The 57,671-nt window shown below is 71.7% G+C and carries 47 protein-coding genes, 1 tRNA gene and 1 pseudogene (1 of these 49 only partly in view); 32 read left to right on the plus strand and 17 right to left on the minus strand.

The window, feature by feature from the left end; all coding sequences use genetic code 11:
* Positions 1-101 precede the first annotated feature (101 nt).
* Both ACZ470_RS15040 and ACZ470_RS15045 read right to left on the minus strand, forming a co-directional pair.
* Complete coding sequence (locus ACZ470_RS15040) at positions 102-1,265, minus strand: Gfo/Idh/MocA family protein (RefSeq protein WP_468427326.1); 1,164 nt, start codon at positions 1,263-1,265, stop codon at positions 102-104.
* A gap of 90 nt (positions 1,266-1,355) precedes the next feature.
* On the minus strand, positions 1,356-1,934 hold the full coding sequence (locus tag ACZ470_RS15045) for a TetR/AcrR family transcriptional regulator (RefSeq protein ID WP_468427327.1): 579 nt from the start codon (positions 1,932-1,934) through the stop codon (positions 1,356-1,358).
* 355 nt (positions 1,935-2,289) lie between these two features.
* Here ACZ470_RS15045 and ACZ470_RS15050 point away from each other — a divergent pair, with 355 nt between their 5' ends.
* Positions 2,290-3,732 carry an MFS transporter gene (locus ACZ470_RS15050; protein ID WP_468427328.1) on the plus strand — a complete coding sequence of 481 codons (1,443 nt, stop codon included), beginning with the start codon at positions 2,290-2,292 and terminating at the stop codon, positions 3,730-3,732.
* Positions 3,733-3,794: 62 nt separating this feature from the next.
* Positions 3,795-3,868, plus strand: a tRNA-Pro gene (locus ACZ470_RS15055).
* Between the two features lie 144 nt (positions 3,869-4,012).
* Here ACZ470_RS15055 and absR1 read toward each other — a convergent pair.
* Positions 4,013-5,098, minus strand: coding sequence for a beta-glucuronidase AbsR1 (absR1, locus tag ACZ470_RS15060; protein WP_468427329.1), 1,086 nt, complete (start codon positions 5,096-5,098; stop codon positions 4,013-4,015).
* A 95-nt stretch (positions 5,099-5,193) separates the two neighbouring features.
* Between absR1 and ACZ470_RS15065 the strand changes: the two genes are divergently transcribed.
* Positions 5,194-6,894 carry a LuxR family transcriptional regulator AbsR2 gene (locus ACZ470_RS15065; protein ID WP_468427330.1) on the plus strand — a complete coding sequence of 567 codons (1,701 nt, stop codon included), beginning with the start codon at positions 5,194-5,196 and terminating at the stop codon, positions 6,892-6,894.
* A gap of 135 nt (positions 6,895-7,029) precedes the next feature.
* On the opposite strand, the gene ACZ470_RS15070 is transcribed toward ACZ470_RS15065, so the two are convergent.
* Positions 7,030-9,603 (minus strand): CHAT domain-containing protein, encoded by a 2,574-nt coding sequence (locus ACZ470_RS15070; RefSeq protein WP_468427607.1) that lies wholly within the window; start codon positions 9,601-9,603, stop codon positions 7,030-7,032.
* Positions 9,604-9,769: 166 nt separating this feature from the next.
* On the opposite strand from ACZ470_RS15070, the gene ACZ470_RS15075 reads away from it, so the two are divergent.
* Genes ACZ470_RS15075 through ACZ470_RS15085 form a run of 3 tightly spaced genes read left to right on the plus strand, consistent with a single transcriptional unit; the run spans position 9,770 to position 12,311 of the window.
* Positions 9,770-11,200 carry a S8/S53 family peptidase gene (locus ACZ470_RS15075; protein WP_468427331.1) on the plus strand — a complete coding sequence of 477 codons (1,431 nt, stop codon included), beginning with the start codon at positions 9,770-9,772 and terminating at the stop codon, positions 11,198-11,200.
* 59 nt (positions 11,201-11,259) lie between these two features.
* Positions 11,260-11,835: an RNA polymerase sigma factor gene (locus tag ACZ470_RS15080; protein ID WP_468427332.1), complete on the plus strand. Its 576-nt coding sequence runs from the start codon at positions 11,260-11,262 to the stop codon at positions 11,833-11,835.
* Positions 11,836-11,840: 5 nt separating this feature from the next.
* Positions 11,841-12,311: a hypothetical protein gene (locus ACZ470_RS15085; RefSeq protein WP_468427609.1), complete on the plus strand. Its 471-nt coding sequence runs from the start codon at positions 11,841-11,843 to the stop codon at positions 12,309-12,311.
* Between the two features lie 27 nt (positions 12,312-12,338).
* Here the strand turns inward: ACZ470_RS15085 and ACZ470_RS15090 are convergent, their stop codons facing one another.
* From ACZ470_RS15090 to ACZ470_RS15105, 4 genes are all read right to left on the minus strand, one after another.
* Positions 12,339-13,139 (minus strand): N-formylglutamate amidohydrolase, encoded by an 801-nt coding sequence (locus tag ACZ470_RS15090; protein ID WP_468427333.1) that lies wholly within the window; start codon positions 13,137-13,139, stop codon positions 12,339-12,341.
* A 125-nt stretch (positions 13,140-13,264) separates the two neighbouring features.
* Complete coding sequence (locus tag ACZ470_RS15095) at positions 13,265-15,484, minus strand: NADP-dependent isocitrate dehydrogenase (protein WP_468427334.1); 2,220 nt, start codon at positions 15,482-15,484, stop codon at positions 13,265-13,267.
* A gap of 147 nt (positions 15,485-15,631) precedes the next feature.
* Positions 15,632-16,729 (minus strand): mechanosensitive ion channel family protein, encoded by a 1,098-nt coding sequence (locus ACZ470_RS15100; protein WP_468427335.1) that lies wholly within the window; start codon positions 16,727-16,729, stop codon positions 15,632-15,634.
* A gap of 197 nt (positions 16,730-16,926) precedes the next feature.
* The gene (locus ACZ470_RS15105; RefSeq protein WP_468427611.1) at positions 16,927-17,826 is read right to left on the minus strand and encodes a lysylphosphatidylglycerol synthase transmembrane domain-containing protein; all 900 of its coding nucleotides are present in this window, start codon (positions 17,824-17,826) and stop codon (positions 16,927-16,929) included.
* A 168-nt stretch (positions 17,827-17,994) separates the two neighbouring features.
* Here ACZ470_RS15105 and ACZ470_RS15110 point away from each other — a divergent pair, with 168 nt between their 5' ends.
* Entirely contained in the window at positions 17,995-19,878 is a 1,884-nt protein-coding gene (locus tag ACZ470_RS15110; RefSeq protein WP_468427336.1) for an ABC transporter ATP-binding protein, read from the plus strand.
* A 356-nt stretch (positions 19,879-20,234) separates the two neighbouring features.
* Here ACZ470_RS15110 and secD read toward each other — a convergent pair whose 3' ends face one another.
* From secD to ACZ470_RS15130, 4 genes are read right to left on the minus strand one after another with little or no spacing between them, the layout of a single operon-like run.
* Positions 20,235-22,553 carry a protein translocase subunit SecD gene (gene secD / locus ACZ470_RS15115; protein WP_468427337.1) on the minus strand — a complete coding sequence of 773 codons (2,319 nt, stop codon included), beginning with the start codon at positions 22,551-22,553 and terminating at the stop codon, positions 20,235-20,237.
* Positions 22,554-22,595: 42 nt separating this feature from the next.
* Entirely contained in the window at positions 22,596-23,006 is a 411-nt protein-coding gene (locus ACZ470_RS15120; RefSeq protein ID WP_468427338.1) for a hypothetical protein, read from the minus strand.
* A complete protein-coding gene (locus ACZ470_RS15125; RefSeq protein ID WP_468427339.1) occupies positions 23,003-23,689 on the minus strand; it encodes a response regulator in 687 nt (228 codons plus the stop codon). The genes ACZ470_RS15120 and ACZ470_RS15125 overlap by 4 nt, the downstream gene beginning before the upstream one ends.
* The gene (locus ACZ470_RS15130) at positions 23,686-24,654 is read right to left on the minus strand and encodes a HAMP domain-containing sensor histidine kinase (protein ID WP_468427612.1); all 969 of its coding nucleotides are present in this window, start codon (positions 24,652-24,654) and stop codon (positions 23,686-23,688) included. The genes ACZ470_RS15125 and ACZ470_RS15130 overlap by 4 nt, the downstream gene beginning before the upstream one ends.
* A gap of 280 nt (positions 24,655-24,934) precedes the next feature.
* Between ACZ470_RS15130 and ACZ470_RS15135 the strand changes: the two genes are divergently transcribed.
* The 6 genes from ACZ470_RS15135 (at position 24,935) to ACZ470_RS15160 (ending at position 29,414) form a co-directional block, all read left to right on the plus strand.
* Positions 24,935-25,261: a TraR/DksA family transcriptional regulator gene (locus ACZ470_RS15135; protein WP_468427340.1), complete on the plus strand. Its 327-nt coding sequence runs from the start codon at positions 24,935-24,937 to the stop codon at positions 25,259-25,261.
* A gap of 47 nt (positions 25,262-25,308) precedes the next feature.
* Positions 25,309-25,680, plus strand: a complete 372-nt coding sequence (locus ACZ470_RS15140; protein WP_468427341.1) for a TraR/DksA family transcriptional regulator — start codon at positions 25,309-25,311, stop codon at positions 25,678-25,680.
* Positions 25,677-26,480, plus strand: coding sequence for a hypothetical protein (locus ACZ470_RS15145; RefSeq protein WP_468427342.1), 804 nt, complete (start codon positions 25,677-25,679; stop codon positions 26,478-26,480). The genes ACZ470_RS15140 and ACZ470_RS15145 overlap by 4 nt, the downstream gene beginning before the upstream one ends.
* 42 nt (positions 26,481-26,522) lie before the next feature.
* The gene (locus tag ACZ470_RS15150) at positions 26,523-27,146 is read left to right on the plus strand and encodes an Rv1733c family protein (RefSeq protein ID WP_468427343.1); all 624 of its coding nucleotides are present in this window, start codon (positions 26,523-26,525) and stop codon (positions 27,144-27,146) included.
* A gap of 245 nt (positions 27,147-27,391) precedes the next feature.
* Positions 27,392-28,387, plus strand: coding sequence for a glycoside hydrolase family 11 protein (locus tag ACZ470_RS15155; RefSeq protein ID WP_468427344.1), 996 nt, complete (start codon positions 27,392-27,394; stop codon positions 28,385-28,387).
* A gap of 25 nt (positions 28,388-28,412) precedes the next feature.
* Positions 28,413-29,414 (plus strand): polysaccharide deacetylase family protein, encoded by a 1,002-nt coding sequence (locus ACZ470_RS15160; RefSeq protein WP_468427345.1) that lies wholly within the window; start codon positions 28,413-28,415, stop codon positions 29,412-29,414.
* Between the two features lie 44 nt (positions 29,415-29,458).
* On the opposite strand, the gene ACZ470_RS15165 is transcribed toward ACZ470_RS15160, so the two are convergent.
* Together ACZ470_RS15165 and ACZ470_RS15170 are read right to left on the minus strand one after the other, a co-directional pair.
* Positions 29,459-30,121 carry a dienelactone hydrolase family protein gene (locus tag ACZ470_RS15165; RefSeq protein WP_468427346.1) on the minus strand — a complete coding sequence of 221 codons (663 nt, stop codon included), beginning with the start codon at positions 30,119-30,121 and terminating at the stop codon, positions 29,459-29,461.
* Positions 30,122-30,153: 32 nt separating this feature from the next.
* On the minus strand, positions 30,154-30,549 hold the full coding sequence (locus ACZ470_RS15170; RefSeq protein WP_468427347.1) for a DUF2267 domain-containing protein: 396 nt from the start codon (positions 30,547-30,549) through the stop codon (positions 30,154-30,156).
* 135 nt (positions 30,550-30,684) lie between these two features.
* Between ACZ470_RS15170 and ACZ470_RS15175 the strand changes: the two genes are divergently transcribed.
* Positions 30,685-31,020: a DUF6343 family protein gene (locus ACZ470_RS15175; protein ID WP_468427348.1), complete on the plus strand. Its 336-nt coding sequence runs from the start codon at positions 30,685-30,687 to the stop codon at positions 31,018-31,020.
* A 407-nt stretch (positions 31,021-31,427) separates the two neighbouring features.
* On the opposite strand, the gene ACZ470_RS15180 is transcribed toward ACZ470_RS15175, so the two are convergent.
* Positions 31,428-32,441, minus strand: coding sequence for a LacI family DNA-binding transcriptional regulator (locus tag ACZ470_RS15180; protein ID WP_468427349.1), 1,014 nt, complete (start codon positions 32,439-32,441; stop codon positions 31,428-31,430).
* Positions 32,442-32,743: 302 nt separating this feature from the next.
* Here ACZ470_RS15180 and ACZ470_RS15185 point away from each other — a divergent pair, with 302 nt between their 5' ends.
* The 5 genes from ACZ470_RS15185 to ACZ470_RS15205 all read left to right on the plus strand — a co-directional run bounded on the left by ACZ470_RS15185 (position 32,744) and on the right by ACZ470_RS15205 (position 38,939).
* Positions 32,744-34,051, plus strand: a complete 1,308-nt coding sequence (locus ACZ470_RS15185; protein ID WP_468427350.1) for an ABC transporter substrate-binding protein — start codon at positions 32,744-32,746, stop codon at positions 34,049-34,051.
* 93 nt (positions 34,052-34,144) lie between these two features.
* Entirely contained in the window at positions 34,145-35,140 is a 996-nt protein-coding gene (locus ACZ470_RS15190) for a carbohydrate ABC transporter permease (protein ID WP_468427351.1), read from the plus strand.
* 12 nt (positions 35,141-35,152) lie between these two features.
* On the plus strand, positions 35,153-36,076 hold the full coding sequence (locus tag ACZ470_RS15195; RefSeq protein WP_468427352.1) for a carbohydrate ABC transporter permease: 924 nt from the start codon (positions 35,153-35,155) through the stop codon (positions 36,074-36,076).
* A gap of 65 nt (positions 36,077-36,141) precedes the next feature.
* The gene (locus ACZ470_RS15200; protein WP_468427353.1) at positions 36,142-37,581 is read left to right on the plus strand and encodes a GH1 family beta-glucosidase; all 1,440 of its coding nucleotides are present in this window, start codon (positions 36,142-36,144) and stop codon (positions 37,579-37,581) included.
* A 314-nt stretch (positions 37,582-37,895) separates the two neighbouring features.
* On the plus strand, positions 37,896-38,939 hold the full coding sequence (locus tag ACZ470_RS15205; RefSeq protein ID WP_468427614.1) for an endo-1,4-beta-xylanase: 1,044 nt from the start codon (positions 37,896-37,898) through the stop codon (positions 38,937-38,939).
* Positions 38,940-39,060: 121 nt separating this feature from the next.
* On the opposite strand, the gene ACZ470_RS15210 is transcribed toward ACZ470_RS15205, so the two are convergent.
* Positions 39,061-40,083, minus strand: a complete 1,023-nt coding sequence (locus ACZ470_RS15210) for a LacI family DNA-binding transcriptional regulator (protein WP_468427354.1) — start codon at positions 40,081-40,083, stop codon at positions 39,061-39,063.
* Between the two features lie 138 nt (positions 40,084-40,221).
* On the opposite strand from ACZ470_RS15210, the gene ACZ470_RS15215 reads away from it, so the two are divergent.
* The 8 genes from ACZ470_RS15215 to ACZ470_RS15250 all read left to right on the plus strand — a co-directional run bounded on the left by ACZ470_RS15215 (position 40,222) and on the right by ACZ470_RS15250 (position 49,985).
* Complete coding sequence (locus tag ACZ470_RS15215) at positions 40,222-41,526, plus strand: ABC transporter substrate-binding protein (protein WP_468427355.1); 1,305 nt, start codon at positions 40,222-40,224, stop codon at positions 41,524-41,526.
* A 10-nt stretch (positions 41,527-41,536) separates the two neighbouring features.
* A complete protein-coding gene (locus tag ACZ470_RS15220) occupies positions 41,537-42,493 on the plus strand; it encodes a carbohydrate ABC transporter permease (protein WP_468427356.1) in 957 nt (318 codons plus the stop codon).
* On the plus strand, positions 42,490-43,308 hold the full coding sequence (locus ACZ470_RS15225) for a carbohydrate ABC transporter permease (protein WP_468427357.1): 819 nt from the start codon (positions 42,490-42,492) through the stop codon (positions 43,306-43,308). The genes ACZ470_RS15220 and ACZ470_RS15225 overlap by 4 nt, the downstream gene beginning before the upstream one ends.
* Positions 43,305-45,686, plus strand: coding sequence for a beta-xylosidase/alpha-l-arabinosidase (locus ACZ470_RS15230; RefSeq protein WP_468427358.1), 2,382 nt, complete (start codon positions 43,305-43,307; stop codon positions 45,684-45,686). The genes ACZ470_RS15225 and ACZ470_RS15230 overlap by 4 nt, the downstream gene beginning before the upstream one ends.
* Before the next feature lie 214 nt (positions 45,687-45,900).
* Positions 45,901-46,905 carry a FecCD family ABC transporter permease gene (locus tag ACZ470_RS15235; RefSeq protein WP_468427359.1) on the plus strand — a complete coding sequence of 335 codons (1,005 nt, stop codon included), beginning with the start codon at positions 45,901-45,903 and terminating at the stop codon, positions 46,903-46,905.
* Between the two features lie 32 nt (positions 46,906-46,937).
* Positions 46,938-48,035 carry a FecCD family ABC transporter permease gene (locus ACZ470_RS15240; RefSeq protein ID WP_468427360.1) on the plus strand — a complete coding sequence of 366 codons (1,098 nt, stop codon included), beginning with the start codon at positions 46,938-46,940 and terminating at the stop codon, positions 48,033-48,035.
* The gene (locus ACZ470_RS15245) at positions 48,032-48,904 is read left to right on the plus strand and encodes an ABC transporter ATP-binding protein (RefSeq protein ID WP_468427361.1); all 873 of its coding nucleotides are present in this window, start codon (positions 48,032-48,034) and stop codon (positions 48,902-48,904) included. Before ACZ470_RS15240 ends, ACZ470_RS15245 begins: the two co-directional genes overlap by 4 nt.
* A 40-nt stretch (positions 48,905-48,944) precedes the next feature.
* Entirely contained in the window at positions 48,945-49,985 is a 1,041-nt protein-coding gene (locus ACZ470_RS15250; protein ID WP_468427362.1) for an ABC transporter substrate-binding protein, read from the plus strand.
* A gap of 70 nt (positions 49,986-50,055) precedes the next feature.
* Here ACZ470_RS15250 and ACZ470_RS15255 read toward each other — a convergent pair.
* Positions 50,056-53,045, minus strand: a pseudogene (locus tag ACZ470_RS15255) (carbohydrate binding domain-containing protein).
* A 298-nt stretch (positions 53,046-53,343) separates the two neighbouring features.
* On the opposite strand from ACZ470_RS15255, the gene ACZ470_RS15260 reads away from it, so the two are divergent.
* The 5 genes from ACZ470_RS15260 to ACZ470_RS15280 form a co-directional block, all read left to right on the plus strand.
* A complete protein-coding gene (locus ACZ470_RS15260; protein WP_468427363.1) occupies positions 53,344-55,059 on the plus strand; it encodes a carbohydrate-binding module family 20 domain-containing protein in 1,716 nt (571 codons plus the stop codon).
* Positions 55,060-55,285: 226 nt separating this feature from the next.
* The gene (locus tag ACZ470_RS15265) at positions 55,286-55,528 is read left to right on the plus strand and encodes a DUF2397 family protein (protein WP_468427364.1); all 243 of its coding nucleotides are present in this window, start codon (positions 55,286-55,288) and stop codon (positions 55,526-55,528) included.
* A 29-nt stretch (positions 55,529-55,557) separates the two neighbouring features.
* Complete coding sequence (locus ACZ470_RS15270; RefSeq protein ID WP_468427365.1) at positions 55,558-55,962, plus strand: hypothetical protein; 405 nt, start codon at positions 55,558-55,560, stop codon at positions 55,960-55,962.
* A 42-nt stretch (positions 55,963-56,004) separates the two neighbouring features.
* Positions 56,005-56,856, plus strand: coding sequence for a hypothetical protein (locus ACZ470_RS15275; protein WP_468427366.1), 852 nt, complete (start codon positions 56,005-56,007; stop codon positions 56,854-56,856).
* Positions 56,857-57,055: 199 nt separating this feature from the next.
* Positions 57,056-57,671, plus strand: partial view of an SbcC/MukB-like Walker B domain-containing protein gene (locus ACZ470_RS15280; RefSeq protein ID WP_468427616.1) — the 5' portion only. The gene runs 239 nt beyond the window's last position; the window shows 616 of its 855 coding nt (coding positions 1-616); the start codon lies at positions 57,056-57,058; its stop codon lies beyond the right edge, outside the window.

Here is a 57,671-nt window from a genome sequence, read left to right on the forward strand (position 1 = left end):
CTCCTCCCCTTTCTTGGGGGGGGGGGATAAATCGGGGGGTGTGTTTTTGTATTCCCCCCCCCCAGGGACGGGACGGGAAGGGGCGGCGGGGGCGTGAAAACTCAGTCCTGGGTGTCCACCGTCACCCAGGCACCGCTTCGAGCGGAGCGTGACATCGCGTCAAGCACCGTGGCGCTGTGCACGGCATCGGCGAGTCCCGCACCGTACGGAACCCCCTCCGCGACGGACCGCAGGAAGCGGTACGCCTCGATCACCTTCAGGTCGTCGTAACCCATCGCGTTCGCCGCCCCCGGCTGGAACGCCCCGAACTCACCGGCCCCCGGGCCGACGTACACCGTGCTCACCGGCTGGTCCTGATACGCGGTGCCCCGGCTGACGCCGAGCTCGTTCATCCGGCGGAAGTCCCAGAACACCGCCCCCTCGGTGCCGTGCACCTCGAAGCCGTAGTTGTTCTGCTCGCCGACCGACACCCGGCAGGCCTCCAGCACTCCGCGCGCACCGGACGCGAACCGCAGCAGACAGCTGACGTAGTCCTCGTTCTCCACCGGCCCGAGTTCGCCGCCGGCCGCCCGGGAGTGACCCGCCGTCGCGCCCGCCGGACGGGCCCGCTCGGGCAGGAAGACCGCCGTGTCGGCGGTCAGCGAGGCGATGTCGCCGAGCAGGAAGCGGGCCAGGTCGGCGCCGTGCGAGGCCAGGTCGCCGAGCACCCCGCTGCCGCCGCGCTCCCGCTCGTACCGCCAGGTCAACGCGCCCTCGGGGTGGGCCGCGTAGTCGCTGAAGAGACGGATGCGGACATGGGTGACGGTACCGATCCCACCGGAGGCGATCAGCTCGCGGGCCGCCTCCACGGCGGGCGCGTTGCGGTAGTTGAAGCCGACGGCGCCCTGGACGCCGGCCTTGGCGACCGCGTCCGCCACCGCCCGGGCGTCCTCGGCCGTGAGACCGACCGGCTTCTCGATCCAGATGTGCTTGCCGGCCTCGGCCATCGCGACGCCGATCTCGCGGTGCAGGAAGTTCGGGGCGGTGATGCTGACGGCCCGCACCCGGGGATCCGCGGCCACCTCGCGCCAGTCGCGGGTGGTCGAGGCGAACCCGAACTGCGCGGCGGCCTCCTCGGCCCGGCCCGGGACGTCCTCGGCGACCGTGATCAGCTCCGGACGGAGGGCCAGCTGCGGGTAGTGGTGCCGCACGCGCGCGTACGCCTGGGTGTGCACCCGGCCCATCCAGCCGAATCCGACGACGGCGACACCCAGTGCATCCACCATGAAAGCCTCTCTGGCCCGGTCCATGTGCTGTCCCGCCCACCCTGAGCCGCACGGGGGATCATGTCAACCTTTTGACAGGACAAAGAGTGCTCAGCGCTCGGTGCGCACCCCGTCCAGGGCGACGGCCAGCACCCGGTCGCGCTGGGTGTCGTCGGTGAAGTTCGTCGCGGTGATCCCGGCCACCATCCGCAGCAGGTCGTCGAAGGCGATGTCGTCCCGCGCCCGTCCGGCCTTCTGCGCCCGCTCGAACAGCGGGCCGCCCGCCGAGTACATCGACTCCCGGCAGGCCTGGAAGATCTCCGACTCGCCGTCCAGTGCCTCGCGGATGGCGCGCTTGGTGACCGTGTAGTCCACGAACCGGTGCAGCCACGCGGTCAGTGCCTCCCACGGCTCCCGGCCGGCCACCTCCTCGGCGTACCGGCAGAGGTCGTTCACCTCGCCCGCGTACACGCTCTCGAACAGGTCCCGGCGGGTCGGGAAGTTCCGGTAAAGGGTGCCGATGCCGACGCCCGCGCGGCGTGCCACGTCCTCCAGGGAGGCCTCCGAGCCGTGCTCGGCGAACGCCTCGCGGGCCGCGGCCAGCAGCGCGTCGTAGTTGCGGGCGGCGTCCTTCCGGTGCGGTCGCCGGGACGCCACGATCTCGCTGACGGGGAACGACTGGGCGGTCACGGCTGCCTCCCGGACGGGCTGGGAATTGAAACGGAGGGGGACCTCCGCTACAGTGGAGGGGTACCTCCACTTTAGCAGTGCGGGGTGCGATCGCCGTGGACGCGTGCGGCCGCACGCGCCCCGACGCGCCGACACTCCGTACCCACCCTGCGTACCACCGCGTACGACACCCCGTACCGGGCCCTGCGCCACGCGCACCGCCCACCCTCCCGCCAGTCGTTCCGCGACCGCTTCCCACGGCCGCCGGAGTGCCCGATGCCGCCGCCCGCGCGCGCCACCGGCCCGCACCCGGCCGCTGCGGCACACCGGCCGCGGAGCGACGGCCGCACCCTGTTCGGATTCGGAGAGGCCCTCCATGCCCCGCACGTCCAGCCGCCTCACCTTCGCGGTCCTCGCGACCGGTGTCGGCGTGTTCTCCATGCTCCAGTCGCTGATCGCGCCGGCCCTGCCGACCGTCCAGCACGCGCTGCACACCTCGCAGTCCACCGCGACCTGGGTGATGACCGCGTATCTGCTGTCCGCCTCGGTGTTCACCCCGATCCTCGGCCGCGTGGGCGACCTGATCGGCCGCAAACGGACCCTCGTCGGCGTTCTGGTCGCCGTGACGATCGGCTGTCTGGTCGCCGCCCTCGCGCCGAACATAGGCGTCCTCATCGTCGCCCGGGTCGTCCAGGGCGTCGGCGGCGCCCTGTTCCCGCTCTCCTTCGGCATCGTCCGCGACGAGTTCGCGGCCTCCCGGGTGAGCGGCAGCATCAGCAATCTGTCCGCCGTGATCGCCGCCGGCGGTGGCGTCGGCATGGTGGCGGCCGGCCCGATCGTCACCGCGCTCGACTACCGCTGGCTGTTCTGGATCCCCGTGGCGGTCGTCGCGGTGACCACGCTGATCGCCCTGCGCTACGTACCCGAGTCCCCCAACCGCTCCGAGGGCAGCGTCAGTTGGACGGGCGCCGGGCTCCTCTCGGCCTGGCTGGTGGCCCTGCTGCTGCCGCTCAGTCAGGCGGGCAGCTGGGGCTGGGGCTCCGCCCGCGTCCTCGGCCTCCTCGGCGCCGCCGTCGTCCTGTTCGTGCTGTGGCTGTACGCCGAGTCCCGCTCCCGCAGCCCGCTGATCGACCTGCGCGTCATGCGACTTCCCTCGGTGTGGACCACCAACACGGCCGCGCTGCTCTTCGGCGCCGGCATGTACGCCATCTGGTCCTTCCTCCCCGGCTTCGTCCAGACCCCGGACTCGGCCGGCTACGGCTTCGGCGCGAGCGTCACCACCGCAGGGCTGCTGATGCTGCCCATGCTGATTGCGATGTTCCTCTCCGGTGTGCTCAGCGGCCGGCTGGAGCCCGTGGTGGGCGCCAAGGCGCTCCTGACGGCCGGTGCCGCGCTCGGCTCGCTCGCCTGCGCCGTCCTCGCCCTCTGGCACGACCGGCAGTGGCAGATCGCCCTGGCCGCGGGCGTGTTCGGTCTCGGCATCGGACTGGCCTTCGCCGCCATGGCCAACCTCATCGTCGGCAGCGTCCCCGTCGACCAGACCGGCGCCGCGACCGGCATGAACGCCAACATCCGCACCATCGGCGGCTCCATCGGCGCCGCGGTCACCAGCGTGCTGGTCACCGGCAGTCTCCAGCCCTCGGGACTGCCGTACGAGTCCGGCTACACCCAGGGCTTCGCCCTGCTCGCCGTCCTCTGCCTGGCAGCGGCGGGCGCGGCCCTGCTGGTCCCGGCCCGGCGCGCCGGACGCCCGGCCTCCGCCGCCACGGCGCCGGCCACCCCGGCCCCGGAGCCCTCCGCCCCCGCCGCACGGAGCTGACCCGCCTCCCGATGCGGTACTGTTGACCTGCGTGATCACGCGGTCCACCGCGCGAACCGCATCGGGACGTGGCGCAGCTTGGTAGCGCACTTGACTGGGGGTCAAGGGGTCGCAGGTTCAAATCCTGTCGTCCCGACAGAACGACTCGGGAGCCGTACCGGAGACATCCGGTACGGCTCCCGGCGTTGCGCATGGGCCGGGGACGTCACCCTCCCCCGAAGGTGACGTCCCCGGCCGCTCCCCCGGCGCCGGACTGTGGCTCGGTGTCCGTGGCGGTCGGTCACCAGTACATGACCGCCGTTTCGCCCGGACCCCACGCGGAGTACAGGCGGACCCGGACGTAATAGCGGCGGCCCTTGACCAGGCGGGCCGCGACGGTGGCGTTGTGCGGGGTACCGCCGTCGTCGTGGGCGGCGAGGAAACGGGGTTCACCGTCCCGTTCCTCGAAGAGCACGACGACCCGGTCCGCGTCGCCGAAGGTGCCCACCGTGTAGTCGCGGGTCTCCAGCGGATCGATACGGAAGTCCGCCTGCTCACCGGGGCCCAGACCCAGCGGCACCGAGCGGAACGGCATCAGCGCGGGCGGCCGCGGCGGATCGGGCGGCGGGTAGCGGCGGAGCACGAACTCCTTGTCGGCGGGGGAGAGGGTGCCCGGCGGGTGCACACCGCCGCGGTACTGCTCCGGCTCCAGTATCAGCCCCGGCGGGAACGCGTCCTGCATGATCGACTGCGGGTCCCAGACGGAACCGTTGACCTCCTCCGGGCCCAGCTTGCGCAGGATGTTGTGGTACGTCCGGTCCCGGCTCCAGTGGTTCGGCGGACCCGCCAGCTCGGTGTACACGCTCTCGTCGTCCCAGTGCAGGCCGGCGTACGGGCTCTGGTGCTCGTGCAGCATCCCGAGCGCGTGCCCGATCTGGTGCAGGGCGGTCGCGCGCTCCCCGGGCGCGGTCAGGTCCCAGCCGAAGTTCATCGTGCGCTCGTGCGCCCCGATCCGGAGCGCGTCCCTGCCCACGGCCGACCAGGAGCCGTCACCGAGCTGGAAGCCGATGCGCAGCTCCGCCTCGGTGCGGTCGCGAACCTCGGTGAACGTCAGGCCCAGCCCGAGCCCCCGCCACTCCTCGAAGCACTCGCGCACCACGTCCTGCTGTTCCTTGGCACCGCCCCAGGGAACCCACCGGGTCCGCCCGGTACCGGGCACGGTGATCTCCGAACCCGCCGTGTCCCCGCCGAAGAAGCAGTAGTGCAGCACGGTGCCGTTGACCCACAGCCGCCGCCCGCCGACCAGCGCGCCGAGCCGCTCGGCGGCCAGGCCCGGCGCGAACGCGGGGGCCGGCTGCGGCGGCAGCGAGCAGTGACGAGCGGTCATGAACCCCAGGCTGCCGTGCCGACGCTCCGGGCGCCTGAGTCGGGGTCTGCTCAAGTGCCCCTGTATCAGGCGTGAGTACCCGTGCTCCTGTTCTCGTGAAGACCTTGCGACGCGATGCCACCGGGCCGTACGAGAAGGACGCGACGACACTGCGGACACCCTGGCCGTTCACCGGCCGGGAGGACGAACTCGACCTGATACGCCGCTCGCTGACCGGCCCCCGCCGCGGCCTCGTGGTGTGCGGACCGGCGGGCCGCGGCAAGACCCGGCTCGTCACCGAGGCCGTACGGGGCACGGACTGCGCCCGGGTCACCGGAACACCGCAGGCCCGCCATCTCCCCTTCGCCGCCTTCGCCCCACTGCTGCCCGACACCGTCACCCTGCACCGCGCGCTGCACCACCTCTCCGGAGTGCGGACGCTCCTAGTCGACGACGCCCATCTGCTCGACGACGCCTCCGCCGCGCTGCTCCACCAGCTCGCCGTGCAGGGGCGCACCCGGCTGCTGGTCGTCGTCACCGACGGCGAGCCGGTGCCCGCCGCCGTGTCCCGGCTGTGGACCGGGGAACTGCTGCCCCGCCTGCCCCTGCGCCCGCTGCCGCGGGAGGACATCGCGCGGCTGCTCTCCACCGGCGGGGACCACACCCCCGAGCCGCTCACCGCGAACCGGCTGCACCGGCTGTGCGACGGGGACCTGCGGCTGCTGCGGGAACTCCTGGACGCGATAAGGGAACACGGGCGGGACGCGCCTGTGCCGGGCACCGGCACCTGGGCCTGGCGGGGGCCGCTGCCGCTGACCCCCGCCGTGCGCGAACGCACCGTCCACCTCCTGGACCGCGCCCACGCCGGGGAGCGCGAGACGCTCGACCGCCTAGCCTTCGCCGAACCCCGGCCGCTCGACCCGGACGACCTCGACCTCACCGCCCTGGAACGGCTGGAGACGGAGGGCCTGGTGCACGTCGACGACCACGGTGGCGTCCGTCTCGCCCACCCCCTGCACGGCACGGTCCTGCGATCCGCCGCCGGCCGGCTCCGGACCCGCCGACTCGCCCACCCGCCCGAGGACCGCGCCCTCGACCTGGACGCCGAGGCGGCGGAGCTGACCCGGCGGATCGAACGGGCCGACGTCTCGACGGACCGGGCGCCCGTGGGGGACTGGCTCGTGGGGGAGGGGGCACCCGTCCCGGCGGGTTACGCGGCGCTGCGGGCCCGGTACGCGCGGCTGCGCGGCGCCTTGCGCGAAGCGGCCGCGTGGGCGCGCGAGGGCCTGCGCACCGACCCGGCCGACCCGTCCTGCCGCGCGGAACTCACCCGCGCGGAAGCGGTCCCCGACGCGGACGGCGACCCGTACGACGCCGTACGCCTCGGCAGCCCGGAGGCCGCCGCCGGCCGGCTCGCCGGTGTGTTCGCCGACCACGCGGACGCCCTCGCGCGGGGCGACGGACCCGCACTGGACCGGGTGGGCGAGGAACTCCAGCGGCGCGGCTTCCTGCTGTTCGCCGCCGAGGCGTACGCGCAGGCCGTGTCGGCCCACCGGGAACCGCACGCCGCCCGCACCGCGCGCACGCGTGCGGTCGCTCTCGCCCGCCGCTGCGAGGACGCGCGTACGCCGGCCCTCGCGGGCCTGGTCCTCGGCGAACTCACCGCGCGTCAGCGGCAGATCGTCACGCTGGCGGCGGAGGGTCTGAGCAACCGCCAGATCGCGGAACGCCTCACCCTTTCCGTCCGCACGGTGGGCAACCACCTGTACGGGGCGTACACCAGGCTGGGCGCGCCCCTGCCCCGCCAAGTCGCCTGACAGCGGTTGCGGGTGGTTCGTGGTCGCTCGCGCAGTTCCCCGCGCCCCTTCAGGTGGGTCAGCTGGACCAACCTCAAAGGGGCGCGGGGAACTGCGCGACCAGCCACCGACGACCCGCAGCCGCCGACGGCGGGATCACGCAGCCCCGAAGGCGCTGAAGGCCCACCCCGTGGCCCGATGCACCGCGTCCCCCGGCAGCGCGGCACGCGCATCCCGCAAAGCCTCCGCCAAGGACAACCCGGCCCCCAGGCCCATATGGAGGGCCACCATGAGGGGGACAACCGCCGCATCGTTGACGGGGGCGCTGCACGCCACCACCCCCGCCGTGCCCAGCGGCAGCAACGCCGTCACCAGGCCCAGGAGTTCGTCCGCGCCCACCGTCGCGAACCGGGCGGTGTCGCAGCACGACAGGATGATCCGGTACGGGCTGCGGTCGAGCCGTTCGAAGTCGTGCACGATCAGCGGCCCGTCCGCCATCCGCAGCGACGAGAACAGGGGCCCGTCCGCGCGGAACGCGCCGTGCGCGGCGATGTGCGCCAGGGCCGCCCCGTCCAGCTCCCCCAGCACGCGCGGCACCGTCGCGTCGTCGTACTCCAGGACGGTCGCACCGCCGTAGCGGTCGGCCAGTTCGGACACCTCCGCACCGCCCGTCGCGAGGCCCGGACCGCGCACCAGCACCTGACGGCCCCCGCGCGGCGGCGCCGTCTCCTTCGCGCGCAGCCAGCTGCTCGCCGACGGCGACACGCTCAGCACCCGCTCCCGCAGCGACGGCAGCAGCGCCCACGGCACCCGGTGCAGCCGCCCCGGCGGCACGATCACCACCGGGCCGTCACCGAGATGCGCCGCGGCCGGTCCCAGCAGCAGTTCCTCCAGCCGGCGGCCCGCCGCCTCCACCACCGGCAGCCGCGACTCCGCCCCCGGATGGGCCAGCCGCCGCAGCCCCGCCTGTACGTGCTCGGCCTCGGTCTCCGCCGCCGCCAGCAGCCCCGCCTCGAACCGCCGCACCCGCCCCTGCCCGCAGAGCAGCACCTGCACGCGCCCGTCGAGCACGGCGAGCTCCACCAGCTGTCCGTCGCCACTGTCGGCCAGCCGCGCGAGCAGCCGCCCCACGTCGAAACGGTCGCCGCCGTCGGGGGCCTCGCCGCGCATGTGCAGCGTCCGGGAGCGGATCTCCCGTTCCAGGCGCCGCTGTTCGCGCTCCAGCGCCGGCACGGGCTTGCCCTCCATGCGGGCCTCCTCCGCGCGGGCGGCGATCTCCCGGTAGGCGGTCATGCCGCTGAGCAGCGCGGGGTCGGCGGGCGGCCGGGTGGGCGGCGCGGACAGGGCGGTCGCCCGCCAGCGTTCGCTCCACACCAGCAGCCGCCGCGGCCCGCCCGACACCAGGCTGGCCCGCTGGGCGAGCGCGGCCAGCTCCGCGCCCTGCGCGGTGGCGCGGGCCCTGAGCTCCGAGGCGCCCAGCGTCATCCGGTGGTCGTCCAGCACGTCGAGACCGCGCCGGCAGGCCTCCAGCACACCCCGCGAGGAACCGGCGGCCTGCGCACGCAGCGCCTGTGCCGCCCAGCCCGTCATCCGCGCGAGCGGCGGCCCGCCGTGTCTGCTCCGCGAGGCGACCGCGAGATGCCGTTCGGCGTCCGCCGTCCAGCCGAGGTCCAGCGCGATCCGGCCCGCCAGCAGCGACGCCTCGGGCGCGGCCGGGGCGCCGAGCGCGACCAGCTTCTCCGCCACCGCCGCCGCGTCCGCGACCAGCCGGCCCGAACCGCGTCCCGCCGCGTGCCGGGCCCCGATCAGCACCAGCCGCGCGTGCGTCTCCCACCAGGTACGCCGCTGCCCCGCGAAGAGCCGCACGGCGAGGGCCGCGCGGGCGATCGCCGTCTGCGGCTCATCGGCGAGCCGGGCCGCCCGCGCGGCGGCCAGCAGCAGTTCCGCCTTGCGGGTGGACTGCCCGCCGATCCCGTCCAGCGCCCGGATCGCCGCGTCCGCCTCGGCCAGCGCCTCCGTGGGAAGCCCGGCCGCCATCAGCACCTCGCAGCGCCGGATGTTCAGCATGAACGTGGGCGTGCCCAGCTTGGCGTACCGCTCCTCCGCCTCGTCGAGCAGCCGCAGCGCCGCGGGGACGTCGCCCGAACGGAACGCGGCCAGCCCCCGGCTCTCCACGGCGTCCGCCTTGTCGTGCTCCTGGCCGGTGGTGTCCCACAGCGCCTCCGCCGCCGTGAAGTCGGCGTCCGCCCGCTCCACCGCCCCCAGCGCCAGATGCACCGTCGCCCGCAGGGTCAGCGCACGGGCCGTCCAGATCACGTCCTCGGCCTGCCGCAGTACGGGGATGGCCCGCCGTACGTCCTCCAGGGCCTCCTTGTGATGGCCCAGCACCCACCACGCGTACGCCCTCCGGTACCGCACCCGGGCCCGCGTGTGGCCGGTGCCGCGCTCCACGCCCCGCCGCAGCGCCTCCATGCCCTGCCGTGTGCGCCCGGCGTGCACCAGTGCGACCCCGAGTGTGGCGAGGACGTCCGCCTCCCGCTCGGCCGAGTCCGCGCGCGCCGCCCAGTTCCGGGCCCGCCGCAGATGGGTCAGGGCCAGCCGCATGTCGCCGAAGTCCCGCTGCCAGATGCCGATCACCTGATGGGCGACGGAGGCGTGCAGGGGCGCGGGACGGTCACCCAGCACCTCTTCCGCCCTCGCCAGCGCCTCACCCGGGGCGGCGAACACCATCGGCAGCAGTTCCAGGACCGTGTCGCTTCCCGCTGTCACCCCACGATGGTAGTGGTCCGCAACCACGCCCCACAGGTGTGACGTTGTATCAAACGTCCGCTCCGGGGCTCTTCATTCACGACAGCTCCGCGGCCCCGGCCGCCGTCGCACCAGTGGAGGACATGCCATGGCACCACAGCGATTCCGAGAGCAGTTCGCGCAGATCCAGCGCTCCATGCCCGACGTTCCCCTGGCGATGGGGCCGGACGACGCGGGCGAGTTCCTCTACGAGAAGGGTGTGGTCCTCGCCCGCGACGGAGAAGAGGCCCGTGTCGTCGAGGACACGGTGCGCCGGCACTTCACCACGTTCGCCGGCCTCACCCCGGAGCAGGTGCGCCGGGCGAGCCCGGAGACCAACCGCTCCGGCATCACCCGCATCCGGGTCGCCGACCCCGGCCAGGGCGACGGCAGCGGCGACCCGGCGGTGGCGAACGCACTGCGCGCGCTCTCGGCGACCGAGGGCCGCGCCGGGCGCCGGCTGGTCGGCCGCAACCACGTCGTGTCCATCGCGGTGAACGCCTGTCCAGGCGACGAGCCCGTGCCCGTGGCGCCCGGCGCACGGCCCAACCCGGCCGCAGCCGAGGCCGCGCACGACCCGGCCGGCGCCATCGGCGTCCTGGTCGTCGACACCGGCCTGATGCGCGACCACCGCTCCTACCCGCTGCTCGCCCACACCCGGGGCGACGCCGAGACCGCCGAGTGCGACGAGGACGGGGTCCTCCAGCAGTACCGCGGGCACGGCACGTTCATCGCCGGACTCGTCGCCGCCGTCGCGCCCAACACCGACATCACCGTCCGCGGCACCCTCAACGACGCCGGCGCCATCCTGGAGTCCGAGTTCGGCGAGAAGCTCTTCGAGGCCGTCGACCGGGACGGCTGGCCCGACGTCATCAGCCTCTCCGCCGGCACCTCCAACGGCCGCACCGACGGACTCCTCGGCGTCGACGCCTTCATGCGCGAACTGCGCGAGCAGCCAACCCTGCTGGTCGCCGCCGCCGGCAACAACGGCAGCGCGACGCCCTTCTGGCCCGCCGCCTACGCCGACCTGCCCGGCTACGAGAACGCCGTGCTGTCCGTCGGCGCGCTGCGCGGGGACGGCGAGTTCGGGGCCTGCTTCAGCAACCACGGCGGCTGGGTCAAGGCGTACGCCCCCGGCGAGCGCCTCACCAGCGCCCTGACCGGCTTCGACACGCCCGTACCGTACGTGTACCAGCACTCCACCTACGACGCCTGCCGCTACGGATTCACCTACGCCTGCACCTGCCACCACCCGCGCCACACCGGCGTACTGAGCGAGGACGGCGGGTCCGCCAAGCCGGACCAGGTGATGTTCGAGGGGCTCGCCCAGTGGAGCGGTACCTCGTTCGCCACCCCCGTCGCCGTCGGCATGGTCGCCGCCCACATGACGGCGCACGCGGAGACCGACCCGCGCAAGGCCCGCCGGCAACTGATGGACGGCAACACCGAGTTCGCGGAAGTGCGCGGGGCGCACGTTCCCGCGCTCCTGCCGCCCACCTGGCGCCCCGTGCAGGTCTCACCCCCCTCCGCACGGGCATGAGGATCGGAACCATCCCCTCCGCGGCGTACGATGACGTGCCGTACACGAGGGGTGGGACCGTGGAGCGTACTGAAGTCGGCGCGTTGGTCCGGTCCGCTGTCGACGGTGACGCGGCGGCCTGGAAGGCGATCGTGGAAGGGCTGGGCCCACTGGTGTGGTCCGTGGTGCGCGCGCACCGGCTCTCCGACGCCGACGCGCACGAGGTCTACCAGACCGTGTGGTTCCGCTTCGCCCAGCACCTGGGGCGGATCCGGGAACCGGAGAAGGCGGGTTCCTGGCTGGCCAGTACCGCGCGCCACGAGTGCCTGAAGGTGCACAGGAACGCGCGTCGGCTGGTGCTGACCGACGATCCGCAGCTGCTGGACGGGGTCAGCGAGGAGGGTACGCCGGAACAGTCGTTGCTGGAGGCGGAGGAGGCGGCCGCGCAGAGCGAACGCGTGCGGCGGCTGTGGCAGGAGTTCGAGGAACTGGGCGAGCGGTGCAGGCAGTTGCTCCGCGTGCTGATCGCCTCGCCGCCGCCCAGCTATCAGGAGGTGTCCGCCGCGCTCGACATCGCGGTGGGCAGCATCGGGCCGCTGCGCCAGCGCTGTCTGCGCCGGCTGCGGGCCCGGCTCGAGGCACGGGGGACGACATGAGCGACATGAGCGACATGAACGAGCGCGAGACGTTCGACGACGACCTCGACAACGGGCTGCTGGAGGAGGAGCTCCGGCAGGCGGCGGCGGTCCTGGACCCCATGCCGCCGGCGCTGCTCCAGCTCGCCGTCGACGCCTACGCGCTGCACGACCTCGACGCCCGCGTGGCCGAGCTGACCTTCGACTCCCTGGTCGACGGCATCCCGGTCAGGGGAGTGACGGACGCGCCGCGCATGCTCACGTTCAGCGCGGGAGAGGTGACGCTGGACGTCGAGGTGACCGCGCAGGGGCTGATGGGGCAGGTGCTGCCGCCGCGGCCGGCCCGTATCGAGGTGCTGGGCGGCCCGCAGCCGACCGCCGCGCTCACCGCCGACGACATGGGCCGCTTCACCTCCGCCACCCCGCCCTCCGGCCCGTTCGCCCTGCGGCTGCGCACCGGCGGGGACGTGGTCGTGACGGAGTGGCTGCGCGCCTGACCCGGCCGCCGTCCGGACGGCTCCGGGTCAGCGGGAGGAGGCCGCGTCGACCAGCGCGGCGAGCGCCGAGGCGAGTCCGGCGAGGCCCGGCCCCGCGGGCCCGCCCGGCTCGGCCATGTACGTGTCCCTGCGGATCTCCACCATCAGCGCGGACACCTCCGCCCGCTTCCCGTAGAACTCCAGCGGCACGTACGTCCCGGCGAACGGGCTGTCCAGCCCCGTCTCCCCGCACGGCGCGAACGCCTCCCGGGCGGCGTCGAGCAGTCCGGGCGGGGTGTGGAAGGAGTCGGTGCCCAGGCAGACCGCGGGGCGGGGCCCGTCGCCGTGCAGCTCGTAGGGCAGCGGCGCGCTCGGATAGGAGTGCACGTCGATGATCACGGCCCGCCCGGTCGCCGCGAGCCGATCGGCGACCGCCTCGGTCATCGCCCGCGCGTACGGCCGGAAGTACCGCTCGATCAGCGGCTCGGGATCGAACCCGTCGGGCCGCAGTACGTCCTTGTGCGTGGTCCGGGTGTAGACCGCGCCCATGCCGACGGCCAGCATCTCCTCCCGCTCGTCCGGGAACCGCTCGGGATCGACGACCAGCCGGGAGAGCCGGTTCACGAACCGCCACGGCGCGACCCCGGCCGCGCGGGCCGCCGCCTCCGCGATCGCGGCGGTGTGGGAGTCGGTGATGTGGTCCAGCTCCCGCTCCAGCGCGGCGTCGTCCAGAACGATCCCGGACCGCACGTCGGCCGGTATCTCCCGGGCGGAGTGCGGAACGTGGAGGATCACGGGTGAGTCCGCGTCGCCGGACAGGAACTCGAAGGACGGCGGCACATCGGTCATTCAGCTGCTCCAAGGCGTTGTCAGTGGTGCACGGCATGATCAAGATGCCACACGGCACTGACAACGGACACGGCTCCGCCCCGGCCGGGCACATCGCCGGCCGGGGCGGAACCGAGGGGCTCGCGTCAGCTCAGGGACGCCAGGGCCTCGTTCCACGTGGTGGACGGGCGCATGACCTCGGCGGCCTTGGCCGGGTCGGGCTGGTAGTAGCCGCCGATCTCGGCCGGCTTGCCCTGTACGGCGATCAGCTCGTCGACGATCTTCTGCTCATTGGCCGCGAGCGTCTCGGCGAGCGGGGCGAAGGCCTTGGCCAGGTCCGCGTCGTCGGTCTGCCGGGCCAGCTCCTGCGCCCAGTACAGGGACAGGTAGAAGTGGCTGCCGCGGTTGTCGATGCCGCCGACGCGACGGGTCGGGGACTTGTCCTCGTTGAGGAAGGTCGCCGTGGCGCGGTCGAGGGTGTCGGCGAGGACCTGCGCGCGGGCGTTGCCCGTGGTCTTGGCGTACTGCTCCAGGGACGGCACCAGGGCGAAGAACTCACCGAGGGAGTCCCAGCGCAGGTAGTCCTCCTTGACCAGCTGCTGCACGTGCTTCGGGGCCGAGCCGCCGGCGCCCGTCTCGAAGAGGCCGCCGCCCGCCATCAGCGGGACGACCGACAGCATCTTGGCGCTGGTGCCCAGCTCCAGGATGGGGAAGAGGTCGGTCAGGTAGTCGCGGAGCACGTTGCCGGTCACCGAGATGGTGTTCTCGCCGCGGCGGATGCGCTCCACCGACAGCTTGGTCGCCTCGACCGGGGACAGGACGCGGATGTCCAGGCCCTCGGTGTCGTGCTCCGGCAGGTACTGCTCGACCTTGGCGATCAGGTTGGCGTCGTGGGCGCGGGTGGCGTCCAGCCAGAACACCGCCGGGTCGCCGGTGGCGCGGGCGCGGGTCACGGCCAGCTTCACCCAGTCGCGGATCGGGGCGTCCTTGGTCTGGCAGGCGCGGAAGATGTCACCGGCGGACACGGTCTGTTCGAGGACGGCTTCGCCGTTCTGGTCGACCAGGCGGACCGTACCCGTGGTGGGGATCTCGAAGGTCTTGTCGTGGCTGCCGTACTCCTCGGCCTTCTGCGCCATCAGACCGACGTTCGGCACCGAGCCCATGGTGGACGGGTCGTAGGCGCCGTTGGCGCGGCAGTCGTCCAGCACGGCCTGGTAGACGCCGGCGTAGCTGGAGTCCGGGAGCACCGCGAGGGTGTCGGCCTCCTGGCCGTCCGGGCCCCACATGTGGCCGGAGGTGCGGATCATGGCCGGCATGGAGGCGTCGACGATGACGTCCGAGGGGACGTGCAGGTTGGTGATGCCCTTGTCGGAGTCGACCATCGCCAGCGCCGGGCCCTCGGCGAGCTCGGCGTCGAAGGACGCCTTGATCTCGGCGCCCTCGGGCAGCGCCTCCAGGCCCTTGTAGATGCCGCCCAGACCGTCGTTCGGGCTGAGGCCGGCCGCGGCGAGCTTGTCGCCGTACTGCGCGAACGTCTTCGGGAAGAAGGCGCGCACCACGTGGCCGAAGACGATCGGGTCGGAGACCTTCATCATCGTGGCCTTGAGGTGCACGGAGAACAGCACGCCCTCCTGCTTGGCGCGGGCGATCTGCGCGGTCAGGAACTCGCGCAGCGCGGCGACGCGCATCACGGAGGCGTCGACGACCTCGCCCTTCAGGACGGGCACGGACTCGCGCAGCACGGTGGTGGTGCCGTCGTCGCCCTTGAGCTCGATGCGCAGGGCGCCGTCCTCGGCGATGACGACCGACTTCTCGGTGGAGCGGAAGTCGTCCGCGCCCATGGTGGCGACGTTGGTCTTGGACTCGGGGGTCCAGGCGCCCATGCGGTGCGGGTGGTTCTTGGCGTAGTTCTTCACCGAGGCGGGGGCGCGGCGGTCGGAGTTGCCCTCACGCAGGACCGGGTTCACGGCCGAACCCTTGACCTTGTCGTAGCGGGCGCGGATCTCGCGCTCCTCGTCGGTCTTCGGGTCGTCCGGGTAGTCCGGCAGCGCGTAGCCCTGGCCCTGGAGCTCGGCGACCGCGGCCTTGAGCTGCGGGATCGACGCCGAGATGTTCGGCAGCTTGATGATGTTGGCCGCGGGCGTCTTCGCCAGCTCACCGAGCTCGGCGAGGGCGTCCGGGATGCGCTGGTCCTCGGTCAGGTACTCCGGGAACACGGCGATGATGCGCCCGGCCAGCGAGATGTCACGCGTCTCCACGGTGACACCCGCCTGCGAGGCGTACGCCTGGACCACCGGCAGGAAGGAATACGTCGCCAGGGCCGGGGCCTCGTCAGTGTGTGTGTAGATGATGGTCGAGTCAGTCACCGGGTGCTCCGCTCCACGTCTGCAACATTGCTCGACATCAAGATATCTCGTGATCGACCGGGGCTCGACAGGGGTCCGTGCCGACTTCCGGCCGACCTCCCGCCACGATCGTGCCCGTGTGGCGGGAGATCACCCGGTCCGGGGCGCTCAGATCGGCCGGGTGGCGGTCATGTCGTCCGGCTCGGACTCCTTGTCGCGCTGCTGCGGGAACACCACCGTGCCCTGCTGGAGCGCCACCGTCCGGGCCGGCGAGGGGATGCGGATGCCCTCGTCGCGGTAGCGCCGGTGCAGCCGCTTGATGAACTCGTGCTTGATCCGGTACTGGTCGCTGAACTCGCCGACGCCCAGGATGACCGTGAACCCGATGCGGGAGTCCCCGAAGGTGTGGAAACGCACCGCCGGCTCGTGCTCCGGCACGGCACCGGTGATCTCCGTCATCACCTCGGCGACGACCTCGGTCGTGACCCGCTCGACCTGCTCCAGGTCACTGTCGTACGACACCCCGACCTGCACCAGGATGGTCAGCTGCTGCTCGGGACGCATGAAGTTCGTCATGTTCGTCTTGGCGAGCTGGCCGTTGGGGATGACCACCAGGTTGTTGGAGAGCTCGCGGACGGTCGTCTGCCGCCAGTTGATGTCCTCCACATAGCCCTCCTCGCCGCTGCTCAGCCGGATGTAGTCGCCGGGCTGCACCGTCTTGGAGGCGAGGATGTGGATGCCCGCGAACAGGTTGGCGAGCGTGTCCTGGAGCGCCAGCGCGACCGCCAGACCGCCGACGCCGAGGGCGGTGAGCAGCGGGGCGATCGAGATGCCCAGCGTCTGGAGTCCCACCAGGAAGCCGATCGCCAGGACCAGGATCCGGGTGATGTTCATGAAGATGGTCGCCGACCCGGCGACACCGGAGCGGGACTGGGTGACCGAGCGCACCAGCCCCGCCACCACCCGGGCCGCCGAGACGGTCGCGGCGAAGATGACCAGCAGCGTCAGTATCTGGTTGACGTTGTGCTGCACGGTCCGGGTCAGCGGCAGTGCCGCCGCGGCGGAGGCCGCGCCGCCCGCGATGGCCGCCCACGGCACGATCATGCGCAGCGCGTCCACGAGGACGTCGTCCCCGCGCCAGCGGGTGCGGTCGGCGTGCCGGCCCAGCCAGCGCAGCAGCATCCGCAGCAGGAACGCCGCCAGCAGGCCCGCCGTGACGGCGATGCCGGCGAACAGCAGGTCGTGGCCGGTGAGTGCGCGGGTCACCGCTCACCTCCGGCGAAGGTCCCGGCCGACGGCCGTATGTGAAGTCGTGTCACGTGTCGTCACCTGCTCGATTTCTACGGGATGTACGTCGCGCCGACCGTCCCTGACCCGCGGTCGGCGCGATCGCTCATCCTGCCGTATCCCGCAGGGCAGTTCGTACCGGCCTCGGTCCCACGGCTGCGTGAACGGCGGTTCGGTCAGATCACCTTCAGCCGCACCAGCGCACCCAGCGTCAACGCCCCCGGCAGCAGCGGCAGCCACACGGTGATGACCCGGAACACCAGCACCACCGCGGTGGCCGCGGCGGCGGCCCCGCCCACCGCCACCAGCGCCACGACCAGCGCCGCCTCCACCGAACCGAGCCCGCCCGGGGTCGGCACCAGCGCCACGGCGACCGTCGCCGCCAGATACGCCACCGCCATGTGCGCCGGCGGCACCGTCAGCCCGAACGACAGGCCCACCAGGACCAGCGCGGCCGCCTGCAACGCCGGGAAGGCCAGCGCCCCGCCCCACAGCGCCAGCGCCCGGGAGGGCAGGGCGTGCACCGACCGAGCCTCGCCCAGCGCCGTCCGCAGGAACGAGCTCACCGCCGCCCGCAGCCGCCGTACGGCCGCCAGCACGCCGGCCGCGACGACCAGCACCGCGCCGACCGCGAGCAGCAGCGGACCGAACGCCCCCTCGGGCAGCAGGGAACCCGGGCTCAGCGCACCCGGGAAAGCGACGAGCAGGACCGCCAGCAGCCCCACCCGGCCGACGGACTCCGCCAGCAGATACAGCGCCAGCGCGGCCGAGGAGCGGGCCGCCGGCAGCCCGCACACCGTCATGAACCGCAGATTGACCGCGCTCGCGCCCAGGCCCGTCGGCAGCAGATGGTTCGCCGCGCCCGCCGCGAACTGCGTGGCCAGCAGCCGTCCGCCGGGCAGCCGTTCGACGACCGCGCCCTGCCGGGTGCACGCCGCGGCCACCCAGGTCAGACAGGTCGCGCCCGCCGCGGCCAGCAGCCAGGGCCAGCGGGCGGTCGTCAGCTGGGCGAAGCCCTCGGCCAGCACCGACCGGTGCCGCACCGCGACCACGGTCACGAGCAGCAGCGGCAGCACACACAGGATCCGGCGGATCGTAGCGGTCACGTCCACCGAGGATGTCGGGCCGGCGCCAACCACGGGTTGCGACAGGCCGGACGTCCCCTTACGGCTGGGCAGCGGCCGGGGGAGCGGCGCCGCGCCGCCCTTGACCTCAATCATGCTTGAGGTCCTACTGTCGCGGTCATGAGCATGGAGACCACAGCGTGGACACAGCTGCGCAGCGTCATGACCGCCGAGGACGGACACCGCCCCCTCACGCGGGAGACGCTGCGCCGCATCGGAGCCTTCGCCCGCCCGCACCGCCGCCGTCTCGTCCTGTTCGTCCTCCTCGGCACGGCCACCGCGGCGCTCGCCGTCGCCACCCCCGTGCTCGCCGGGCGCGTCATGGACACCATCGTCTCGGACGGCGACGAGGGCACGGTGGTCCGGCTGGCGCTGCTCATCGCGCTGATCGCGGTCGTGGAGGCGGTTCTCGGCGTACTCGGCCGCAGGCTGTCGGCGGCGCTCGGCGAGGAACTCATCCTCGATCTGCGGACCGCGGTCTTCGACCATGTGCAGCGGATGCCGGTGGCGTTCTTCACACGTACGCGTACGGGAGCGCTCGTCTCCCGTCTCAACAACGACGTCATCGGAGCCCAGCGGGCCTTCAGCAACACCCTGTCGACCGTCGTCGGCAATCTGGTCACCCTGGTGCTCGCCCTCGCCGTGATGCTCACCCTGTCCTGGCAGATCACCCTGCTCGCGCTGGTGCTGCTGCCGGTCTTCGTGGTCCCGGCCCGGCGCATGGGCCGCCGCATGGCCGGAATGCAACGTGAGGCCGCCGCCCTGAACGCGGCCATGGGGACCCGGATGACGGAGCGGTTCTCCGCACCCGGCGCCACCCTGGTGAAACTGTTCGGGCGGCCGGAGGAGGAGTCGCTGGAGTTCGCGGTGCGCGCCCGCCGGGTGCGGGACATCGGCGTGCGTACGGCCACGGCGCAGACGGTGTTCATCACCGCGCTGACCCTCGTCTCCGCCCTCGCCCTGGCCCTGGTCTACGGCCTCGGCGGCCGGCTCGCCCTCGGCGGCACCCTGGAGCCGGGCGCCGTCGTGGCGCTGGCACTGCTGCTGACCCGGCTGTACGCGCCGCTCACCTCGCTCGCCGGGGCACGGGTGGAGGTGATGAGCGCGCTGGTCAGCTTCGAGCGGGTCTTCGAGGTGCTGGACCTCGAACCGCTGATCCGGGAGAAGCCGGACGCCCGCGAGGTGCCCGAGGGCCCGGTCTCCGTCGAGTTCGACGACGTCCGCTTCGGCTACCCGTCCGCCGACAAGGTCTCCCTGGCCTCCCTGGAGGAGGTCGCCACCCTCGATCCGCGCGGCGGCGACGAGGTCCTGCACGGCATCTCCTTCCGCGCCGAGCCGGGGCAGACCGTCGCCCTCGTCGGCTCCTCCGGCGCGGGCAAGTCCACCATCGCCCAGCTGCTGCCGCGGCTGTACGACGTCGACGCCGGCGCCGTACGCGTGGGCGGGGTCGACGTCCGCGACCTGACCGCCGGGTCGCTGCGCGCCACCCTCGGCATGGTCACCCAGGACGGTCACCTCTTCCACGACACGGTCCGCGCCAATCTGCTGCTGGCCCGCCCCGACGCGAGCGACGCCGACCTGTGGGGCGCCCTGCGCCGGGCCCGCCTCGACGCCCTCGTACGGTCCCTGCCCGACGGCCTCGACACGGTGGTCGGCGAACGCGGCTACCGGCTCTCCGGCGGGGAGCGCCAGCGCATGACCATCGCCCGGCTGCTGCTGGCCCGCCAGCGCGTCGTCATCCTCGACGAGGCCACCGCCCACCTGGACAACACCTCCGAGGCGGCCGTGCAGGAGGCGCTCACGGAGGCGCTGGCGGGCAGGACGGCGGTCGTGATCGCGCACCGGCTGTCCACCGTCCGCGCCGCCGACCTCATCCTGGTGGTCGAGGCCGGCCGGATCGTGGAACGCGGCACGCACGAGGAGCTGCTGGCCGAGGACGGCCGCTACGCCGAGCTGTACCGCACCCAGTTCGAACAGCAGTCGGAGGACGCGGTGGCGGCGTAGGTCCGCCCGGAGGGCGGGTCTCACGGCGCCCGGTGCGTGCTCTCCGGGGTCCCCCGGCGGATGCTCGTCCCGCGCCCACGAGGCAGCGGGGAGCATGCCGTGCGCGACTGCTCGGACCCTCCAGAGGACACCGGCGGCTCTCACCGCGCCCGCGTGCCGGCCCCGGCGGTCCCCGGCAGCGGACCTCGCCGGCCCGGCCGCGCGGCTCCGATGGCGGCCCCGGCCGCCCTTGCCGTCACCGGCGCGCCGGTCCTGCTCGATGGCGAGCGTCGAGGTGCCGGTGTCGGCGTGAGGGCACCGGAATTCCGCGGAGGGGAGGGCCGTCCGGAGGTGACGGTCCTTCCCTCCGCGTGCTCTCACCGGGCCCGTGTGCCGGCCCCGGCGCGGTCCTGGCGGTCCCCGGCAGCGGACCTGGCCGGCCGGGCACCGCCGCGGCCACGACCGCGGCCCCGGCCGCCCTTGCCGTCACCGGCGCGCCCGTCCAGCTCGATGGCGAGCGGCGAGGCGGTCAGGACCGACGAGTACGTGCCGACGCCGATGCCGATCAGCAGGGCGAGCGCGAAGTCGGTGAGCGAGTCACCGCCCAGCAGGGCCAGCGCGGCCAGGATGAAGATCACACCGATACCGGTGTTGACCGTGCGGGGCACCGTCTGGAGGATCGCCCGGTTGGTGACCTGGGCCAGCGGTGCCTTGCCGTCCTTCCGCCACAGCTCGCGGATCCGGTCGAAGACCACGACGGAGTCGTTCACCGAATAGCCGATCACCGTGAGCAGCGCGGCCAGGAACACGCCGTCGATCGGCTTGCCCAGCCAGGCGAAGACGCCGGTGAGGATGATCACGTCATGGGCCAGCGCGCTCACCGCGCCGGCCCCGAACATCCAGCGGAACCGGAAGGCCAGGTACAGCAACTGGGCGCCGAGTGCCAGGCCCAGCGCGATCAGCGCGTTGCGGCGCAGCTCGTCGCCGAGGCTCGGGCCGATCAGCTCGTCGCGCACCTTCTCCGCCCCGTCGCCGATCTCCCCGACGGCGTCGGCCACCTCGACCGCCTGCGCGTTGGTCAGCTCCTCGGTGCGCACCGTCAGCTTGTTGTCCCCGGAGGACTGCACGACGGCCTGCGGGAAGCCGGCGTCGGCCAGGGCCTCACGGGCGCGGTCCGGGTCGACGGCCGTACCGGTGGAGTACTCGATGAGCCGCCCGCCGGTGAACTCCACACCGAAGTTCAGCCCGCGCACCGCGATGCCCGCACCGGCGACCACGAGCACCACGGCGGACAGCGCCAGCCAGCGGCGCGGGCGCCGCATCAGCTGCGGATCACGGCGGGTGAGGTAGGCGCGCACCCGGCCGATGGAGGCCAGACCGGTGACCCCGGGGCGCCGGTGCACCCAGCGGCGGGCCACCGCGAACTCCGCCAGCACCCGGGTGATCACCAGCGCGCTGATCATGGAGGCGAGGACACCGATGCCCAGCGTGACACCGAAGCCCTTCACCGGACCGGAGGCCAGCAGGAACAGCAGCGCCGCCGCGATCAGGGTCGTGACGTTGGAGTCCGCGATGGCGCTGAAGGCACCCCGGAAACCGGCGGTCAGCGCCGAGCGGCCGCTGGGCCGGTTGCGGTTGCCGTACTCCTCCCGGGCCCGCTCGAAGACCAGGACGTTGGCGTCCACCGCCATACCGATGGCCAGCACGAAACCGGCGAGACCGGGCAGGGTCAGGGTCGCGCCGAGGGCCGCCAGACCGGCGTAGGAGATGAGGCCGTAGCAGAGCAGGGCCAGCGTGGCCAGCACACCCATGAGCCGGTAGACGACGACGATGAAGACCGCGGTCAGGGCGGTGCCGACGACGGCCGCCCAGGCGCTGGCCTCGATGGCCTCGGCGCCCAGCGTGGGGCCCACCGTCCGCTGCTCCACCGTCTCGACCGGCACCGGCAGGGCACCGCCGTGCACGAGCAGGGCGAGCTCCTTGGCCTCCTCGCTGGTGAAGGACCCGGTGATCTGGGTGGACCCTCCGGTGATACCCGCGCCGCAGGCGACCGACGGGTCGACCTGGGGCGAGGAGATGATCTTGTCGTCCAGCACGATCGCGACCCGGCGCTGAGGGTCCCCCGCCGGATGGCAGGCGGCCTCACCGGTCAGCCGGGCCCATCCCTTGCCGTCCTCGAAGTCGACGGTGACGTGCCAGCCGGCGCCGCCCTGCTGGTCGAAGAGGGCCTCGGCGCCCTTCACGTCCTGGCCGGTGAGCGAGGCCGGGCCCAGGCGGAGCCGCTCGCCCGCCTCGTCGGGCAGGACCTGTTCGCCCTTCGGCAGCGTCTTGTCGGACCCGGCTCCGGGGCCGAGCACCGGATGGACGGAGAGCTGGGCGGTGCGGCCCAGGACGTCGGCGGCCTGCCGCGGGTCCTGCACACCGGGCAGTTCGACGATGATCCGGTTGTCACCGGAACGGACGATGCTCGGTTCGGCGACGCCGAGCGCGTCGACCCGGCCGCGCAGCACCTCCAGGGTGCGGTCGGTGGCCTCGGCGTCGGCATCGAGGGTCTCGGTGGAGCGGGTCTCCAGCACGATCTGGGTGCCGCCCCGCAGGTCCAGCCCCAGACGGACCGGAACGGTGACGGCGATGAACACGGATACGGCGATCACGGCGAGCGCGAACAACGCCCTGACGCGGGCGGGACGTTTCACAGATGCCTCCAGCAGGCACGCGGAAAGGAGAAAGAGGGAATCTCAGGTGCTGGAGGTCATGGGCGGGGCCCGGCCCAGATCCGACGGCATGTGCGCGGCGGCGGGCGGCGCGTGCCCGGCCACCGGCGCGGGACGCGCCGGCCGGGGCGGAACAGGCGGGGTGTGCGCGGCGGTGAAGAGCAGATGCCCGGCGGGCACCGTCCGCTCACCGAGGTCCCGCTCCGGCCTGGCGAGCGGGGTGCGGGCACCGACGTAGGCGTCGTCGCCGTACGGACGGGTGTCGGAGGAGTACGCCGACGGGGCGGGGGACGTGGACGCGAACGGCGTCGTGGCGGGGACGAGTTCCGTGCCGCAGACGACCCCGAGGGTCAGCAGCACGGCCGCGAACGCGGCGAGGGCCGCCGAGGCGGCCCGGAACGGAAGGGCGGAGCGTCCCCGCCGGCCGGCCGTCAAGGCTCCACGAGCCCGGCGCGGATGGCGTAACGGGTCAGTTCGAGGCGGTCCCGCAGCCCCAGCTTGTGCAGCAGGTTCTCCCGGTGCCGCTGCACCGTCTTGACGCTGATGAACAGCAGCTCGGCGATCTCCTTCGACGAATGCCCCTCGGCGACGAGCTTGAGCACCTCCTCCTCACGCGGGGTCAGCAACTGCTCGGGCGCCTCCTCGCCGTGCCGGACCCGGTCCAGGTAGTTGCGGATCAGGGCGGTCACCGCGCCCGGGTACAGGAACGGCTCGTCCCGCATCGCGGCCCGGCAGGCGGCGACCAGATCGCGGTCCGCGACGGACTTCAGCACATAACCGCCGGCCCCGGCCTTGAGCGCCTGGAACAGGTACTGCTCGTTGTCGTGCATCGTCAGCATCAGGATGCGCAGCCCCGGCTTCAGCGCGGTCAGCTCACGGGCGGCCTGGAGACCGGTCAGCCGCGGCATGGCGATGTCCAGGACGGCCAGATCGACGTCGTGGCGGCGGGCCAGGGCGATCGCCTCCGCACCGTCACCCGCCTCGGCGACCACCTCCAGGTCCGGCTCCCGGTCGAGGATCAGCCGCACACCGCGCCGCACCAGCGCGTGGTCGTCGGCGAGCAGGATCCGGATCGGCGCGCCGGTCCGGTGGTCGTCGTGGGTGTCCTGGTGGTTCATGACTGCTTCCTGACGGCCGGCACGGTCAGCCGGACACGGGTCCCGGTTCCTGTCGCGGAGACCCCCTCCGGGCTCCGGATGTCCAGCATGGCCCCGATCAGCAGGGCCCGTTCCCGCATACCGCGGAGTCCGGCACCCTCCCGTGCGGCACCGATGCCGCGCCCGTCGTCGCTCACCTCGAGAACGACGCCCGCGTCGGAGCCGCGCAGGCTCACCTCCACGCACCGCGCCTCGGCATGCCGCGCCGCGTTGGTCAGACTCTCCTGCGCCACCCGGTAGATCACCAGCTCCGTCTCGTGGTCGAGAGCGGGCAGATCCGAGTCGAAGCGGCGCAGCACACGCAGCCCGGTGTGCGTGGCGAACTCGGTGGCGAGCGAGGTGACCGCACTGACCAGGCCGAGATCGTCCAGTACGCCGGGACGCAGCCGGCGCACCAGCCGGCGGACTTCGTCGAGGCTCTCCCGGGTGATCTCCTGCGCCTGCTGAAGCTCCCCGCGCAGCGGCTCCGACGCCTCGTCGGAGGCCCGCTTCAGCGCCAGCAGCACGGCGGTCATGCTCTGCCCGACCTCGTCGTGCAACTCCTGGGCGATACGGCGCCGCTCGCCCTCCTGGGCGAGGATCGCGCGGGCGCTGCTCGCGACGCGTTCCCCCTCCAGCCGCTCCAGCATGGAGTTGAACGTGCTGACCAGCTCGGCGACCTCACCGCCGCCGCGCACGGGCAGCCGCTGACCGGGGCGCAACAGGTCGACCGTGGTCATCAGCCGCGTCACCCGGTCCAGCGGGGCGAGCCCGATGCGCAGCAGGGCCGCGTTGGCGACGAGCATGACGCCGAGCCCGCCCACCAGGATCACCGCCTCGGTCAGCAGCACCGGCACGGACACGGTCACCGGAGCCCACAGCAGCAGCGCGGTGGCGCTCCCCAGCACCACCGCGTTGAGCCCGAAGATCCGCCAGTACAGGGACACGGAGGTCACGCCTTCCTCTTTCTCGTCTGCCTCTACTGTCGGTCACCGTGCCTTCCGACGCGGCAGCGGCCCCTGGTCCCGGCGGACACCGGCCAGGGTGCACCGGGGACGGCCCCCCGGTCGATGGGCCCCGCGACCCATTTCCCGCGGCCCGCCCGACCCATGCCGGACGGGGTGGGTCCTCGGACCCCGCACAGATGGGTACCGCGCCCGATGGGCGCGACGACGGAACCGGGCGAGGCTGAGGACAACACCCTTACGTCACCGAGGAGGACCGGCCGTGTCGCTCGACCTGCCCCGTACCGAGAACCGTTCCGCCAACCTGGCCGCCGACGAGGTCCGTCAGCGCCTCGAACACGCCCGCACGACCCGGCTGGCGCAGCTCAAGGCCCTGGACGAAACCGGGCAGAGTCCCGACGACCACCTGATGTCGACGCAGAAGGACGCCATCAAGCGCGTCCTCGCCGAGATCGAGGACGCCTTCGCCCGCGTCGACGACGGCACCTACGGCACCTGCCTGGGCTGCTCCAAGGCCGTGCCGCCGGAGCGGCTGGAGATCCTCCCCCACACCCGGTACTGCGTCGCCTGCCAGCGCCGCGCCGTCTGACCCTCACCGCCCGTCCTTCTCTCCCGCTCTGCCCAAGGGGTGCAGTGGTGACCCACCAGACCATCGGCGAGCGCGACACGGTCCTCACCCCCGAGGACCTCGCCGCGCTGCGCGAGAACCTGCACGAGCAGCGGCTGTTCCGGCAGGAGCAGCTGCGGCAGTTCGCCGTCCACGCCTCGACCCGCGCCGACGACCGGCGCCGGCAGGCGGACGCCGCCCGGCTCGAGGTCGGCGTCAAGCTCGCCGCCTCCGCCCGCATGGTGCTCGCCGACGTCGAGGCGGCGCTCGACCGGATGGACTCCGGGCAGTACGGAACCTGCCACCTGTGCCGCCGGCCCGTCGAACGCCACCGCCTGCTGATCGTCCCCCAGGCCCGCTACTGCGGGCGCTGCCAGCAGGTGAGGGAGGCCGGCCGGTGACCGTGATCCGGCGTCCCCGCCCGGCACCGGCACGGCACCGGCTCTGGCCGCCGTGCCGGCGCTGCTCGGGTATCGCGCTCGACCTGGGCAGCGCCCGCACCCGCGCCTGGATCGCCGGGCGGGGCATGGTCCTCGACGTGCCCACCGTCACCTTCCCCGGCTCGGGCGCCGTCCACCCCATCCAGCGCGGCACCATCGTCGACACCCCCGGCACGGCCCGGATGCTGGACCGGCTGCTCGGGCATCGGCTGCCCCGCATGGGCCGCCCGCTGGTCGTCGTCACGGCGCCGGTCCTGGACGGGCTCGCCTTCCGCACCGAGGCCCGCACGGCCGTCGAGGTCCTCCGCCCGCGCGCCGTACTGACGGTCCCGGGCGCGCGGGTGGTGGCCCTGGCCGCGGGTGCCGACCACGTCCGGCCCCTGCTGGTGGTCGACATCGGCGCACACCTCACGGAGGTGGTGCTGCTCGCCGACGGCGCGGTCACCGACGCCCGCCGCACCGCGCTGGGCACCACCGACCTCGCCGACGGCACGGCACCCGGCGACATCACCGCGGCGGTGGTCGACATGGTGACCACGATGCTGCGGCAGGACCGCACCGCGCTCACCCGTACCGCGCTGCGCCGGGGTGTTCTGCTGGCCGGCGGGGGAGCGCTGCGCCCCGACGTCACCCGCGACCTCCCCGGCAGTCTCGGCTGCCCGGTCCAGCAGGTGCCGTCCCCGCACACCGCCGCCGTCCGGGGCGCCGCCGGCCTGCTCGCCGCGGCGCACCACCACCCCTCGGTCACCGGAACCGTCTGACCCACCCAGCTGCCTGCGACCCCCACCGGAAGGAGCCGTGACGTGGCGGGCGAGATACCTCCGGCACAGCCGCCCCCCGGCCCGCCCGCGCGCCCCCTGCTGTGGCGCTGGCGGCCCAACCCGTTGAGGCGGCGCACCGACACCCTCCAGGCCTGGTTCGGCCTCGGGGTGCTGATCGTCGTACTGGCCGTGGCCCCCGTGGCCGCGCTCCTCGTGGGCGACGCCGCCCGCGGCCACTACGAGGCGACCGCGCGCCACCAGGACCAGACCCGGTACGAGACGGACGCGACCCTCACCCGGGACGCGCCCCGCCACCCCGAGCCGGGGTCGGACGAGGAGAAGAAGACCCGCTACCCGGTGGAGGTCCGGGTCGTCACCCGGGAGGGGCGGACCCGCACCACACGGGCGGAGGTCCAGCCGGGACTGACCGCCGGCAACACCGTCCGCATCTGGGTCACCGCCGACGGCGAGGCGACGGAGCCACCGCTCTCCCGCCGGGAGGTCCGCAGCCGCGCCATGGGCTGGGCCCTCCTCGCCGCCATCGGCGTCGCCCTCACCGGCGCCGCCGCCCACGCCCTGACCGGCCTCGCCCTGCGCCGCCGCAACCTCGCCCACTGGGACACCGCGTGGGCGGAGACGGCCCCGCGCTGGACGACCCCGACCTGACGCGGCCCCGTCGAAACATTCGGTGATGGCTCATCACACTTCGACGTCTGATGGCGGCACATCGCTCTCTCGAACAGGTCGACCGGTTCAGTAGATGGAGCGACCTGCGAAAACAAGGATCATGCCTCAATTTTGATCAAGCGAAGATTTCGAAACATTCACCGAAACTGTTGACGGTTGACGCGCACAGACCAACACTGTCCGGCATCGACCTCCCCATCGAGCCGTCACAGGAGGCGCACCACATGAACGTGTTCGTTCACCCGCGGGGCCGCAGACGCGGCCGTCTGCTGTTCAGCATCAGAAGTGCCTGGACCATCGCGCTGGCCGCCGTCAGCGCCCTGCTCCTGACCGCCACGACCGCCACCGCGGCCGTCACCACCAACCAGACCGGCACCAACAACGGCTGGTGGTACTCGTTCTGGACCGACGCCCAGGGAACGGTCTCCATGGACCTGGGCTCCGGCGGCAACTACAGCACCCAGTGGCGCAACACCGGCAACTTCGTGGCCGGCAAGGGCTGGAGCACCGGCGGGCGCAAGACCGTCAGCTACTCGGGCACCTTCAACCCGTCCGGCAACGCGTACCTGACGCTCTACGGCTGGACCACCGGCCCGCTCGTCGAGTACTACATCGTCGACAACTGGGGCACCTACCGTCCCACCGGCGAGTACAAGGGCACCGTCACCAGTGACGGCGGCACGTACGACATCTACAAGACGACCCGGTACAACGCCCCCTCGATCGAGGGCACCAGGACCTTCGACCAGTACTGGAGCGTCCGTCAGTCGAAGCGCACCGGTGGCACCATCACCAGCGGCAACCACTTCGACGCGTGGGCCCGCCACGGCATGAACCTGGGCAACCACAACTACATGATCATGGCCACCGAGGGCTACCAGAGCAGCGGCAGCTCCAACATCACGGTGAGTGAAGGTACCAGTGGCGGCGGCGGTGGCGGCGGTGGCAACACCGGCGGCTGCACCGCGACCCTGTCGGCCGGTGAGAAGTGGGGCGACCGGTACAACCTCAACGTCTCGGTGAGCGGCTCCAGCAACTGGACCGTGACCATGCGGGTGCCGTCCCCGGCGAAGGTCTCCTCCACGTGGAACGTCAGCGCGTCCTACCCCGACAGCCAGACGCTCGTCGCCAAGCCCAACGGCAGCGGCAACAACTGGGGCGCCACGATCCAGACCAACGGCAACTGGACCTGGCCGTCGGTCTCCTGCAGCGCCGGCTGACCCGCGGACGAGGAGGACCTCTCACATGAGCACCGGAAAGCGACAGCCGGTCACCCGGTACCTGGTCCCGGGTCTGGCCGTCGCGGCACTGACCCTGGCAGGCACCATGACCTCGACCGTCAACGCCACCCCGGCGCGGGCCGCCGCCTGCAACGGATACGTCGGACTCACCTTCGACGACGGCCCGTCGACCAGCACCACCCCGAGCCTGCTCAACGCGCTCAGGCAGAACGGGCTGCGGGCCACGATGTTCAACCAGGGCCAGTACGCCGCCGCCAACCCGTCCCTGGTCAAGGCCCAGGTGGACGCCGGCATGTGGGTCGCCAACCACAGCTACACCCACCCCCACATGACCCAGCTGAGCCAGTCCCAGATGGACTCGGAGATCTCCCGCACCCAGCAGGCGATCGCCGCGGCCGGCGGCGGCACACCGAAGCTGTTCCGCCCGCCCTACGGCGAGACCAACTCGACGCTGCGCGCGGTCGAGTCCAAGTACGGCCTGACCGAGGTGATCTGGGACGTCGACTCGCAGGACTGGAACAACGCGAGCACCGACGCCATCGTCCAGGCCGCCTCCCGGCTCACCGACGGCCAGGTCATCCTGATGCACGACTGGCCGGCCAACACGATCGCCGCGATCCCGCGCATCGCGCAGAACCTGGCGTCGCGGGGCCTGTGCGCCGGCATGATCTCCCCGCAGACCGGCCGCGCCGTGGCTCCCGACGGCTCCGGCGGGGGAGGGGGCGGCGGTGGCGGCGGCACCGCCTGCACCGCGACCCTGTCCGCGGGCAGCCGCTGGGGCGACCGGTACAACCTCAACGTCTCGGTCAGCGGCGGCAGCAACTGGACGGTGACCATGAACGTGCCGTCCCCGGCGAAGGTCACCGCGACCTGGAACGTCAGCACCTCCTACCCCAACAGCCAGACACTCGTCGCCAAGCCCAACGGCAGCGGCAACAACTGGGGAGTGACGATCCAGGCCAACGGGAACTGGAACTGGCCGACGGTCTCCTGCACCACGAGCTGAACGGGAGGGCGAGCCGCGGCGGCGGCTCGCCCTCTCCCGCCGGGTCACCCTTCCCCGGCTCCCCGGCCCAGATGCTCACGGAACCAGTCCGCGGCGAGTGCGGCGACCTGCTCCAGCGCGCCGGGCTCGGGGAACAGGTGCGTGGCGCCCGGCACCACATGGATGCGGTGCCGCGCGGACAGCTTGGCGGCGGCCTGGCGGTTGAGGCCGAGGACCGTCTCGTCGTCACCGCCCACGACGAGCAGCACCGGACACGCGACCAGGTCGAGCGCGTCGCCCGCCAGATCCGGGCGTCCGCCCCGCGACACGACCGCCGACACCCGCTGGGGCCGCTCCGTGGCCGCCACCAGCGCCGCCGCCGCTCCCGTACTCGCCCCGAACAGGCCCACCGGAAGGTCCACGGAGTCCGGGCGCCCCTCCAGCCAGTCGACGGCGTGCGCCAGCCGCCGGGCCAGCAGACCGATGTCGAAGCGGTGCCGGCCCGTCGCGTCGTCCTCCCGCTCCTCCTCCGGGGTCAGCAGGTCCAGCAGCAGCGTGCCGAACCCCACCCCCTGCAACGCGGCGGCGACCGCCCGGTTGCGGGGGCTGAGCCGCGAGCTGCCGCTGCCGTGCGCGAACAGCACCATGCCACCCGCCCCGGCCGGGATCTCCAGGTCCCCGGGCAGCGCCGCCGCGCCCGAGGGGACCATCACGGATTCGGAGACCATGCCCGGTCACCTCCTGTGGGAACGCGCACCCGTCAGTCCGTGTCCTCGGTGGCACGGCCGACGGGCAGCAGGCCGCCGATGTCCTTGGGCAGCGCGGCGGCCACCTTCTCCGTCAGCTCCGGAGTGAGAGCGGCGTCGAGTACCTCCAGTACGGCGGCGGCCTCGCGCACCGCCGCGTCCTCGTCCGTCTCCGCCCGCCCGGCGATCCGCCCGGCGAACGTGGTCAGGTCGAAGCGCTCGCCCGAGGTGGTCTGCCGCATGGGCGCGGCCAGTGTCGGCGGCAGCTGGGCGGCCACATGGCCCGCCAGCCCGGACGGCAGCCGCTCGGCCAGCGTGCTCAGCACGGCGGCCGTCGCCCGCTCGGACGATCCCCGGTCCGGCAGCCGCGTGAGGGCCTGCACTTTTCCGATGAACTCATCGTGCTGCATGAGGCGGTGTCCTTCCTCATGGTGCGATCGTCGGCGGTTGGGCAACGGGCGAGTACCCGCAATGCGTGCCCACCAACGAAGACCGGTTTGTCACCGCCGGCGAGGGCTACCCGCCGGTCCGGAGGAGGTGTCGCCGTGCCTGACCGACGTACTGGCCCCCACCGCGAGCCGGTCTCCCGGGCCCGTTCCGGAACGATCGGCCGCCGCTTCCCGCGGACCGGCACCGAACCGGTCACCGCGCGCAGCCCGCTGCGGCTGCGCCTGCTGCTCGCCGCGGTCTTCCTGCCCCTCTTCGTGGCGGGAACCGCCCTGTTCGGCACCTGGGCCGCGGGGTCGGACGCCGGCGACAGCCCCGGCCGCGGTCCGCTGATCCTCCTCGCCGTCGTCTGCGGAGTACTCGCCCTGACCGCACTCCTCGACCTACTGGTCGTCCTACGCCGCCTACGCCGGGAACGGGGCGCCGCCCCCTGATGCCGCCCGTGCGACTCGCGCACCACCAGTTCTGAGGGCAGCGAGCGCCGTCTGCGCCGGGACCGGGGCGCCGCGCCCTGATCACACCGGGGGCGCCGTCCGTGCGACTCGCGCACCACGGTTTTGTGGGTAGCGAGCGTCGTCTGCGGCGGGAACGGGGCGCCGTCCCCTGATCGCTCCGGGGGGCGCCGTCGGTGCGACTCGCGCACCAGCGGTTTTGTGGGCGGCGAGCGCTGTCTGCGGCGGGAACGGATTGGCGCCCCCGGGTCGCACCGGGGGGCGCCGTCGGTGCGGCCCCGCTCAGGACGGCTCGCGCACCCGCGGTTTGTGGGCGGCGAGCGCTGTCTGCGGCGGTACCGGATCGTCGCCCCCCGATCGCACCGGGGGGCGACGTCCGTGCCGCCCGCTCACGACGACTCGCGCACCACCAGTTCCGTGGGCAGCGTCCGCTGCTGGCGGGGGCCGCCGTGCTGGGTGATGCCGGTGAGGATTCTGGCCATGGTACGGCCGATCTCCTCCACCGGCTGGCGCACCGTCGTCAGGGGTGGGGCGGTGTGGCGGGCGAGGATGGAGTCCTCGAAGCCGACGACCGCCACATCGCCGGGCACCTGCCGCTTCTGCCGCCGCAACTCGGCCATGGCGCCGACCGCCATGAGGTCGGACGCGGCGAAGACGGCGTCCAGATCCGGGGCGCGTTCAAGTAGCGAACGCATGGCCCGGCAGGCACCCTCCTCCGTGAAGTCACCCTCCTCGATCAGGCGTTCGTCCGCGGGCGCCCCCGCTTCCCGGTGGGCGGTGCGCCAGCCGGCGAGCCGGCTGCGGCCGACGTCCATGTCCAGCGGTCCGGTGATCGTGGCGATCCTGGTCCGGCCGCGGTGCAGCAGGTGCCGTACCGCCGCGGTGGCTCCTCCGGCGTTGTCGGAGTCGACGTAGCTCAGCCGCTCGTCCGCGTCGCGCCGGCCGGCCAGTACGGTGGGCAGGCCCATCTCGTCCAGCATGCCCGGCAGCCGGTCCTCGGCGTGCACGGACACCAGCAGGACGCCGTCCACGCGGCGCGTCGCCACCGACTCGGTGAGCTGGTCACGCTCGGCCTGGTCGCGCACCAGCATCAGCTGCAACTGGGTCCGGCTCTCCGCGAGGGCGCCGCTGACGCCGCGGATCAGCGCGGCGAAGAACGGCTCCGAACCGAGCCGGCTCTCCGATTCCGGGATCACCAGGGCCACCGCGTTGGTGCGGTTGGTCACCAGGCCGCGGGCGACCGAGTTGGGAACGTAGTTCAGCTCCTTGATCGCGGCCAGCACCCTCGCGCGGGCGTCGGCACTGACGAGGTCCGATCCGTTGACGACGCGCGAGACCGTGGTGCGGCCGACGCCGGCGCGGGCTGCGACCGTTTTGATGGTCGGACGGCGGTTGCCGGTCATGTGCTCCCCCCTGGGCGGCCGCGGCGGCGATGCCTGCCGCGGAGGTGACCTGCGGCAATTCTTGCAGACGCCGCCGTCGGCGCAGCACCCCCCGGGGTCGGGGCGGCCGCCGCGCGGAGGGATCCGCGGAGAGAAGTTGGTTTCAAGTTATTGACAGACCTATCCACTTGCCATGAGTCTTCGTTGCGCGGTGGGAACGTGCCCACCCCGAGTTGGGTACGTTCCCATCCTTATCAGAGCCGCTGTAGTCATCGCAGAACTCGTCACTCCGATGTGTCAGCGCCGTCGCTAGGAGGAGATCCATGGGCACTCTCGGTTCGTTGCGCAGGAAGGCGGTGGCGACGTCCGCGGCCGTCGGCGCGCTGGCGCTCGTCGTCGGCTGCGGCGGCAGCGACGACTCGGTCACCGGCGGTGGCAAGAAGGACGGCAAGGTCACCATCACCATGGGCATGTACGGGGTGATGGGGATCAAGGAGACGGGCCTTCTCGAGCAGTACGAGAAGGAGAACCCCAATGTCGACATCAAGGAAGAGATCGCCGGTGACGAGCAGACGTACTACACCGCGCTCCAGACCAGGCTGGCCGCAGGCAAGGGCCTGAAGGACATCCAGGGCATCGAGATCGGCCGGGCCAAGGAGATCACCGAGACCCAGTCGGACAAGTTCGCGGACTTCTCCGACGTGGCGGGCACCGACCACTTCCTGCCGTGGAAGGAGTCCCAGATCAGCACCGCGGACGGCAAGGTGCTGGGCCTGGGCACCGACATCGGCCCGATGGCCGTCTGCTACCGCAAGGACTACTTCGAGCAGGCCGGCCTGCCCACCGACCGCGAAGAGGTCGCCAAGCTGTGGGAGGGCGACTGGAAGAAGTACGTCGAGGTCGGCCGCACCTTCAAGAAGGACTTCAAGGGCGACAAGGTGGCGTACATGGACTCGGCCAGCGGCCTGTTCAACGCCATGGTCTACGGCTACCCCGAGCAGTACTACAACGAGAACGGCGACCTGATCTACGACAAGAACCCGGCCGTCAAGGAGGCCTGGGCCCTCTCCGCCGACGCCGGGGAGGAGGGTCTGACCGCCAAGCTCCGCCAGTTCCAGCCGGGTTGGGACCCCGGTCTGGCCAACGGCACCTTCGCGACCGCCGTGTGCCCGGCGTGGATGCTCAGCCACATCAGCGAGAAGGCCGGTGAGGCGAACAAGGGCAAGTGGGACGTCGCCAAGGCCCCCAAGGGCGCCAACTGGGGCGGGTCCTTCCTCGGCGTGGTCGAGCAGAGCCCGGTGAAGGAGGAGGCCAAGAAGCTCGTCGCCTGGCTGACCGCGCCCGAGCAGCAGGCCCACATCTTCAAGGAGATCGGCAACATCCCGTCCTCGGCGAAGGCGCTGGAGACCGCCGACGTCCAGAACGCCAAGTCGGAGTACTTCAGCGACGCGCCGATCGGCCAGATCTTCGGTTCCGCCGCCCAGGAGATCCCGGACAAGCAGGTCCTCGGCCGCAAGGACGGCACGATCAAGGACACCTTCTCCCAGGGCCTGGCCCTGATCGAGCAGGGCACCGCGCGTGACGAGGCGTGGAAGACCACCACGGAGCGCATCGAGAAGGCCGTCGGCTGACCCGACGCCTCCCGCAGCTGCCCGGGCCCGTTCGGCACCCCGCCGACGGGCCCCGGGCACGGCTCAACCGTTCGCTCTCAGGAAGGAAGTCCGGTGGCCACCTCCACCACCAAGGCCCTGGCCGGCGAGGAGCCTCCCGGCCCGCCCCGCACGACGGGCGGTGCGTCGACCGCGCGGCGGCGCGGCGCATGGCTGCACCGGCTGGACGTCAAGGGCGCGCCGTACGCGTTCGTCGCGCCGTTCTTCGTCGTCTTCGCCGCGTTCAGCTTCTACCCCCTCGTCTACACGTCGTGGATCTCCCTGCACCGTGTCGAGCTCGCCACCCTCGACGTCATGGAGTGGGTGGCGTTCGACAACTACGTCGAGCTCTGGGGCGACGAACGCTTCTGGAACGCACTGTCGAACACCATCACCATCGGCGTCATCTCCACGGTGCCGCAGCTGCTGATGGCGCTCGGCATGGCGCACCTGCTCAACTACCGGATGCGCGCCTCGCTGTTCTTCCGCGTCGCCTCGCTGGTCCCCTACGCCACCTCGGTCGCCGCCGCCGCGCTCGTCTTCACCATGATCTTCGAGCGTGACTTCGGCATGATCAACTGGGCGCTGGGCTCGGTCGGCATCGACCCGGTGAACTGGGAGGCCGACAAGTGGCCCGCGCAGGTGGCGATCTCCACCATCGTCATCTGGCGCTGGACCGGCTACAACGCGCTGCTCTACCTGGCCGCCATGCAGGCCATCCCGGCCGAGCGGTACGAGGCGGCCTCCCTCGACGGCGCCTCCCGCTGGAAGCAGTTCACCCACGTCACCGTGCCCGGGATCCGCTCCACCATCGTCTTCACCATCGTGCTCTCCACGATCGGCGCCACCCAGCTGTTCGGCGAACCGCTGATCTTCGGCCAGGGACCCAACGGCATCACCGGCGGCGCGGACAACCAGTACCAGACGCTGGGCCTGCTGCTGTACGAGGAGGGCTGGAAGAACTACCAGATGGGCCGCTCGGCGACCGTCGCCTGGGCGATGTTCCTGCTGCTCGTCCTCGCCTTCGTCGCACAGCGCCTGATCAAGCGCCTGCGCTCCCGTACGTCCTGACCTGGAGTCGCCATGACCACCAACAGCCTCCCGGTCCGGACGGACGCCCCGGCCCGGACCTCCGCCGAGAAGCCGGCGGGCCGCGGCGGCCGCCGGCTGCTGCGCCAGCGCGCCGGCCGCCAGCACCACGCCGGACCGCTGGCCTACGTCCTGCTCGTCATCATGGCCGTGCTGTCCCTCTTCCCGCTGTACTGGACGATGGTGGCGGCCTCCACCGACAACACCCGGGTCAGCCAGACACCGCCGCCGTTCCTGCCCGGCCCGAACCTGTTCAGCAACCTCGCCCGGGCCTGGGACGAGGCGGCCATGGGCAAGGCCATGATCAACAGCCTGATCGTGGCCGGCGTGATCGCCCTGTCCACGGTGATGTTCGCGACGCTGGCCGGATTCGCCTTCGCCAAGCTGCGGTTTAAGGGCCGAAACATCCTGCTCATGCTGGTGATCGGCACCATGATGGTGCCGCCGCAGCTGGGCGTCGTACCGCTGTTCATGATGATGGCCGAGCTCGGCTGGTCCCAGCAGCTGCCCGCCGTCATCTTCCCCACGCTGGTGAGCGCGGTCGGCGTGTTCTTCATGCGGCAGTACCTCTCGGAGGCGCTGCCGGACGAACTCGTCGAGGCCGGACGGGTGGACGGGGCGCACTCGTTGCGCATCTTCTGGAGCATCGTGCTGCCCGTCGCCCGGCCCGCGATGGCGGTCCTGTTCATGATCACCTTCGTGCACGCCTGGAACGACTTCTTCTGGCCGTTCGTGGTGCTCGACATGACCAACCCGACGGTCCCCGTCGCCCTCACCCAGCTCAGCGCCGGCTACGTCCGCGACCAGTCGCTGATCATGGCGGGCGCCCTGCTCGGCACGCTGCCGCTGCTGGTGATGTTCGTCGTCTTCGGCCGTCAGATCGTCAGCGGCATCATGGCGGGCGCCGTCAAGGGCTGACCCCGCCGCGCCCCGCTCCCACCAGGCCCTCGCCTGCCAACCCCCGTTACCCCGAAAGGACTTACGTGGTCACCGCAGCACAGCAGACCCCGTCCGCCCCGGACGCCGCCCGCACCTTCCCCAAGGGCTTCCTCTGGGGCTCCGCGACCGCCTCGTACCAGATCGAGGGGGCCGCCGCCGAGGACGGCCGTACGCCGTCCATCTGGGACACCTACGCCCGCACCCCGGGCCGGGTCCGCAACGGCGACACCGGTGACATCGCCACCGACCACTACCACCGCTGGCGCGAGGACGTCGCCCTCATGGCCGAACTCGGCCTGGGCGCCTACCGGTTCTCCCTCGCCTGGCCCCGGATCCAGCCCACCGGCCGGGGCCCCGCCGTGCAGAAGGGCCTGGACTTCTACCGGCGCCTCGTCGACGACCTGCTGGACAAGGGCATCCAGCCCGTCGCCACCCTCTACCACTGGGACCTCCCCCAGGAGCTGGAGGACGCCGGCGGCTGGCCCGAGCGTGCCACGGCCGAGCGCTTCGCCGAGTACGCGGGGCTCGCCGCGGACGCCCTCGGCGACCGGGTGAGGACCTGGACCACCCTCAACGAGCCCTGGTGCAGCGCCTTCCTCGGCTACGGCTCCGGAGTGCACGCCCCCGGCCGCACCGACCCGGTCGCCGCGCTGCGCGCCGCCCATCACCTCAACCTGGGCCACGGCCTGGCCGTCCAGGCACTGCGGGACCGCATCCGCCCCGACGCCCAGTGCTCGGTGACGCTCAACATCCACCACGTCCGCCCGCTCACCGGCAGCGAGGGCGACGCCGACGCGGTCCGCCGGATCGACGCGCTCGCCAACCGGGTCTACACCGGCCCGATGCTTCAGGGCGCCTACCCGGAGGACCTGTTCAAGGACACCGCCGCACTGACCGACTGGTCCTTCGTGCGCGACGGCGACCTCGAGAACATCCACCAGCCGCTGGACTTCCTCGGCGTCAACTACTACTCGCCCACCGTCGTCTCCGAGGCCGACGGCACGGGCACCCACAATTCGGACGGACACGGCAACAGCCCCCACAGCCCCTGGCCGGGCGCCGACAAGGTCGCCTTCCACCAGCCGCCCGGCAACACCACCGCCATGGGCTGGGCGATCGACCCCAGCGGCCTGTACGACCTGCTGCGCCGGCTGTCCGCCGACTTCCCCCGGATGCCGCTGGTCATCACGGAGAACGGCGCGGCGTTCGACGACTACGCCGACCCCTCCGGGAACGTCAACGACCCCGCCCGGATCGACTACGTCCGCGGTCACCTGGCCGCCGTCCACCAGGCCATCGTCGACGGCGTGGACGTGCGCGGCTACTTCCTGTGGTCGCTGCTGGACAACTTCGAGTGGGCCCACGGCTACGGCAAGCGCTTCGGCGCGGTGTACGTGGACTACCCGACCGGCACCCGCATCCCCAAGGCCAGCGCCCGCTGGTACTCCGAGGTGGCCCGCACCGGCGTCCTGCCCGGCGCCTGACTCCCACGGAAAGGGGGGCCGGCGCCCGCGCCCGGCCCCCCGGACCACCCCCTGGGCAGCAACGCCGCCGCAGGCGGTAACGTTCCACGAAACTTTCGCCCATCGCTGCGATCCGATGGGTCCGACAACACTCTTCACACGGCCCGGCACTCAGGGTTGACGGCGTGAAGGGCGGCCAATACGGTGGCGCGACGCGATTCCGGGAATGCTTCGAAACATTCGAACTCCCCTCGCGTTCCCCGGACTTCCGCCCGCTGTCACCACCCACTCAAGGAGTGCACGTGAAGGTGCTGCGCCTCGTCACGGCTGTCGCCATGACGTCGTCCCTGGCTCTGATGATCCCCCTCGCCACCGGCGGCCCCGCCGCCGCCCACGGCGGGGCCGCCGGACACACCCCGAAGGACCGGTCGCTGCGGCAACTCGCCGTGGACGACGGCCTGCGCGTCGGCACCGCCGTCGACATGACGGCCCTCGCCGAGGACGCCCCCTACCGAAGAATCGCGGGTTCGGAGTTCTCCTCCGTGACCCCCGAGAACGTCATGAAGTGGGACGCGCTCGAACCGCGGCAGGGCGAGTACGACTACGCGGCCGCCGACCGCCTCGTCCGGTTCGCCCAGAGGCACGGGCAGAAGGTGCGCGGCCATGTCCTCGTCTGGCACAACCAGTTGCCCTCCTGGCTCACCGAGGAGGACCACACCGCCGAGGAACTGCGCGGGATCCTTCGCCGCCACATCACCGACACCGTGCGGCACTTCAAGGGCCGTGTCTGGCACTGGGACGTGGTCAACGAGGCGTTCAACGAGGACGGGACCCTGCGCGACAGCATCTGGCTGCGCAAGCTCGGCCCCGGCTACATCGCGGACGCCTTCCGCTGGGCGCACGCGGCCGACCCGCACGCCAAGCTCTTCTACAACGACTACAACATCGCGTGGACGGGCCCGAAGAGCGACGCCGTGCTGGAACTGGTGCGCACGCTGCGCGCCGAGGGGGTACCCGTCCACGGGGTCGGCTTCCAGGGGCACTTGGGCATCCAGTACGGCCTGCCCACCGACGTGGCCGCCAACTTCGGGCGGTTCGACCGGCTGGGAGTGCAGACCGCCGTGACGGAGGCCGACGTCCGCATGATCATGCCGGCCGACGAGGAGAAGCTGCGCACCCAGGCCGAGGGGTACCGGCTGCTGCTGGACGCCTGCCTGCGGACCCGGCACTGCGTCTCGTTCACCGTGTGGGGCTTCACCGACAAGTACTCCTGGGTCCCGAACACCTTCGAAGGCGAGGGAGCCGCCAACATCCTGGACGAGAACTACGCGGTCAAGCCCGCGTACACCACCCTCCAGGCCACCCTCGCAGCCCACTGACCGCAGGCAGTCGTGCCTCCCCCCAGCGCCTTGAAGGCCTGGTGGGAGGCGCCCCGCAGGCGCCGGGCAGTGCGGCCCACCCCCGGCCCGCACCAACGCCCCGCACAGCTGCCCGCGCGCCTCACGCACCCTTCGGCGGAGCCGTGCTCTGCCGTACCACCAGGTGCGTCGCCAGCTCTATGCGCTGGGCGGCGGTGCCGGGATCGTCCGGGCGCAGCAGCATCCGCGCCGCCTCCTCCGCCATGTGCCGCAGCGGCTGGTGGACCGTGGTGAGCGGCGGGCTCGACCACTGCGCCAGCGGTACGTCGTCGTAGCCGACCACCGACAGGTCCTCCGGCACGCGCAGGCCCTTGACCCGGGCCGCCTCCAGCACGCCCAGTGCCTGGAGGTCGCTGCCCGCGAAGACAGCCGTCGGCCGGTCGGGCCCTTCCAGCAGGTCCATGGCGTGCTCGAAGCCGCCCTGCACATGGAAGTCGCCGAAGCGCATCAGCCGCGGGTCGGTCTCCAGGCCCGCCATCGCCATGGCCGACCGGTAGCCGTCGAGGCGGGCGAGCGAGCACAGCATGTCCTCGGGGCCGGTGATGATCGCGACCCGCTCGTGCCCCTGGTCGGTGAGATGGCGGGTGGCGGCGAGGCCCCCGGCCCAGTTCGCGGAGCCGACCGAGGGGACGTCCGGGTCGGGATCGCCCGCCGGATCGATGACGACGAAGGGGATGGCCGCCGCCCTGAGCCGGCGCTTGACGTCCTCCGGGAGGGTGGAGAAGACCAGCACGACACCCAGCGGCCTGCGTTGCAGCACCCCCGGCAGCCAGTCCGGGGCGGGCGCGTGCCGGGTGCCGCTCTCGGTGAGCACGACCGTCGCGCGGTTCTCCTTGGCGATGTTCTCCACGCCCCTGATCAGCTCCATCGCCCAGATGCTGTCCAGTTCGTGGAAGACCAGCTCGATGAGCGGGGAGCGGGATCCCCCCTGGGCGCGCCGGCGGTAGCCGTGGACCTCCAGCAGCCGCTCCACCTTGGCCCGGGTCGCGCGGGAGACATCCGAGCGTCCGTTGAGGACCTTCGAAACTGTCGGCATCGAAACGCCGGCCTCTTTCGCGACCGCGGCCAGGGTGACTCTGCCGCTCGCCTCGTCGTCATCGTGCATACCCGCAGGATAGGGCACCGCGCGTCGATAACGGTTTGGGTGAGTACCGTTCCGACCGTTGACCGAAACACGGGTCTGACCTACTGTCCCACGGCATGGACTTTCGGTGATGAAGCCGAAACTTTCGAAAGGCGAACGATGAAGACACGTGCGCGCTTGCCCAGACTGGTCGCCTGTGGTGCGACGCTCGCCCTGGCACTGAGCCTCTCGGCCTGTGGTGACGGTAACGGCGGGGCGTCGGCGGACGACGGCAAGATCCATGTCCTGGTCTACGGGGACGCCACCAACAAGGTCGAGAAGCAGGTCGTCGACACGTTCAACAAGACGTCCGACGTCAAGGTCGTCCTCGACACCATCCCCGGTGCGGACTACCAGAAGAAGCTTCAGACGATCATCAACACCCCGCAGGCCCCGGACGTCTTCTTCAACTGGGGCGGCGGCAGCATCAAGCCGTTCGTCAAGGCGGACCTGCTGCTGCCGCTCGACGACTTCATCAAGAAGAACCCGGACCTGGAGAACAAGTTCCTGCCGTCCGTCTTCAACAACGCCGTGGTCGACGGCAAGCCGTACGGCATCCCGATGCGCGGCACCCAGCCCGTCCTGCTCTTCCACAACAAGGCGGTCCTCGACAAGGCCGGCGTCAAGCCGCCGAAGACCTGGGACGAGCTGCTCGCCGCGGTCGAGAAGCTCAAGGGTGAGGGCGTCACCCCGATCGCGCTCGGCGGCGGCGACGTCTGGCCGACGCAGATGTGGTTCCAGTACCTCTTCGACCGCATCGCCGGACCGGAGCTGTTCGCGAAGGCCGTCGCGGGCGACAAGAGCGCCTGGGAGAGCGCGGACGCCAAGAAGGCCCTGGGCATGATCCGGGACCTCGTCGACGCCGGTGCCTTCGGCAAGAACTACGACTCCGTCAAGTACACCAACGGCGGCTCGGTCCAGCTGGTGGCCTCGGGCAAGGCCGGCTTCGAGCTGATGGGGTCCTGGTACTACTCCCAGCAGGTGACGGACCACCCGGAGTTCGCCGAGAAGGACCTCGGCTACACCGCCTTCCCGACCGTCGAGGGCGGCAAGGGTGACCCGGCCAACGTCGCCGGCAACACCAACAACTACTACTCGGTGATGAAGAAGACCAAGCACCCCGAGGCGGTCGCCGAGTTCCTGAAGCTCATGTACTCCGACGACTTCGTCAAGTCGCAGCTGGACATCGGCAACCTGACGACCACGACCAACACCGACAAGTTCATCGACGGCTCGTCCACCCCCGAGTACTCGCGCTTCCAGTACGACCTGGTCGCCGACGCCCCGTCCTTCCAGCTCTCCTGGGACCAGGCGTACCCGCAGAAGGCGAGCTCGGACATGCACAAGGCCGTCCAGCAGTTCTTCAACGGACAGCTCGACACGGACGGCTTCATCAAGGCCATGCAGGCCCTCCCGACCGAGTAACGAACGGCTCATGACCACAAAGATCACGAGCGCGCCGCCCGCCGCCGGACCCCGCAAGGGGTCCCGGCGGCGGCCGCCCGCCTCGTCCGCAACGAAGGTGGGACGCCCCGGCTTCGCCTGGGCGCTGCCCGCCGCAGTGTTCTTCGGCCTCTTCGCGATCGTCCCGCTGATCATGGTGGCGGTGCTGTCCTTCATGACCTGGGACGGGCTCAGCTCGCCCGAGTTCGTCGGCATGGACAACTGGTCGCGCCTGATGGACGACCCGGTGATGCTCAAGAGCATCTGGCTGACCCTGCTCCTGACCGTGCTCGGCGTGGTCATCCAGACGCCGCTGAGCATCGTGCTCGGTGTCTGGGCCGCCGGCTACCAGCGCAACCGGGCCGTACTGTCCGTCATCTACTTCATCCCGCTGCTGCTGTCCGCGACCGCCGTCTCCGTGCTGTGGCGGGCGCTGCTCGACCCCAACTTCGGCATCCCGGCCGAGGCCACCTGGCTCTTCGGCGACGGCAACCTGTTCGGTGAACAGGCCACCGCCATCGGCGTCCTGGCGTTCGTCAGCACCTGGCAGTTCACGCCCTTCCACACCCTGATCTACCAGGGCGCCGCCCGCGCGATCCCCCACGTGCTCTACCAGGCCGCGGAGATCGACGGAGCCGGCCGCTACCGGCAGTTCTTCCACATCACGCTGCCGCAGCTGCGCAACTCGATGATCACCTCGATGATCCTGATGATCGTCGGCGGCCTGACCACCTTTGAGACGGTCCTCATCCTGACCCAGGGCGGCCCCGGCACCGACACCACCATCAGCGCCTACTACATGTACGACAAGGCGTTCAAGAGCTTCGACTACGGCACCGGCTCCGCGATCGCCCTGGCCCTGGTCGTGGCGTCCACGATCATCTCGCTGATCGTCGTCCGGGTCTCCGGCTACGACAAGATGCGCAGCTCCATGGAGGGTGTGTCATGAGGCGCCGACCGAACTACCTGGCCGGCGTCGGCTCGCTCTTCTGGCTCTTCATCGTCGGCCTGCCGCTGTACGTGATGCTCGCCGCGACCCTGCGCACCCGCCAGGACTACGCCGAGAACGGCCCGGTGTCCATCCCGGACAGCTTCACCCTGGACAACTTCACCGGCGCCTTCGACTCCGGATTCGACCAGTACTTCTTCAACACGCTCGTCGTCACCGCCTGCGTGATCGGCATCGTGCTGCTGCTGGTCCCGCCGCTCGCCTACGCGATCGTACGCAGCCGCGGCCGGACCACCTCGGCGATCTTCCGGCTGTTCCTGCTCGGACTGGCCATCCCGGCCCAGGCCGTGATCGTGCCGATGTTCTACCTGATCAGCGAAGCGGGCCTGTACGACAACCTGCTGGGCGTCATCCTGCCCACGGCCGCGTTCTGCCTCCCCATGTCGGCGCTGATCCTCAGCGGCGCCATGCGCGACATCTCCCCGGAGCTGTACGAGGCCATGGCCATGGACGGTGCCAGCCCGCGCCGCATGTTCTTCCAGCTCGTCCTGCCGCTGTCCCGCGGCGGACTGTCCACGATCGTGGTCTTCTCCGCGCTCCAGGCGTGGAACGGCTTCCTGTTCCCGCTCGTCCTGACCCAGTCCGACTCCACCAAGGTCGTCACCCTGGGTCTGTACAACTTCCAGACCGAACACGGCATCGACATCCCCGGTCTGCTGGGAGCCGTGGTGCTGTCCATGGTGCCCATCCTGCTCGTCTACCTGTTCGCCCGTCGCGCCCTGGTCCAGGGTCTGATGGGCGTCGGAGGAAAGTGACCGCCAACGTGGCCGTAGAGACCACCCCCGAAATCCCCCTCTGGAACGACCCCGCCCACCCCGTCTCCGCCAGAGTCGACGCGCTGATCGGCGCGATGACCCTCCAGGAGAAGATCGCCCAGCTGTACGGCGTATGGGTCGGCGCCTCCGACAAGGGCGGCGAAGTGGCCCCCCACCAGCACGACATGGAGGAGGCCGTCGACCTCGACGCGCTTCTGCCCAACGGACTGGGCCAGCTCACCCGCCCCTTCGGCACCGTTCCCGTCGATCCCGCGCTCGGCGCGCTCTCCCTGCTGCGCACCCAGGCCCGCATCACCTCGGCGAACCGGTTCGGCATTCCCGCCGTCGCGCACGAGGAGTGCCTGGCCGGCTTCGCGGCCTGGGGCGCCACCGCCTACCCCGTCCCGCTGTCCTGGGGCGCCACCTTCGCACCGGACCTGGTGCGCCGGATGGCCGCCGCCATCGGCCGCGACATGCGGTCCCTCGGCATCCACCAGGGCCTCGCCCCCGTCCTCGACGTCGTCCGCGACGCCCGCTGGGGCCGCGTCGAGGAGACCATCGGCGAGGACCCCTACCTCGTCGGCACCATCGGCACCGCCTATGTGCAGGGCCTGGAGTCCGCCGGGATCGTCGCCACCCTCAAGCACTTCGTCGGCTACTCCGCCTCCCGCGCCGGACGCAACCTCGCCCCCGCCCCCATGGGCGCCCGCGAGCGGGCCGACGTGCTGCTGCCGCCGTTCGAGATGGCGATCCGCGAGGGCGGCGCCCGCTCCGTGATGCACGCCTACACCGACACCGACGGCGTGCCCGCCGCGGCCGACGAGAGCCTGCTGACCGGACTCCTGCGCGACACCTGGGGCTTCGACGGCACCGTCGTCGCCGACTACTTCGGCATCGCCTTCCTCAAGACCCTGCACGGCATCGCCGCCGACTGGACCGACGCCGCCGGCGCCGCGCTCAAGGCCGGCGTCGACATCGAACTGCCCACCGTCAAGACCTTCGGCGCGCCGCTCGTCGAGGCCGTCACCGACGGCCGGGTCCCGGAGGCGCTCATCGACCGCGCCCTGCGCCGCGTCCTCGGCCAGAAGGCGATGCTCGGCCTGCTCGACCCCGACTGGAGCCCGGTCCCGCCCGCGCTCGAGGGCGTCGACCTGGACGACCCCGAGGCGCTGCGCGGCAGGATCGACCTGGACCGGCCCGAGAACCGGGAACTGGCCCTGGAGATCGCCGAGAAGGCGGTCGTCCTGCTCACCAACGACGGCACCCTGCCGCTCGCCCGGCCCCGCCGCATCGCCCTGGTCGGCCCCAACGCGACCGAGCCGACCGCCGTCCTGGGCTGCTACTCCTTCCCCCTGCACGTCGGCGTGCAGCACCCGGAGGTCCCGGTCGGCATCGACCTGCCCACCCTGCGCGACACCCTGGCCGCCGAGTTCCCCGACGCGGACATCACGGTCGCCCGCGGCACCGGCGTCGACGACGGTGACCTCACCGGCATCGGCGAGGCGGTGGACGCGGCCGGCGAGGCGGACGTCGTCATCGCCGTCCTCGGCGACCGCGCGGGCCTGTTCGGCCGCGGCACCAGCGGCGAGGGTTGCGACGCCGAGTCCCTGGCGCTGCCCGGCGCCCAGCAGCAACTCCTCGACGCGCTGCTCGACTGCGGCAAGCCGGTGGTGACGGTCCTGCTCGCGGGCCGCCCGTACGCCCTCGGCCGCGCCACGGACGAGTCGGCGGCGATCGTGCAGTCCTTCTTCCCCGGAGTCGCCGGCACCCAGGCGATCGCCGGTGTGTTGAGTGGCCGTACCAATCCCTCCGGACGCCTCCCGGTCAGCGTGCCGCGCGGCCCGGGCTCCCAGCCGACCACCTATCTCGGTGCACGGCTCGCCCAGGCCAGCGAGGTGTCCAACATCGACCCGACCCCGGCGTTCGGCTTCGGCCACGGCCTCACGTACACGAGTTTCGCCTGGAGCGACCTCGTGGTGGACACGCGGGAGGCGGCCACGGACGGCGAGTTCGCCCTCGCCCTCACCGTCCGCAACACGGGTGACCGCTCCGGCACCGAGGTCGTCCAGCTGTACCTGCACGACCCTGTCGCCTCCGTGGTCCAGCCGGTGCAGCGTCTCGTCGGCTACACCCGGGTGGAGCTGGAGCCGGGCGAGGCCCGCGTCGTCCGCGTCACGGTCCCGTCCGACGTGGCCTCCTTCACCGGCCGCGACGGCCGCCGCGTCGTGGAACCCGGCGACCTGGAACTCCGCCTCGCCACGTCGAGCACGGACGCCCGCCTGACGGCGACGGTCACCCTGACCGGCCCCGAGCGCGAGGTGAACCACACCCGCCGCTTCCACGCGTCCTTCACCCAGGAGCCGGTCACGGAGGCGTGACCCGCACCTGCTCCCGACCCGGCCGGCCCGGACCGCACACGCGGTCCGGGCCGGCCGGGTGTTCGTGCGCAGCGCCCCGCCGCACGGACCGAGGCGTCGTGCCCGGATCACCGGCCGGCCGGGATCCCGGGCGCCGGCCCTGGGGCACCCCGTCCGTGCCCTCGCGGCGGCGCGTACGCTGGGGCCGGCTTTACCGAGTGCTGGGGAAGGGTGCATGTCAGGCGTCATACGCAGGCGCGTCGGCTGGTTGGTCGTCGCCCTTCTCCTGTTGTTCTCGGCCGTGCTGCTGAGCCTCGCCGTCGGCAGCCGGTCGATCGCCCCGGGCACCGTCTGGGACGCCCTGGTGCACGGCGGCACGAGCGCCGACGCCCAGGTCGTCCGCGCGCTGCGGGTGCCGAGGACCGTCATCGGGGTCATGGTGGGCGCCGCGCTCGCCGTTGCTGGAACGGTTCTTCAGGGCATCACGCGCAACCCGATCGCCGAACCCGGCATCCTCGGCATCAGCCAGGGCGCCTCACTGGGCGTCGTCTGCGCGATCGCCTTCCTCGGCGTGCACACACTCACCGGATACGTCTGGTACGCGTTCGCCGGGGCGGGGGTCGCGGCGGTCGCCATCTACGCCGTCGCCAGCAGCGGCCGCGGCGGCGCGTCCCCGGTGAAGCTGGCCCTGGCGGGCGCCGCCATGAACGCGTTCCTCGCCTCGGTCGTCTCGGGGATCCTCACCACCAACGCGCGGGCCCTCGACGAGTTCCGGTTCTGGGACGTCGGTTCGCTCAGCGGCCGGGACGCCACGATCGTCGGCCAGGTATGGCCCTTCCTCCTCGCGGGACTCCTGCTGGTGCTGGCCATGGCCCGCGGCCTGGACGCGCTCGCCCTCGGCGAGGACGTCGCCCGGGGTCTGGGCCGCAATGTCGCGCTGCTGCGGGTGACCGGCGCGCTGGGCGCCACCGTCCTGACCGGTGTCGCGGTCGCCGCGGCCGGGCCCATCGCCTTCACGGGGCTCGCCGTACCGCACATCGCCCGTGCGCTCGTCGGCCCGGCCCACCGTTGGCTGCTGCCGATGGCCGCACTGCTCGGCCCGGTGATGCTCCTCCTCGCGGACGTCCTCGGCCGTGTCGTCGTCCCGCCCGCGGAGGTGCCCGTGGCCGTCATGACGGCGCTGGCCGGAGTGCCGTTCCTCATCGCCCTGGTGCGCAGGAAGTCGGTGGTCGCGGCATGACCGGCCTCCGCGAAACGTCCTCGGGACCCGGAATGGAACCACCACGCGTGACCGCTGCTGACGGGCGGCGCCCCGCACGGTTCGCGCGCCCCCGCGGACATGCCGTGCTCCGGGCCGGTAGCGGCAGTCTCCTGCTGCACCGCAGGGCCGCGCTGGTGGCGGCCGTGCTCGCGGTGCTCCTGTCGGCGGCGGTGGTCGCCTCCCTGTGCGTCGGGGAGTCGTTCGTCCCGCCCTCGGAGGTCGTCAACGTCCTGCTGGGCCGCCCGAGTCCGGACGAACTCGTCGTCGGCACACTCCGGCTGCCGCGTCTGGTGACCGGCCTCCTGGTCGGCGCCGCGTTCGGAGTCTCCGGCGCGCTCATCCAGACGGTGGCCCGCAATCCGCTCGCCAGCCCCGACGTCATCGGGGTGACCCACGGCGCCGGCGCGGCGACGGTCGCGGCGATGACGTTCGGCGTGACCTCGTACACCGTCCTGCCCTACGTGTCCGTCGCCGGCGGGCTGGCCGCCGCCCTGCTGGTCTACGTGCTGGCCTGGCGGGGCGGGTTGCACGCCTCCCGGTTCGTGCTCATCGGGATCGGCATCTCCGTCGCCCTCGGCTCGCTCTCGCGGCTGTTCGTGACGAAGGGCGACTACCTCGTCGCCCAGCAGGCCAAGGTGTGGCTGACCGGTTCGCTCAACGGCCGCGGCTACGATCAGGCCGCGCCCCTCGCCACCGTGCTCGTGCTGCTCGTGCCGTTCCTGCTGTGGGCGGCCCGCGCGCAGCGCGGCGCGGCGTTCGACGACGACACGGCGACCGCCCTCGGCACCCGGCTCGGCCACACCCGGCTCGGGCTGAGCGCCCTCGGTGTCGTCCTGGCGTCCGTGGCCACCGGCGCCGCCGGCCCGGTGGACTTCGTGGCGCTGCTCGCCCCGCAGATCGCGCGGCGGCTCACCCGTACGACACACATCCCGCTGGTGTGCTCGGCGCTGACGGGCGCGCTGATCGTCGTCGTCGCCGATCTGCTGGCCCGCAGGCTCCTGTCCCCGCTGGAGCTGCCGGTCGGCGTGTTCACCGCCCTGGTGGGCGCCCCCTATCTGATGTGGCTGATCGTCAGCACCCGTAGCAGCCGTTCCGGAGGAACCGCGTGACCGGCAACCGCCTCACCGCCCAGGGGCTCACCCTCGCCTACGAGGACCGTACGGTCGTCGAGAACCTGGACCTGGAGGTCCCCGACGGCAAGGTGACCGTCATCGTCGGGCCCAACGCCTGCGGCAAGTCCACCCTGTTGCGGGCCCTGGGCCGGCTGCTGAAGCCGCGCGACGGCGCGGTGCTGCTGGACGGTACCGAACTGTCCCGCATCCCGTCCCGGCGGATCGCGCGGGCGATCGGGCTGCTGCCGCAGACTCCCGTGCCACCGGAGGGCATCACGGTCGCGGACCTGGTCTCGCGCGGGCGCCAGCCCCACCAGAAGTGGTGGCAGCAGTGGTCGGAGGCCGACGAGGCGGCCGTCGCCGAAGCGATGGAGCGCACCGGCACCGCCGATCTCGCCGACCGTCCCGTGGACGAACTCTCGGGCGGCCAGCGCCAGCGGGTGTGGATCGCCATGGCCCTCGCCCAGGACACCGACGTCCTGCTGCTGGACGAGCCGACGACGTATCTGGACATCGCCCACCAGGTGGAGGTTCTGGACCTGGTGCGACAGCTCAACCGGGAGCGGGGCCGCACGGTGGTGGCGGTGCTGCACGACCTCAACCAGGCGGCCCGCTACGCCGATCACCTGATCGCCATGCGATCGGGACGGATCGTGGCGCAGGGCCCGCCCGCCGATGTCGTCACCGCGGAACTGGTCGAACGGGTCTTCGGCCTCGCCTCGGTGGTGGTGCCGGACCCGGTGACCGGTGACCCGCTGGTCGTACCGGGGCCACCGTGGTCCACGGGCGCCGAACGGCCGGAGAACGCCTCCGAAGTGACCGGAACCACACGGTCCGGTCATAGTCGGAGCACAGACATCGCATAAGGTCAGGCTTGCCTAAGCACTACCAGGTCCGGAGTGATCGATGTCTGCCAGAACGCGCACCGCCGCCATGTCCCTCGTCCTCGCCGCCGCGCTCTCCCTGACCGCGTGCGGCGGGTCCGCCGACGAGGGCGGGAGTGACGCCCCGGGCGCAGGGGGGAAGGACAAGAAGGCGGTCGCGCAGGGCGGCGAGGACTTCTCGGACGCGGCGAAGGAGACGGCCGCGATGGGCACGGACGCCAAGCCCGGCGAGTGGCCCCGCACCGTCAAGCACGCCATGGGCGAGACCGAGTTGAAGGCCGAGCCCAAGCGCGTGGTCGTCCTCGACGTCGGTGAGCTCGACAACGTCGTGTCGCTCGGCATCAAGCCGGTCGGCCTCGCTCCCACCGAGGGCTCTCCCGAACTGCCGTCCTATCTGAAGAAGGACGCCGGCAGCCCGAAGAACGTCGGCACCATCAACAACCTCAACCTCGAGGCCATCGCCGCGCTCAAGCCCGATCTGATCCTCGGCAGCCAGCTGCGTGCCGCCGACAAGTACGACGAGCTGTCGCAGATCGCGCCGACGGTCTTCTCCATCCGCCCGGGCTTCACGTGGAAGGAGAACTACCTCCTCAACGCCGCGGCCCTGGACAAGACAGCCGAGGCCAAGGCCGAACTCGCCGAGTACGACGAGAAGGTGGAGGCGCTGGAGAAGAAGCTCGGCACGGACAAGCCCACCGTCTCGATGGTGCGCTACCTGCCGGACGGCGTCATCCGCCTCTACGCCAACGCCTCGTTCATCGGCACGATCCTCAAGGACGCGGGCATCCCGCGCCCGAAGAACCAGGACATCGAGGACCTCGCCGCCGAGGTCAGCGCCGAGAACATCGACCAGGCCGACGCCGACTACATCTTCACCGGCGTCTACGGCGACCCGAAGGCCACCGACAAGTCCAAGGCCCAGGGCAACCCGCTGTGGAAGAACCTGAACGCGGTGAAGACCGGCCACGCCCACGACGTGCCGGACGAGACCTGGTACCTCGGCCTCGGCGTGACCGCCGCCGACGAGGTCCTCGCGGACCTGGACCGCTACCTCACCAAGTGACCCCTTCCGGGCCATGGAGTGCCCGGCATCCCGGGCGGGCCGGTCGGATCCGGTCCCGCCCGGGATGCCTTTACTTCAGATAGGGGCCGTCGGTCCCGATCTTCCCGCTGCCGTTCAGCACGTACACCCGCAGGTTGCCCTTTCCGGGCGCGGCCACCGTGAGCCTGCCGTCGGTGACCGTTCGGGTGTCGCCCGTGACCGCGTCCCGGTACGTGCCGTTGGGTACGCCGGTGAACGTGGCGCCGCCCGAGACCGTCACCAGGGCGAAGCTGTCCGTGCCGGCCGATGTGTAGCGGCGTTTGAAGGCCATGTCGCCGGTGATGCCGTTCGTGGAGTACTGGCCCATCTGGAGCGCGGGGACGGCCCGGCGGATCTGGTTCAGGCGCTGTACGTGCTTGACCAGCGGTTGCTCCAGCGTCGTGGCGACGGCGCCGGTGGCCGAGTCGACCTTGGAGAAGTCGGAGGACTTCACCTCGCCGGCGAGACGGTCGCCGTAGTACGCCCGGCCGGTGGTCGCCAGTGGGCAACTCGGGCCGCAGTCGATCTTCTTGCCCTTCTGGAACTCTGTCTCCGAGCCGTAGTAGAGGGTCGGGATGCCGCGGAAGGTCCACATCAGGGACATGTTCTCGGCCCAGGCGTCGGTGCCGCCGGTGTAGCGTTCGCTGCTCTTGTTGGGGCCGTAGTCGTGGCTGTCGACGTAGACGACGTTGTACGTGGCGTCGTTGTAACTGTCGTCGGAGTCCTTGCCGTTGTGGAAGGCGTTGCTCGCGTCACCGAAGTTCATGTGCATGCGCATGTCGATGACGTTCATGCCGGAGAAGCGGCTGTGGTCGGGGGCGTGGTAGGTGTTGCCGTCGAGGAAGGCGTTGGTGGACGTGGGCTGGTTCCCCGTCCCCAACTGCTGCCCTAGTCGTACATCTCCAGGGCCGCCTTCTCGTCGTCGGCGCTGTACTCCTTGCGCTCCTTCCATGTGTAGAACTGGGCCGAGTGGTTGACCGAGCCCCGGTTCCACTTGTCGTTGACGAAGGCCGCGACCTCACCGAAGATGAAGAAGTTCCGGGCCGCCTCGGCGCCGTGCCGCTCGGCGACCCGTTCCTGGATGGCGGGCAGGAAACGGCGGTTCCAGGTGGTGCGGGGAATGTGGACCGCGGTGTCGACGCGGAAGCCGTCCACGCCCATGTCGATGTACTTGTTGTAGGCGCCGATCAGATGGTTCTGGACCTGAGCGTTCTCGGTGTTGAAGTCGGCGAGGTCCTCGTGCAGCCAGCAGGAACGGGAGTCCTCGCCCTCCCAGTTGCCGATCCAGCAGTTGTGGTACAGCGCCTTGGGGAACATGCCTGACGTCGGGCTGGGCCACTGGCAGTTGTAGATGGTGTAGCCCTCGGGGCTCTTGGCGCCCGTGGGTACGCCCCAGTTGACGCAGGTGTTGCCGGTCGGCTCCGCCGTGGACCACAGGTCGCCGTTGTAGTACGACTTGCCGCTCTTCGTCTCGACGGTCAGGCCGTCGTACTCGAAGCCGGGCTGCTTCTCGTCGTAGTACCAGCTCCACTGGGAGTCGCGCACACCATGGACGGTCGGTGTGAACAGCCCCTTGGCGCCCCAGCGGGAGGAGTGGTTGTAGACGACGTCCTGGTAGATCTTCATGCCCTTGGCGTGGGCCGCGTTGATGAGGTCCTGGTAGGAGGCGCCGGCGGACTCCAGGCGCGGGTCGACCTTGTAGAAGTCCCAGCCGTGGTAGCCGTGGTAGTCGTAGTCGGAGCGGTTGAGGACCACCGGGGTGACCCACACGGCGGAGAAGCCGAGGCCCTTGATGTAGTCGAGCTTGTTGATCAGGCCCTTGAAGTCGCCCCGGAACATCGGGTCGTCGTTCGCCGCGTTGCCGGACTTCTCGTGCTGGCTGCCGCCACGGTTGTTGGAACCGTCGCCGTCGTTGAAGCGGGCGGTGAGGACGAAGTAGATGGGGTCCTTGCGGGGATCGGTGCCGAGGGGCTTGCCGGCCGCGGGGGTCGGCGGCTCCGTACCGGTGGTCGCCGTCGCCGCGGTCGAGGCCGCGGAGAGGTTGCCGGCGGCGTCCACCGCCCTGACGGTGTAGCGGTAGGTGGTCCTCTCCTCCAGGTTGGCGTCGGAGAAGACGGTCGAGCCGACGTCGGTTACGAGGTCGCCCCGGGTACCGCCGGTGCGGGTGACCTGGTACGTGGTGACGCCCGTGTCGTCGGTGGACGGCTCCCAGGTCAGGACGACGGACACACCGTCGGCCCGGGCGGTGACCTCCGTCGGAACGGTCGGCGCCCGCGTGTCGGGCGCCTCGTCGGCGCACGGGTCGTCGGCGTTCTCGGTGACGGTGTTGTCCTCGACGGTGGTGATGCCGGTCGGCAGGGCGTAGTCGGCGCCCCTGTTGTTGTCCCACACGCCGTTGCCGTTGTTGAAGGCGGCCTTCATCGAGGTGGCCGTGCCGAGGTCGAGGTCCTTCTTCCACCAGCCCGCGCACGCGGCCTGCATGCCGACCCCCGGCACGGTGGTCCACGAACCGCCCGTCGGCTGGTAGTGGATGTTGACGGTGGTCCAGCCGAGGGACCGGGTGGAGTAGTAGACGGTGGCCTTGTTGCCGTCGCCCGGTGTCGGGTCCGGGTCCCCGCCGGCGCAGGGGTCGGAGTGGGCGATCACGCCGTCCTTGACCGTGATGTCGCCCGTGCCCAGGGCGTAGTTCCGTCCCGAGTTGTTGTCCCAGGTGCCCGAGCCGTTGTTGAAGGTGGCTTGCAGGCCCTGCGCGGTGCCCAAGGTGACGGTCTTCTTCACCCAGTCGGTGCAGGCGGCTTCCATCGCCACGCCGGGAACCGCGGTCCAGGAGCCGCCGTCGGGCGCGTAGTGCAGGTTGTACCGGTCCCAGTTCTTCGTCTTCGTGTAGTAGAAGACGGTCGTCGTGTTCTCGGCCGTGGCGGTGGCGGTGGTGGCCCCGGGCGAGGGGGCGGCCTGTGGTGCGGACACCAGCCCCAGGATCGCGCCGGCGGCCACCGCGGCGGCCAACGGCCGTCCGAGCGGGCGCGTTCGGATGCGTCGCATTGCGTCTCTCCAGAGAAGGCGGGTGCAAGGGCGTACGGAAAATTGCAGAAAGCTCTTTCGGCAGCCGGAAGTTACCCGCGCGGGGCGGTGGCGTAAAGGGGTCGCGCTTCAACTTTCTCGATCGACCAATCCGTGAAGTGCCGCTCGGTACAGCGCGATTGAGGTCGCGTCAATGAGGAGTCGGGACCTGTCCGAAGGGTTGACCGGTGTACGACCGTGCTCTTACGGTCACGACCGCAACATCTTGCAGTCATCTTTCTGCAATCGGTTGCACCCGCATCCTCACATGGGAGACTCCATGCACGGGCGTATCACCAGAGCGCGAAGAGGCACCGCCGCAGCGCTCGCACTCATCGCCGGCGTGGCCGGTGGCCTCGTCGCCACCGGGGCACCGGCGCAGGCTTCGCCACCCGGCGAGAAGGACGTCACCGCGGTGATGTTCGAGTGGAAGTTCGACTCGGTGGCCAAGGCGTGCACCGACACCCTCGGCCCGGCCGGCTACGGCTTCGTCCAGGTCTCCCCGCCGCAGGAGCACATCCAGGGCGGGCAGTGGTGGACCTCCTACCAGCCGGTGAGCTACCGGATCGCCGGTCGTCTCGGTGACCGCGCGCAGTTCAAGAGCATGGTGGACACGTGTCACGCGGCGGGCGTGAAGGTCATCGCCGACGCGGTCGTCAACCACATGTCGGCGGGCAACGGCACCGGGACCGGCGGTTCGTCGTACACCAAGTACAACTACCCGGGCATCTACTCGACGCCGGACTTCGACAACTGCACCTCGCAGATCAACAACTACGGCGACCGCTTCAACGTCCAGGAGTGCGAGCTGGTCGGACTCGCGGACCTGGACACCGGTGAGGACTACGTCCGCGGGAAGATCGCCGGCTACCTCGACGACCTGCTGTCCCTGGGTGTCGACGGCTTCCGGATCGACGCGGCCAAGCACATGGCCGCCGGCGACCTGGCCGCCATCAAGTCCCGGCTCAGTGACCCGAACGTGTACTGGAAGCACGAGGCCATCCACGGCGCCGGGGAGGCGGTGTCCCCCTCCGAGTACCTCGGCAGCGGTGACGTCCAGGAGTTCCGCCACGCACGGGACCTCAAGCGGATCTTCACCGGCGAGAACCTCGCGTACCTGAAGAGCTTCGGTGAGAGCTGGGGCTACATGCCCTCGGACAAGTCCAACGTCTTCGTCACCAACCACGACACCGAACGCCAGGGAGACACCCTGAGCTACAAGGACGGCGCCGCCTACACCCTGGCCCACGTCTTCATGCTGGCCTGGCCCTACGGCAACGCCGACGTCCACTCCGGCTACGAGTTCACCGACCGTGACGCCGGCCCGCCCAACGGCGGCCAGGTGAACGCCTGTTACAGCGACGGCTGGAAGTGCCAGCACGCCTGGCGCGAGATCTCCTCCATGGTCGGCTTCCGCAACACCGCACGCGGCCAGTCGGTGACCGACTGGTGGGACAACGGCGGCGACCGGATCGCCTTCGGACGCGGCTCCAAGGCGTACGTCGCCATCAACCACGAGGGCTCCTCGCTGACCCGTACCTTCCAGACCTCGCTGCCCGCCGGTGACTACTGCGACGTCCAGTCCGGCAAGGGCGTCACCGTCGACGGATCCGGCCGGTTCACCGCCACCCTCGGCGCCGGGACGGCCCTGGCCCTGCACGTCAACGCCCGGAACTGCGACGGCGGTACGGACCCCGACCCGGTGACCTCCGGCGTGTCCTTCGCCGTCAACGCCACCACCACCTGGGGCCAGAACATCTACGTGACCGGCAACCGGCCGGAACTCGGCAACTGGAATCCGGCCGGCGCCCTGAAGCTCGACCCGGCCGCCTACCCCGTGTGGGAACTGGACGTGGAACTCCCCGAAGGCACGACCTTCGAGTACAAGTACCTCCGCAAGGACGAATCGGGGAACGTGACCTGGGAAACCGGCCCCAACCGCACCGCGACCGCCACCTCCACGAAGACCACCCTCAACGACACCTGGCGCAACTGACGTTCCCGTCTCCCCGCTCGCTGTCCGGCCGCCCCCCTCCTTCCGAGGGGGCGACCCGTAATCCCTGACCCCACTGTGCGCAGTCAGTGGCGGTCCGTAGTCTCGACTGTGTGGAGGGGACAGAAAGAAACGCACCGGAGGCCCAGGATACGGACGCGGAGGCCTGACAGCGGCTGAGCGCGTACGCGGACCTCAGTGCGCCCGAGCGCCTGGAATCGTCGCGGTGATGCGCGTGTTCTGCGGCACGCTGCTGGCGGACCTGTCCGTGCACGACCTGCTCACCAGGCTGGCCGAGCACGGCGGCCCGAGGGCGGGACTGGACGCGGAGACGCTCACTCGCAGGCTCGAGGAGCTCGTGCGCTGGGGCAAACTGCTGCGCAGCACCCACACCGTCAGGGCGACGAGCATCTCCGAGTACCAGCGCTCCCGCTCCCGCTACCAGCTCTCCAAGCTGGGGGAGCGCGGCTGACGGAGTACCGCGGGTCCGCCGCCGACGCGGTGCGCAAGGCGGCGGAACTCCGCGAGCGCGAGCGGGAACTCGACGCCCGCATCGAGACCCTCGAAGCCGAGTCGGCCGCGGCCGGGACGGACCTGGCCGAGCTGCACGCCAGTGCCGGATACCGCAGCCTGCGGGAGCTCGGAGAGAAACGCGACACCGTCACCGCCCTGCACAGCGCGGCCGACGCCTTCAAGGCCGTCCGCCAGGCGCACCTGGGCGAGGAGGAGGCGGGCAGGCGCCTCACCGGCGAGGCCGGGCGCCTCGGCGAAGAGCTGGTGGAACTGAGCACCGTACACGCCGAGTCGGTACGAGAGGCCGAGCGGTCCGGAGTGGACCCCGCACACCTGGGCGAGCCCATGGCGACCCCGTCGCACCGGTCGCACCCGCCACCACGGCAGAACTGACAGCCCCAGGGAGGCGACTTCCACCTGGTCCGGCACAGCGAAGTGCTGGCGGTCGACACCGAACTCTGCACGGCCGCGCTGCACGTCTGGGACACCCGGCTCGACACCGCGCAGCCGCTGATCAGGAACCGCGTCCGCTTCGTCACCGAACTGGACGCACTCATCGAACGGTCGGACGTGGCCCACCGAGAGGCGGACGAGGCCGACGCCAGCCGGGAGCGCCTGGAAGATCAGGTGGAGCACGCGCGCACCCGGACCGGACAGCGCCGGCAGGAAACCGTGCGCGAGTCGGAGACGTACGCGGACGCGGCCGGAACGTGGACCAGGCGCCTGCGCGAACTCACCGGGCTGCCCCTGGACGACGTACTCGCCCTCCTCGCCCACGACCCGGCCGACGGCCCGCTGCCCGCCCACGCCCCCGACGAAGTGGCCGACACCGCCAGGTCCGCCGTCGACCCTTGGCTGGCGGACCTGGCCGAGGAACGCGACACCCTTGCCCTGACCGTCCGCGCACGGAAGACGGAACGCAGCGATCTACGGCACCGGCGCGAGCAATGGGAGCGCCGCACCGACCCCGAACCCGCACCCCCGCCCCACCGCACGGCTGACCGCGCCCTCGGCGCGACGGAGCAGGAGATCCTCGCCCGGGAGGCCGACGCGAAGCGTCACCTGGACGCGGTGGGACGCCAACTGCCTCCCGCGCGGAGGGACCGGAGCGACGTACACGACCTGTGCATACGGGCCGAGGAGGACGAGCGGAAGTGGCACGAGGCACTCGCCGCGCAGGAGACCGAGGTGCTGGCCCGCGGCAGGAGACTGCGCGCGGCCCTCGCGCTGCCGGGCGTACTGAAGGGAGCGGGCCTCGACACCGACGCGGACGGGGGGCGGTCCTGAAGTCCCCGGACCCCGTCCACCAGGGCGTGCGGGGGCGCATCACGGCACTGGGCCTGCTGACCGACGCCGTGCGCCGCGGCCTGGACGCCGAACGCCACCACATCTCCGACACCACCCTCCTCACCCGCCACACCGAACTGCGCGACCAGCTCTCCGGCGGCTATGACGCGACCGTTGAGGAGAACGACGGCATCAAGTTGTGCCGGCTCGTCGACGACCAGGGCCCGCGGGACATCGCCGAGGTCGGCGAACGCATCGCGGCCGAGGCCGCCGAGGCACGCGACCGTCTGACGGAGCGCGAACGCGAGGTCTTCCAGCGCTTCCTGACCGGAGATCTGGGCGACCACCTGTCCGCACAGGTCCTGGCCGCGGGAGCCCTGGTCTCCGCCCTCAACACCACCCTCGCCACGGTCCGCACGTCACACGGCCTGGGCGTCACCCTCGACTGGAAGCTGGCCGACGGCGTGGAGGCGGACGTCAAGGCGGCCGTCGACCTCCTGCGCAGCCCCTCGGGCCTGCGCACCCGCGAGCAGTCCGAGCAGCTGCGCGAAGTCCTCCAGCGCCGTATCGAGGACGCCCGCCGCGCCGATCCGGCCGCCGGGTACGCGGCGCACCTGCGCACCGCCCTGGACTACCGGGACTGGTTCACCTTCACCCCTTGGGTGGTGGACGACGCGGCACCGGGCAGCCGCCGCAAACTCTCCGGCCGCACCGGCCTGAGCCAGGGCGAACAGCGGGTCCTGTCCTACTGGTCCTCTTCGCCGCGGCGGCGGCGCACTTCACGGGCCTCGCCGACGCCGCCCCGCACACCCCCC

This window comes from Streptomyces sp. NPDC031111 (assembly GCF_055570675.1).

Bases quoted from the DNA above. Each gene is read 5' to 3' on its own strand.
- ACZ470_RS15040 (WP_468427326.1), bottom strand. From the start codon at position 1,265: ATGGTGGATGCACTGGGTGTCGCCGTCGTCGGATTCGGCTGGATGGGC.
- ACZ470_RS15050 (WP_468427328.1), top strand. From the start codon at position 2,290: ATGCCCCGCACGTCCAGCCGCCTCACCTTCGCGGTCCTCGCGACCGGT.
- absR1 (WP_468427329.1), bottom strand. From the start codon at position 5,098: ATGACCGCTCGTCACTGCTCGCTGCCGCCGCAGCCGGCCCCCGCGTTC.
- ACZ470_RS15070 (WP_468427607.1), bottom strand. From the start codon at position 9,603: ATGGTGTTCGCCGCCCCGGGTGAGGCGCTGGCGAGGGCGGAAGAGGTG.
- ACZ470_RS15075 (WP_468427331.1), top strand. From the start codon at position 9,770: ATGGCACCACAGCGATTCCGAGAGCAGTTCGCGCAGATCCAGCGCTCC.
- ACZ470_RS15085 (WP_468427609.1), top strand. From the start codon at position 11,841: ATGAGCGACATGAACGAGCGCGAGACGTTCGACGACGACCTCGACAAC.
- ACZ470_RS15090 (WP_468427333.1), bottom strand. From the start codon at position 13,139: ATGACCGATGTGCCGCCGTCCTTCGAGTTCCTGTCCGGCGACGCGGAC.
- ACZ470_RS15110 (WP_468427336.1), top strand. From the start codon at position 17,995: ATGAGCATGGAGACCACAGCGTGGACACAGCTGCGCAGCGTCATGACC.
- ACZ470_RS15125 (WP_468427339.1), bottom strand. From the start codon at position 23,689: ATGAACCACCAGGACACCCACGACGACCACCGGACCGGCGCGCCGATC.
- ACZ470_RS15155 (WP_468427344.1), top strand. From the start codon at position 27,392: ATGAACGTGTTCGTTCACCCGCGGGGCCGCAGACGCGGCCGTCTGCTG.
- ACZ470_RS15160 (WP_468427345.1), top strand. From the start codon at position 28,413: ATGAGCACCGGAAAGCGACAGCCGGTCACCCGGTACCTGGTCCCGGGT.
- ACZ470_RS15165 (WP_468427346.1), bottom strand. From the start codon at position 30,121: ATGGTCTCCGAATCCGTGATGGTCCCCTCGGGCGCGGCGGCGCTGCCC.
- ACZ470_RS15170 (WP_468427347.1), bottom strand. From the start codon at position 30,549: ATGCAGCACGATGAGTTCATCGGAAAAGTGCAGGCCCTCACGCGGCTG.
- ACZ470_RS15180 (WP_468427349.1), bottom strand. From the start codon at position 32,441: ATGACCGGCAACCGCCGTCCGACCATCAAAACGGTCGCAGCCCGCGCC.
- ACZ470_RS15185 (WP_468427350.1), top strand. From the start codon at position 32,744: ATGGGCACTCTCGGTTCGTTGCGCAGGAAGGCGGTGGCGACGTCCGCG.
- ACZ470_RS15195 (WP_468427352.1), top strand. From the start codon at position 35,153: ATGACCACCAACAGCCTCCCGGTCCGGACGGACGCCCCGGCCCGGACC.
- ACZ470_RS15205 (WP_468427614.1), top strand. From the start codon at position 37,896: ATGACGTCGTCCCTGGCTCTGATGATCCCCCTCGCCACCGGCGGCCCC.
- ACZ470_RS15210 (WP_468427354.1), bottom strand. From the start codon at position 40,083: ATGCACGATGACGACGAGGCGAGCGGCAGAGTCACCCTGGCCGCGGTC.
- ACZ470_RS15215 (WP_468427355.1), top strand. From the start codon at position 40,222: ATGAAGACACGTGCGCGCTTGCCCAGACTGGTCGCCTGTGGTGCGACG.
- ACZ470_RS15220 (WP_468427356.1), top strand. From the start codon at position 41,537: ATGACCACAAAGATCACGAGCGCGCCGCCCGCCGCCGGACCCCGCAAG.
- ACZ470_RS15225 (WP_468427357.1), top strand. From the start codon at position 42,490: ATGAGGCGCCGACCGAACTACCTGGCCGGCGTCGGCTCGCTCTTCTGG.
- ACZ470_RS15235 (WP_468427359.1), top strand. From the start codon at position 45,901: ATGTCAGGCGTCATACGCAGGCGCGTCGGCTGGTTGGTCGTCGCCCTT.
- ACZ470_RS15240 (WP_468427360.1), top strand. From the start codon at position 46,938: ATGGAACCACCACGCGTGACCGCTGCTGACGGGCGGCGCCCCGCACGG.
- ACZ470_RS15250 (WP_468427362.1), top strand. From the start codon at position 48,945: ATGTCTGCCAGAACGCGCACCGCCGCCATGTCCCTCGTCCTCGCCGCC.
- ACZ470_RS15260 (WP_468427363.1), top strand. From the start codon at position 53,344: ATGCACGGGCGTATCACCAGAGCGCGAAGAGGCACCGCCGCAGCGCTC.
- ACZ470_RS15265 (WP_468427364.1), top strand. From the start codon at position 55,286: ATGCGCGTGTTCTGCGGCACGCTGCTGGCGGACCTGTCCGTGCACGAC.